Below are 55430 nucleotides of genomic sequence, written 5' to 3'. Positions count from 1 at the left end.
CCTCGCACGCCTTGGAGAATTCGAACTTCTCGAAGGCCTCGTCGACCTCGGCGCGCACCTGGTCGAGCCGGTCGAGGATCCACCGGTCGGCGTCGGTGAGGTCGTCGCGGGCCGGGATCTCGCTCACCACGGCGCCGTTCATGAGCGCGAACTTGGTGGCGTTGAACAGCTTGTTGGCGAAGTTCCGGGAGGACTGTGCGTGGTCCTCGCCGACGGAGAGGTCGGCACCCGGGTTCGCGCCGCGCGCGAGGGTGAAGCGCAGTGCGTCGGCGCCGAAGCGGTCCACCCAGTCCAGCGGGTCGATGCCGTTGCCACGCGACTTCGACATCTTCTTGCCGAACTGGTCGCGGACCAGTCCGTGCAGGAACAAATCCTTGAACGGCACCTTGCCGCCGTTCACCGCGTCGTCGTCGGCGACGTAGGTACCGAACATCATCATGCGGGCGACCCAGAAGAACAGGATGTCGTAGCCGGTGACGAGAACGCTGGTGGGATAGAACTTTTCGAGTTCGGGCGTCTTGTCGGGCCAGCCCATCGTCGAGAACGGCCACAGTCCGGAGGAGAACCAGGTGTCGAGGACGTCGGGATCCTGCTCCCAGCCTTCGGGTGCGGTTTCGTCCGGGCCGAAGCATTGCACTTCGCCGTCGGGGCCGTACCAGATCGGGATGCGATGACCCCACCACAACTGCCGCGAGATGCACCAGTCGTGCATGTTGTCGACCCAGGCGAACCAGCGCGGTTCCTGGCTCTTGGGATGAATGACCATGTCGCCGTTGCGCACTGCGTCGCCGGCGGTTTCGGCAAGCTTGTCGACCTTCACCCACCACTGCATCGACAGGCGCGGCTCGATGGTCTCGCCGGACCGCTCGGAATGGCCGACGCTGTGGACGTACGGACGCTTCTCGGCGACGACGCGGCCCTGTTCGGCGAGTTCCTCACGGATCTTCACACGTGCTTCGAAACGGTCCATCCCGTCGAAACGTGTTCCGCTGTCTGCGATCTTGCCGGTCTTGTCCATGATGGTGGGCATCGGCAGGTTGTGCCGCAGACCCATCTCGAAGTCGTTGGGATCGTGCGCGGGGGTGATCTTCACAGCGCCGGTGCCGAACTCGGGATCGACGTACGCGTCGGCGATCACCGGGATCTGGCGTCCCGTGATCGGGTGGTAGATCGTGGTTCCCACAAGGTGCTTGTAGCGCTCGTCTTCGGGATGCACCGCGACCGCGGTGTCACCGAGCATCGTCTCGACACGGGTGGTGGCGACGATGACGTGCGGCTCGGCGTCGTCGAGCGAGCCGTAGCGCAGCGACACGAGTTCGCCTTCGACCTCCTCGAACTTGACCTCGATGTCGGAGATCGCCGTCTGCAGCACCGGTGACCAGTTGACCAGGCGCTCGGCACGGTAGATCAGGCCGTCGTCGTACATGCGCTTGAAGATCGTCTGCACGGCGCGGGAAAGACCCTCGTCCATCGTGAAGCGATCACGCGACCAGTCGACGCCGTCGCCGATACGTCGCATCTGCCCCTGGATGGTGCCGCCGGATTCGCGCTTCCACTCCCACACCTTGTCGATGAACAGTTCGCGGCCGAAGTCTTCCTTCGTCTTGCCGTCGACGGCGAGTTGCTTCTCCACCACGGTCTGGGTCGCGATGCCCGCGTGGTCCATACCGGGGAGCCAGAGCACCTCACAGCCCTGCATGCGCTTGCGGCGGGTCAGCGCGTCCATCAGGGTGTGGTCGAGCGCGTGACCCATGTGCAGGCTGCCCGTGACGTTCGGGGGCGGGAGCACGATGGAGTAGCCGGGCTTGTCGCTTCCCGGGTCCGCCTCGAAGTAACCGGCGTCCACCCACCCCTGATAGAGCTCGGCCTCGACAGCGCTGGGGTCCCAGCTCTTGGGGAGGGCATCTGCGGGATTCTGGGGGTTCTCTGGCGCACTGGTCACCAGGCAATCGTAAGCGTCGAGCACAAACCGCCTGGACACGGGCTGTCGGCCGCTGCCGTATCCCGGACCGCCGCCGGTGCCCGCACGGGAACGGCCCTCAGCCCAGCAGCTCCGGTAGTTCGACCGGCCGGCCCAGCACGTGCTCGGACAGGAACGCCTCGACCACCCGGTACCAGAGCTTGGCGTGCTGGGGGCTGAGGACCCAATGGTTCTCGGACGGGAAGTACAGGAACCGGTGCACCGTGGTCCCGTCGTCCTCCGCGGGCAGCCCCGACTCGTCGAGCAACTCGTACCAGAGCCGTAGCGCCTCTCCGATGGGCACGCGATAGTCCTTGTCACCATGAATGACCAGCATCGGCGTGACGATGTCGGCGACGAACAGGTGCGGAGAGTTCTCCACGGCCATCTCGGGAGTCATCTCCCGCTGCCAGTACCAGGCGACGTCGGTGGTCGGCGTGAACTGGTCGAGCGCCCACAAACCCGCGTGGGTGACGATCGCGCGGAACCGATCGGTGTGCCCGGCCACCCAGTTCGCCATGTAGCCGCCGAACGATCCGCCCATCGCCGCGGTGCGGTCGGCGTCGATGTCGGGTCGCGCGACGGCCTCGTCGGTGATCGCCATGAGGTCGGTGTACGGTTCGGCTCCCCACCGGCCCCAGCCTCGCAGGACGAACTCTTCGCCGTACCCGGTGGACAGTGCGGGATCCGGGAGCAACACGGCGTATCCGCGCGCGACCATCAGCCACGGGTTCCATCGCCACGACCAGGTGTTCCAACTCCCCAGCGGTCCACCGTGAATCCACAGCAGCAGTGGGACCGGTGACCCGTCGCTTGCGCCGTGGGGCATTGCCAACCAGCCGCGCAGCGGGGTTCCGTCCGCGGCGGTCGTGGTGATCTCGGTGTGCCTACCGGGAAGCTCCGGTAGGTCCGCGGGGGCTCGCAACGGGGTCACGGTGCCCGCGTCGGGTCCGGTCAGGGCGATGCGGACGGGGTGCGGCGGCATGCGATACGAGGCCCGCAGCGCGTACAGAGCAGTGCCGTCGGGTGCGACACGCACGTCGGTGTAGGCCTCGTCCCCGCCGGTGAGAGCGTCGGGGCGGTCGGCTCCCGAGCGGAGTACGAAGATGGGGGCGCGTCCGTGGTCGTCTGCGGTGAGGACGAGTCCGGACCCGTCGGGTAGCCATGCGATCGAGGTGGGCCACCGGTCCCATCCGGGTGCCGCGACGGTGGTGGTGCCGTCCGTGAGGTCGAGTATGCGCACCGTCGTCTTCAGGGGCGTGTCGGGATCGCCCGCCGTCTCGTGCAGGAAGGCGAGCCGGGTTTCGTCCGGTGACACGACGGGGTGGAGCGCGTCCCCGGTGGGATCGTCGACGAGCGGCGTGCGAAGTCCGGTAGCGAGGTCGATCCGCACGAGAGTGGTCCGACGGGATGCGCGCGGGCCGGATACGACCCAGGTCGACACGGCGAACGACCCGGTGGCGGCCACGTCGAGTTGCGCGTCGCGCAGAGCACCGCGGATGCCGGGTGTCAGGTCGACCAGGTCTCCGCGTTCCCACACGGTCAGCAGATGCGGGCGGTCGGGTCCGAGATCGTGATCCCAGTAGCGGACGGGATATCCGGTGTGCAGGGTCGCGGTCACCTTCGCGTCGTCGCGTGCGGTGCGAATACGTTCGTCGTCGCTGTCCCGGTGCCCGAACACGCTCGCGGTGGCGACGATGCGATCTGCGGATGCCGCGGCGTGGACCGTCGCGACGCCGCCCTTGCGTGTGGCCACGGGTGTGGCTTCGCCTCCGGCTGCGGGGAGGCTCCACAGTGACGCCGGGTCGCCGTCCCCCCGGGAGGCGATGAACAGCAGGTCGCCGTCGGCTGTGAACGTCGGGTTCGATTCGCCCGTCACGCCGTGCGTCAGCCGGCGGGCGGGTTCGTGGCCTGCGGGATCGATTTCCCACAGTGCCCCGGTGTACGCCGTGGCCTTCTCGTCGAGCACCGATTGCGCGAGTACCAGGCGGGTGCCGTCGGGCGACATCACGAGGCTCGTGGCACGCGGCAGCGCAAGGTAGTCGTCGAGATCGTCGAAGGCGGTCATGCCCGAAACCCTAACGTCGGGGACGCGCCCTGCGGGTGTGTCAGGCCGGAGGCGGGCACAGACCCTCACGCGCACGATTCCAGAAGGGGAACAGCTCCGGGCTTCCCGCTTCCGGGTGCCGGACGCGGGCAAGGTCGACGAATTCGAGTTGCGTCTGCCCCGGCTGACCGATCAGGCTGCACGCTTCGACGACGAGGGCGGCCGTCTCATCCGAGTCGAGCGTTGCGGCCCACGGACCGAGATCGGCTCCGCGCACGAAGCCGTCGAGTCGGGGCGCGATCCGGTTGTACGTGGTCTGCATCGCCACGCTGCACGGTGCGCCGAGCAGTTCACCGCACGTGGTGGGAGTGCCGTCGAGGAGCACCCGGGTGTCTTCGACGGTCCGTGTCGAATCGGAGTCGGAGAGGCCGCGCAAGGCGAAATAGAAACCGGCAGCGACGACTGCCACCAGTACCAGCATCACTCCGAAGAAGCGTGTCATCGTCCCTCGCCTACGCCGTCACATGCCTCCATGCTGCCGGACGAGGACCGTACACACCGGGCGTTTCGCCCGATGACCCCTGCGGGCTCCGTAGTCCCGGTTGTTAGGCTGGGACGCCTGCTACACGATCGCTGATGCATCCGCGATCATCCCAGCCGAACGGAGAACTCATCGTGGTCGATCTCGCCTTCGTCATTGCCGGATCGGAAGCCACCGGCGGTGCCGGGCTGCAGGTGGACCTCAAGACGTTCCAGCAACTCGGCGTGTACGGGGTCGGTGCCATCACCTGCATCGTGTCGTTCGACCCCGGGAACAACTGGGGTCACCGATTCGTACCGATCGACCCGCAGGTCATCGCCGACCAGATTCAGGCTGCGACGGCGGCCCACGACCTCGACGTCGTGAAGATCGGCATGCTCGGAACTCCGGCGACGATCGACGTGGTCGCGGACGCGCTGGGCAAGAAGAACTGGCGGCACGTCGTGCTCGACCCGGTCCTGATCTGCAAAGGGCAGGAACCCGGCGCGGCACTCGACACCGACAACGCGCTGCGCACCCAGATACTCCCCCACGCCACCGTGGTGACCCCCAACCTCTTCGAGGCCCGCACCCTGTCCGGCATGGACAGCATCGACTCGGTCGACGACCTGGTCGAAGCCGCGCGCCGCATCCACGATCTCGGACCGCAGTACGTCGTCGCGAAGGGCGGTGTCGAACTCGCCGGTGACGACGCGGTCGACGTGCTGTTCGACGGCCGGGAGGTGACGCTGCTGTCGGCACCCAAGATCGGCAGCGAGCGGGTCTCCGGCGCCGGGTGCACTCTCGCCGCCGCGATCACCGCGGAAATCGCGAAAGGCACCGACGTCACTCGCGCGGTGCAGAATGCGAAGGACTTCGTCACCAAGGGCATCAAGGGCCGGGTGTCGGGGCACACGCCGTTCGACACCGTGTGGCAGGGTGCCTGACCGCCGTAGTCACGGGGCGTAGTCGCTGCGCCCGCATCGCACAACCGATTCGATCTTGATACCCTGTCGCCGATGTCGCCGACCGGGGGGTCCGGCGTCGCCGACCGATCAGGGGGGATCGTCGTGACCTTACCGTCGCATGCAGTGTCACCACTTCTGCAAAGTCCATGTGGCCGAGCGTTGTACGGCGGCGAAGGCCGACGACCGGGTAACGGGAGCACGCCGCGCCGGCAGGCGACGCGTTGAGCCTGCACGTCGATCCGAACGAACTACTCCGCGCCGCAGCGCGATACGAAGACTCCGCCCGTGTTGTGGCGGCCGCAGTCGACCCGCTTCCCGACACAGTGCAGGCAGGCGCGGCCACCGGCGCGCTTGTCGGCGTACTCGGGCGGGCCGTCGGGGATGTCGCAGGTCTCGTGCACACGCTCGGTATCGCTGCGGGCATGCTCAGCTCCTGCGCCGAGGCGTACCGCGACAGTGACGCCGGCACCGCCGAGCGAATCGTCACTGCATGGCCCGATCAGGGCGAGTGAGCCGTGCCGATCGATACCTACATCGACGGCGATCCCGCCGATATCTCGCGCGTCGGGCACTTGATCCGCTGCCACCTCGCGGCCGCCCTCGCTGCGGCCGGGGACAATGCCGAAGAAGCCCGCCGCATCGCCGATGACGCATGGGAGGGAGAGGCGTCCGACCGGTACCTGCGCGAGGCATCGCGGATCGTGCGGGTCGTCGACGAGTTTCACGCGAGGACGCTCTCCGCTGCGGACGATTTCGACACGCTGTCGGTTGCGCTCGCTTCGGCTCTCGCGGATATGTCGGATATTCGCGACCGCGCGGCGAGTGCCGGACTCCCGGTCGTGTGCAACACCATCGGCGATCCGGGTCCGTATTCGGACGAGTCTCTGCTCCGAATCTATGACGAGTTGGCGGATGCCGCGACAGATGTGCACCGCCGGTGGGCACGCGATATCGCGGGAGTCACCCATCGGTGGACAAGTGCCGCGTGGGCCGCACTGTTCACCACCACAACCGGATTCGACTACCTCACTGCAGAACTGAGCCGACATGTCGATCAGCTGGACAAGAGAGCTACGGCGTTTCTCCACCATTCGACGCGGTCCATGCAAGCGGTAATCGACCTCGCACCGGGTACCCCGTACGACGAGGTGCGGCGTCTGTTCGGACAGGCGAAGGCATCCACCGACGATCTCGCTGCCACGCTCGCGAAGCATACGAATCTGGCGCCCATCCCGACGAGGCTGGCCGTGGGGACAGGCGCACTGGGCCTCGTCGCGGGTGCGGGAATCGACTACTTCGCCGGTGAGCCTCTCGAGCAGGCTGTGGTGTCGAATTCGGCCGGGCTCGCGGCATCGATCGCGGCGGGAGCTATTTTAGGGTCGACCTTTCCCGTGGCGGGCACACTCACCGGTGCACTCGCGGGAACAGCAGTCGGCATCATGACTGCCGGCAGCGTCGACCACCTCTACGAGGATTCCTCCGCGACAATTCTCAGCACGCTCGATGCGGGACTCCGAGAAGCGCGCGAAGCAATAGATGCGTTGGGAGATCTCGGCAGAGCCGTGCGAGGTGGGCTTACCGATGGCAATTGAAGAGGTACCACTGGATGACGGCTCGGGCCGGCGGAGGGTGTACGGAATTCTCAGAACCTACGTCCTCTTTCTGGTCGGCAACGCCGTCATGGTTTTCGGCAACGCCGCTTTGTTTTCCGCCCTCTGGCAAGGATCGGCGGATCGCGATACGTACAGGTTCGAACCCGGTCCGTCCTTCTTCGCCGATTCGCTCGGCGCTGCAATTGCGTTCGGGATCCTCACTGGCGTCGGCGTGATCTGCTTCGTGCTCATGCACAGCCCTCGAACCCGCCGTTCCGACATCGTCGTCGGGACGGACGAAGGCGTACCGGCTCTCCTGCTCCAAAGATCTCGGTTGCTGTTCAACCTTTCCCTGTTCGTAGCACTCCCGGCTGTCACTGCCATGGTGGTGTTCCTGGTGAGAACCGCCGAGTCGGGTCCCTCCCGGTATCCCGACGACGGGGATTTCGACCTCGGCACATGGGCACTCGTTCTGTTCGTCACCTGCGGCTACCAAGCAGGCGTCGGTGCACTGATCCTGCTCGGACGCATCCGCCCCGGTTACATCGCCGTCCGCCACGACGGAATCCACCTCCGGGGTTACGCTTTCGACGCGTGGATACCTTGGGACAGCCTGTCGATCATCCAGGCCAACACGCACTGGAAATATCTTCTCGTCTGGCTCAGGCCCCACCACTGTGCAGTTCTTTCCTCCCGAGTTCCCCGCCTGTGGAGAGGCATCGACAACACGGTCACCACACTCCGCTCATCCACCGACGGAGAGGTGGTGGTTGTACGTGTCGACCGCCGGCCTTTCAGGATCGCACCCGAGATCATCGACGCAGCCGTCGAGCACTACATCGAAAACCCCGACGCGCGTCGCGAATTGCGCGACCCCGAAGCCATCGCTCGCACTGTCGAAGTCCTGCGGTCGCACGCCACAACAGCGTGGTGGCGCTCCCAGCGACGTCCGGTTCCCGTCCCCCGTCTCGTACCGGGCTCCACGGGTCGCGACGAGTTCCTCCGGAAGTGGAGCTTGTGACAGCGCGGTCGAGTCCCCTGTCGCTCAGCGCGGATTCCGCCACATGGCCCAGAGGGTGGGCCCGCCGCGGGGAATCACGATCTCGCGGGTGACCTCGAATCCGAAGCGTTCGTAGTAGCCGATGTTCACTTCCTTGCTGGGTTCGAGATAGGCCGGCGCGTGCGTCGCAGTGCGGTTCGGCGGGATGAACGGCCTCGAGTGCTGCGCTGACGGCGATTCCGGCGCGCGGGTGACTGCCGAGTGCGACCGCGAGCCGGGGCCACATGCGAAGCGACTGCCATACCGTCGGCTTCCATGCACCGGGGGGCCCCACAATGCGGCACCGCCCACGATTTCGTCCCTCTCCGCAATGTCGGCACCGCCGACCGGCACGGAATGAAATCGGGCTTCGGCAGCGAAATACCGTCGTAGCCCGTGCTCACGACGCCCTTCGTCGGGCCACATCCACGCCATCACCGGGTCGTCGAAGAACGCATCCGCCAGCACAGTTGCGCCGGCAGGGACATCGGTCTTCGTCGCCGGACGCACAGTCACGCTCACAGCATCGACGCTACCGGGCCAATATTTTACGTTCACGTCACACGCCGACGGGTCGTTACGTTTCTTCGTATGCAACACTGTCTCTCATTAAGAAACACGATTGTGGAGGACCGATGACAAAGAGCACCCGTGTAGTGATCGTCGGTGGCGGACTCGAGGGACTGGCCGCAGCCTGGTCACTTGCCGAACGCGGTGAATCCGACGTCCTCGTTCTCGAGCGACACACGCTGTGTTCCGGCATGACCGGAAAATCGAGCGGGATCGTCCGCTGCCACTACGGTGTGCGATCGCTCGCGGCGATGGCCTGGCACGGGGTTCAGGTCTTCTCGGCTGCCGAGGAGATCTTCGGTACGGACATCGGCTTCCGGCAGACCGGGTACATCGTGGGAGTGGGCGCGAACAACGTCGCACCCATGACCGCCAACACCGAGATGCACCGCGATCTGGGTATACCCGTGGAGTCGCTCGACGCCGACGAGGTCGCGCACATATGGCCCGGTATCGCCCTCGACGATTTCGCGGCGTTCGCCTACGAACCCCTCGGAGGGCACGGCGACGCGTATATGACGGGTATGGCCTACGCCGCGCAGGCACGACGCCTCGGGGTCCGAATCCGGCAGGCGGCCGAGGTCACCGCCCTTCTGCAGCGCGGGAACGGCGAAGTCTACGGTGTCGTTCTCGCCGACGGATCCGAAATCCACGCGGACACAGTGGTGCTCGCGACGGGAGCATGGTCTCCGACGCTCGGCGCCACCGCCGGCATCGAGGTCCCCGTACGCGTGCAACGCGAGTCGATTCTGCTCGTCGACCAGGGAACCCCCACACCGGATGTGCCCACATTCTCGGATCTGGTGAACCTGCAGTACCTCAGGCGCGAGCCGAACGGCGACCTGCTCGTCGGCAACAGCGACCACTCGACCCCCGAGTGGGCCGATCCGGACACCTACTCCAACCGCGCCGGCGACCACGTCGTCGCCGCCGCGATCGGCAAACTGGATCGCCTGCTCCCCCACATGCCCGACCCGCGACTGGCGTCGTCCTACGCCGGTTGTTACGACGTCACACCCGACTACAATCCGATCATCGGCCCGTCCCCCGCTCCCGGCCTGTTCCTGCTCGTCGGCTTCAGTGGCCACGGTTACAAGATCTCTCCCTCCGTCGGGCGATTGGCCGCTGATCTCCTGCTCGACGGCATTTCCGGCACGCCCGAGGTGGACGGCGACGACTTCCGGTTTTCGCGATTCGAGGAGGGCAAGCCCTTGGCGAGTCTGCACCCCTACGCGGGCGCCGGTGAAATGCGCTAGAGGTGTGCGAGTGAGAACGCGTGACCGACTCCTCGCGCGTCTTGATGGTCCGCCTCAGCGCTTGTTACGGTGTCGGAAGTGATACGCATGCTGTCTCTGTGAGCCGAACCCACCGCGACGACTTCTCGTCGCCTCTCCGCGGTGTGGTGATTCCGTGTGTTTCGACCGGGAACCGGACGTTGGTTCCCCGCTCCCCGATTCGCACCCACATCACCTTCTGGAGCACCCATGCCCGTCACCATCCCCCTCTCCTCGGAACTAGAAGCCGACTGTTCGAACTGTTTCGCGCTGTGCTGTAACGCTTTCGGATTCTCGAGATCGGCGGACTTTCCCATCGACAAACCTGCCGGCGTACCGTGCCCGAACCTCGAGCCCGACCATTCGTGTGGAATCCACAGGACGTTGCACGCCAGAGGGTTCCGCGGTTGTGCGGCCTTCGACTGCTTCGGCGCCGGTCAAGCGGTCTCCCAACGCCTCTTCCACGGCACCGAGCCGGATCGGGACTCGCAGGAGCGCCGCACGATGTTTGCCGCGTTCGCGGTCGTGCGGCAACTACACGAGATGCTCTGGCACCTCGCGGAGGCGCGGGCACGCACCTTCGATCCCGACGCAGCGCGAGCGGCGCTGCATCTCGCCGAACTCGTCGCACGCACGGCGCGCGGGACGATCGATGCGCTGTTGAGGACGGATGTGAACGCACTGCATGCCCGCGTCGCCCTGGCACTCCGGCAGGTCAGCGAAGAGGTGCGCGCCGGGTATCGGGCGGACGCACGAGCGACCGTGCCCGACGCATATCCGGGTGCCGACCTGGCGGGCAGAGACCTGCGCGCGCACAGCCTGTGCGGCGCCGACCTCAGAGGCGCGTGTCTGATCGCGGCAGATCTGCGGGGAAGCACCCTGGCCGGTGTCGATCTCCTCGGCGCCGACCTGCGGGATGCCCGGATCGAGGGCGCAGACCTTTCGACCGCACTGTATGTGACGCAGCCACAGATCGCGGCCGCCCGGGGTAGTGCGGACACCACGCTGCCGCACCGCCTCTCACCGCCGGCTCACTGGGGCAGCTAGCGCGTCGATATCGGCCTGGGACGGGGCGGAGTGTCACAGACGTTTCTCCGCTCCGTAACGCCGTCGTCATGCGTGCTATGTTTCATTACATTCGACAGCGATTCACATCATGAAACCCCGCCGCCGAACCACAGGAGTTCCCATGACGCTCGAAGCCACCGACCTCATCTCCCGGCGGTCGCAGTCGACGAACGGTCACCCGCACCCGAGCACTGCGTCCGGCACCATCGCGGACCAGGCCACAGATCTCGCTTCTCTCGCACGCGCCACCGGCACCCGCTTCATCCTGGCCGTCTTCACGACCTTGTCCGGAAAGCCCTGTGCCAAGCTGGTTCCGGTCGAGTCGGCCGACGAACTCCAGAACGACGGTGTCGGATTCGCCGGCTACGCAGCCGGTTCCATCGGCCAGGTGCCGAAAGATCCCGACCTCGTCGCGATCCCCGATCTCTCTTCGTTCACCCCCATCCCCTTCATCCGCGACGGCCTCGCGCTCGTCCACTGCGATCCCCACGTGGAAGGCAAGCCCTGGCCCTTCGCCCCGCGAATCATCCTCGAGAAGGCGCTCGCCGCCGCGGCGGAAAAGGGACTCACGGTCAAGGTCGGCGCCGAGATCGAGTACTTCCTCGTCCAGCGCGACGAGGAGGGGACCCTGCGCACCGCCGATCTCCTCGACACCTCGCGCCAGCCCTGTTACGACGCCCGCGACGTCACCCGCATGTACGAGCACCTCACGTCCATCTCGTCGGCGATGAACACTCTCGGCTGGGGCAACTACGCCAACGACCACGAGGACGGCAACGGCCAGTTCGAACAGAACTTCCGCTACGACGAGGCCCTCGTCACGGCCGACCGTGTGATGACCCTGCGGTACCTGATCTCCGTCCTCGCCGAGCAACGCGGCATGACCGCAACTTTCATGCCCAAGCCCTTCGCCGACCGAACCGGTACCGGCATGCACATGCACATGTCCCTGTGGAACGGCGACCGTGCCGCGTTCCCCGACGCCGGGGACCCTCGGGGGTTGGGCCTGTCCGACCTCGCCTACTCGTTCATCGGCGGAATTCTCGATCACGCGTGCGCCCTGCAGGGCGTGCTGGCACCCACGGTGAACTCGTACAAGCGCACGGGTGCGACCGCAACGACGTCGGGTGCCACCTGGTCGCCGCGTCGTGCGACCTACGGAGGCAACGACCGCACCCACTACATCCGGGTTCCGGACTCGCACCGCGTCGAACTGCGAGGCGGTGACGGCTCCACCAATCCGTATCTTGCGATCGCTGCGACCGTGGCCGCCGGACTCGACGGTGTCGAACGCGGACTCGATCCTGGTACTCCTGGTGCGGGCGTCGCATCCGACGCATTGCCGATGACGCTCCTGCACGCCATGGACGCCCTCGCCGCCGATCCCGTCGTCACCGCAGCACTCGATGCTGCCGGACCCGGGGTCGCGGAGTACTTCACCTCCCTCAAACGCGAGGAATTCTTCCAGTGGCACAACACCGTGACGCCGTGGGAGATCGACAACTACCTGACCGCTTTCTGACACCGACCAGGAGAAGACATGTGCGGAATCGTCGGGCTTCACCTCCGTGACGCCTCACTCGAACCACGTCTGGGCCACCTGCTGACAGGCATGCTCGGCCGAATGGTGGACCGTGGACCGGACTCGGCGGGCGTCGCCATCTACGGAGATCCGGCATTCTCCCCGGCGGGACACTCCTCGGTCTCGGTCCTCGGAGCGTCGGCGAATCTTGCCGGCGCCCTGAGGAATGCGCTGGGCGTCTCCGTCACCGGCATCGACCGCTCCCCCACTACCGTGGTCCATGCACCGATTCCCGCCGCGGCACTGGCGGACGCCGTTCGCAGGGTGGACCCGGGCGCGACCGTGATCGGTTTCGGCGACGAAGTCACCGTCCTCAAGGGAATGGGCAACCCGTTGCTGCTGGCCGAGCGGTTCGGACTTCCCCGGGCGTCGGGTCGTCAGGGCGTCGGCCACACCCGCATGGCCACCGAATCCGCGGTGACGGCAGCGGGCTCCCATCCGTTCGCCGTGGGGCCGGACCAGTGCCTGGTGCACAACGGCTCGTTCTCGAACCATCTTTCCGTGAAACGGGAACTGGAAGACGATGGCGTGGTGTTCGACAGCGAGAACGACACGGAAGTAGGTGCACGCTTCGTGGCCAAGCACCTCGCCGACGGAGCAGACCTCGACAAGGCGCTTCGCCTGCTCGGTGAGCGGTTCGACGGTTTCTACACGCTGCTCGTCTCCACGGCCGATGCGTTCGCCGTGGTGCGCGATCCGATCGCATGCAAACCTGCCGTCGTCGCGGAAACGGACTCCTACGTGGCGATGGCATCCGAATTCCGCGCTCTCGCACATCTTCCGGGGATATCGGACGCACACATCTTCGAACCCGAACCCGAACGGGTCTACGTATGGCACCGCTGACCGGACCCGTATTGCCGCTGCCACTTCGACGCCGGAGAAACTCATGACCACCGACACGCTGCCCACCGCCGCATACGACCTCGACGTGACCACCACCCGGGAACTCAACACGGCGCTCCAGGCGACCGAGGCACCCGCCACCGTGCACGTCACCGATCCACAGGGGCAGCACGCACTGGCGTGCGGACTGAACCGGCCCATAGAGGTGCACATCTCCGGACACGTCGGCTACTACGCAGCCGGGATGAACCAGCATGCCCGCGTGACGATCGACGGCAACGCAGGCGTCGGCGTCGGGGAGAACATGATGTCGGGCACGGTGCGGGTAACCGGGGACGCGTCCCAATCCGCCGGAGCCACCGCCCACGGCGGCTTACTCGTGATCGAAGGGAACGCCGCCGCTCGCTGCGGGATCTCGATGAAGGGCGTCGACATCGTCGTCGGCGGCAACATCGGCCACATGAGCGCCTTCATGGGGCAGGCCGGACGACTGGTCGTACTGGGCGACGCGGGTGAGGCGCTCGGCGATTCGCTGTACGAGGCGCGCATCTACGTGCGGGGCACTGTCGCCTCCCTCGGCGCAGACTGCATCGCCAAACCGATGCGCCCCGAACATCTCGCGGAACTCCGGGAACTGCTCGACGCGGCCGGCTTCGACGCCGATCCCAGCGACTTCACCCGGTACGGCTCCGCCCGCAGCCTCTACCACTTCCATGTGGACAACGCGTCCGCGTACTGATCCCGACCCGCTCGACAGCGAGGAGACTTCCATGACATTCCGGCCCGGTCTGCGCGAATCGGCGACCTTCGACCGCAACGTCGTTCACGAGATCCAGCGTGCCGCCGACACCGGCATCTACGACATTCGTGGCTGGGGCGCCAAACGCAAGGTCCCACACTTCGACGACTTGCTGTTCCTCGGTTCGTCGATGTCGCGGTACCCCCTGGAGGGATACCGGGAGAAGTGCGAGACCGATGTCGTCCTCGGAGATCGTCATGCGAAGTACCCTCTTCACCTGGATATCCCCGTCACCATCGCCGGAATGAGTTTCGGCGCCCTCTCGGGCGGCGCGAAAGATGCGCTCGGACGCGGCGCGAGTGAGGTCGGCACCTCCACCACCACCGGAGACGGCGGCATGACACCGGAGGAACGCGGCCAATCCAAATACCTGGTCTACCAATACCTTCCGTCTCGGTACGGGATGAATCCCGACGACCTGCGCAAGGCCGACGCCATCGAGATCGTGCTCGGTCAGGGCGCCAAGCCCGGTGGCGGTGGAATGTTGCTCGGCCAGAAGATCACCGAGCGGGTGGCAGGAATGCGGACACTGCCCGTGGGTATCGACCAGCGCAGCGCATGCCGGCACCCCGACTGGACCGGACCCGACGACCTCGCGATCAAAATCATCGAACTGCGGGAGATCACCGGCTGGGAGAAGCCGATCTACGTCAAGGTCGGGGCCACCCGCACGTACTACGACGTCAAGCTCGCCGTGAAGGCCGGCGCGGACGTGATCGTCGTCGACGGCATGCAGGGCGGCACGGCCGCGACCCAGGATGTCTTCATCGAACACGTCGGGATCCCCACGCTCGCTGCCATCCCCCAGGCCGTGCAGGCGTTGCAGGAGATGGGAATGCACCGCACTTCGGGTGGTGTACAGCTCATCGTCTCCGGTGGTATCCGGTCGGGCGCCGACGTCGCGAAGGCGATGGCACTCGGCGCCGACGCCGTGGCGATCGGGACCGCCGCGCTGATCGCACTCGGCGACAACGATCCGAAGTACGAGGCGGAGTACGCGAAACTGGGCTCGGCCGCAGGCTTCTACGACGACTTCCAGGACGGCAAGGACCCCGCGGGCATCACGACGCAGGACCCGGAACTGCAGCGCAATTTCGATCCGATCGAGGGTGGACGGCGGCTCGCGAACTACCTGCGCGTCCTCACCATGGAGGCTCAGACCATCGCGCGCGCGTGCGGCAAGTCGCACCTGCGCAATCTCGAACCACAGGACCTGGTGGCCCTGACGATCGAATCCGCGGCGATGGCCCGCGTGCCCCTCGCCGGCACCGAGTGGATTCCCGGACGAGCGTTCTGACTCCGCGTCCCCGCGGCACCTCCGATGCTCCGGCCGGAGGTGCCGCGGGCTGTCTACTGCCGGGAAACAGGTTGTAGTCTGCTGATATGACCACACCGGATCGCGCCGTCCTCCACGACACCTCCGGCCGCGAGGTCCCTCGGGACACCCCCACGGGCGTCGATCTCGAACGGGCCATCGCACACCAGGTGCGGGCACTGCGCCTGGCCAGTGGATTGTCGGTCGGCGACATGGCTGCGAAGGTGGGCATCTCCAAGGCGATGCTCTCGAAGATCGAGAACGCGCAGACCTCGTGCAGCCTGTCCACCCTCGCACGGCTCGCCGCGGGTCTCGACGTGCCCGTCACCTCCCTGTTCCGGGGTGCCGACGCACACCGCGAGGCGGTGTTCACCAAGAGCGGTCACGGCGCCGAGATCGTCGGCCGCGGTACCCGCGCAGGCCATCATTACGAATTGCTCGGTGCGCTCCGCGGTCAGCACCAGCGTCTGGAACCGGTCCTGGTGACCCTCACCGACGCGAGCGACATCTTCCCTCTCTTCCAGCACCCCGGAACCGAATTGCTGTACATGCTCGAAGGCGAAATGGTCTACGGCCACGGCGATTCCGAGTACCGCCTCACGGCCGGCGATTCACTGCTGCTCGACGGCGAGGGCGTCCACGGGCCGAACGAACTCGTCACATTGCCGATCCGGTTCCTCGCGGTGACGGCGTACCCCGACAACCACCAGGGATGACGATGCGCCCCCAGCCGGGAGAACCGGCGGGGGCGCATCATCCGTGCACGATCTCGTGGGGTGACCGTCAGGTCGTGGGAACGACGATGTCACGATCCTCCGCGAAATCGGAAGGACGCATCTTCGACGGCGCACCGGCCGCGAACGAATCCATGACGTAGGCGGTTTCACCGTGCACCGGCACGTCGATACCGATCTTCTCGGTCTCGGCATCGACCCGGATACCCATGGTCTTGTCGAGGACCTTGGCGATCAGGAAGGTCACCACGAACGAATACGCGAAGACCGCAGCCATCGCGACGATCTGGCGACCGAGGAAATCGATGCCGCCGCCGAAGAACAAGCCGTCGACACCCGCGGGCGCAGCGGCCGTTGCGATGAACGCGATGAGGGTCGTGCCGACGACACCTCCCATCAGGTGAATCGCGACGACGTCGAGCGAGTCGTCGTAACCCATCTTGAACTTCCATCCCACCGCGAAGCAGCTGACCGCACCGGAGACGACACCGATCGCGAGAGCACCGAGCGGTGAGACGAGGCTGGCGGCGGGCGTGATGCCCACCAGGGCGGCGATCATGCCGGATACGGCTCCGAGGGTGGTGGCGTGCTTCTCCGTGATGCGTTCCACCAGGATCCAGCCGAGAAGGCCCGCTACTGCGGCGGCCATCGTGTTGAGGACGACGACACCGGCGGTGTGGTTGGCGCCGCCCGCCGATCCGCCGTTGAATCCGAACCAGCCGAACATCAGGATGCCGCCGCCCAGTACGACCAGCGGCAGGCTGTGCGGCCGTGCCACGTGCGGGAAACCGCGCCGGGCACCGAGGGCGAGCGCGACCGCGAGTGCGGCGACTCCCGCGTTCATGTGGACGGCGGTGCCGCCGGCGAAGTCGTGGGCGCCGAGCGTGTTGGCGATCCACCCACCCTTGGTGCCGGCCTCCTCGTCGTCGAATGCGAACACCCAGTGCGCGATCGGGAAGTAGACGAGCACGAGCCAGATTCCGGAGAACACGAGCCAGGCGGAGAACTTCATGCGGTCGGCGACCGCGCCCGCGATGATCGCCACCGTGATTCCTGCGAAGAGGAGGTGGAAGGCGGCGGTGAGTGCGGCCGGAATCCCGCCGGCCGGGTCTTCCTCGAGAAGTGAGGCGAGTCCGATGTCGGTGAACGGATTGCCGATGAGGCCGAGTCCGCCGACGCTGTCGCCGAGCACCGCCGCGGGACCGAAGACGACCCACACCACGCCCGCTACGGCGAACCCGCCGAGCACCATCATGATCATGTTGAGCGCACTCTTGACGCCGAGCATGCCGCCGTAGAACAGCGCGAGGCCCGGGACCATCAGTGCGACGGCCGTGAACGCCGCCAAGATCCAGGCGGTATCCGCGGCAGCAAGTGCCTGTTCCATAGGGTCACCTTGTCCAGTCCTGAGGGAAGACCTTTCGGCCCATCGATCGGCGAGAGTCTTTCCTTGTTCATCACCGTTCCCTGAGAGTGGACCGAGCATGTAAACCCGCATGCTCCCACCCCGTGAAGATCTCGTTACAGTGCCGGAGCAGCCCCCCGAGGGCGACCCACCCGGATCTGCCCGACCCCGGGAGCGATCACGCGACGAGTTCCGTATCGTGAGAAGACGACACACCGGAGGTGAACGATGGGACGCGTGACCGCCCGCCGACCTGTCCTGCGCATCACGGCGGACCGGGTGTCGCGGCGACCGGACACCCTCGCCGTCGAGGAACCGCTCGAAATCCGACTCGGCGGCGACGCGTTGACGATCACGATGCGGACGCCCGGTCACGATGTCGATCTGGTGCACGGCTTCCTGTTGAGCGAAGGCATGATCAGCGACCGTGAGGATGTCGCGGCGGTCCGCTACTGCGACGGAGTCGACGAGAACGGGGCCAACACGTACAACGTCCTCGACGTCGCCCTGGCCCCCGGCGTCACGATCGGAGAAGGCGTCGGCCGGCGCTCGTTCACCACCACGTCGGCGTGCGGTGTGTGCGGCAAGGAGTCGCTCGATCAGGTGCGCACGCGTACCCGCTTTCCCCTCACCGACGCGGACTCGCCCATGCTCGCGGCCGGAACCCTCACGACGATGCCCGACACCCTGCGCGACAAGCAGCAGGTGTTCGCCTCGACCGGCGGCCTGCACGCGGCGGCACTGTTCACTCCGGACGGCGAACTTCTCGCTGTGCGCGAAGACGTCGGACGGCACAACGCGGTGGACAAGGTGCTCGGCTGGGCGCTCACCGATGGCCGCGTCCCGCTCTCGAACAGCGTGCTCATGGTGAGCGGGCGCGCGTCGTTCGAACTCGTCCAGAAGGCGGTCATGGCCGGGGTGCCGGTGCTCGCCGCGGTCTCGGCACCGTCGTCGCTCGCGGTGGACCTCGCCGCCGAGTCGGGACTGACCCTGGTGGGATTCCTGCGGGGCGACACGATGAACGTCTACACAGCGACCGAGCGCGTCAAGGTCGGCTGAGTCGGCTGCGCGCTCAGTCCACGCTCGGCGCCCACTGCACCCCGTTGATGTGGCTGCCGCCGTCGACGAACAGCGTATTGCCGGTCAGATATCGCGAGTCGTCGCTCGCGAGGAATGCGGCGACGGTGCCGATGTCGTCGAGGGGGTCACCGATCCGCCCCATCGGGTTCGCGGCGGCCTGCGTGGCAGCCATCTCCGGATCGGCCTCCGCCACACGCCGGTAGGCCGCGCTCTGTGCGCCCGGGCAGATCACGTTGCAGCACACCTGCTTCGGCGCCCACTCGCGGGCCGCAGTGCGGGTCATGCTGCGCAACGCCTCCTTCGCGGCGTTGTACGACACCGAGTACATGTGCGCGTTGACGCCGTTGAGGCTGCACATGTTGATCACCCGTCCGGTTCCGTGCCGCGCCAACTCGGGGAACGCGCGCTGCATCGCCCAGAACGCGGCCATCACGGCCATGTCGAAGCCTGCCCGCATCGAGTCCTCCGGTGTCTTCTCCATCCGTGCGAACCCCAGCGACCGCCAGGCGTTGTTGACGAGGATGTCGAGTCGGCCGAACTCCCGGGCGGCAGTGTCCACCATCGCGTGCACCTGCTCCCGATCGGTCACGTCGGTGTGGACGAACTCCGCCCGCACGCCCCACCGGTCGGTGAGCCACCGCGCGGTGTCGGCACCGGCCTCCGCGTCCACCTCGGCGACCAGGATGTCCGCCCCGTCGCGGGCGAGTGCACCGGCGACACCGCGGCCGATGCCCATACCCGCTCCGGTGACGACTGCCACCCGTCCGTCCAGCTTCCCCATGCCGCTTCCTCCCAGATCTGTGATGTCGGTCTTCCGCCGCCGTCAGCGGGGACGGGGAACCGTCTTGTCGATGAACAGTGCCTCCACGGAGACACAGACGGCGCCGTCCGCGGTCTTGATCTCGCCGACCGTCTCGATCTTGCGGCCCTCTTCCCGAACCAGCCGGCCGGTCACGGTCAGCGGTTCGAACAACGGGGTGGGACGGTGGTACCTGACATTGAGTTGCGCGGTCGCCCCACTGCGTCCTGCCCAGGCATTCGCGACACCGAGGGTGTGGTCGATGAGCAGCGCCGCGACACCGCCGTGCACGTGCCCGGGCGGGCCCTGGTACGGGAAGGTCAGCGTCACAACCCCTTCCACCGATCCGTCTTCACGACCGGCGAGCACCAGCGGCGGCGCCAGCGCATTCTCCGGACCGGTGACGGGATCGTGCCGGGTGACGCCCTCTCCGTGCCACATATCGACCAGCCGTTCCTGTACCTCGGGAGCGTGCTCCTCGAGGTGGGCGGCGATACTGTCGAGTTCTTCCGCAACCCGCTCGAGGTTCGCGTTGTCGCGGTCGGTGCGCAGAAGCGCGTCCACCACGCGCCGAGCAGCGGCTGCGGCCCGGTCGACGGCGGTGTCCTGCGGAGCCGACGTCAGGATCGTGCCGTCGGGCGCATTCCCGACGGTGGGGTGGACGTTCGGATCGACTCTCATCGGATCTCCATCGTGGCGTGGGTCAGCACCGGTTGCCCGTCGCGTTCGGGGCAAGTCGCGAGCACGGTGAGGGTGTCGCCGTCGTGCCACACCGCGGTCTCGATCGTTTCTCCCGGGTACAACGATCCGGCGAACCGCACCGAGAACGTCCGGACACGGGTGGGGTCTCCGTCGAGCACACCGTCGACCACCGCCTTGCAGACGATGCCGTACGAGGCGAGACCGTGCAGGATCGGCCGGTCGAAACCTGCCATCTTCGCGAATGCCGGGTCCGCGTGCAGAGGGTTCATATCGGCACTGAGCCGGTACATCAGTGCCTGCTGCGTACTCGTCGGAGACACGAGAACCTTGTCCGGGCTCCGCTCCGGCACTGCGTTCGACGCGTCAGGCCCGGCATCGCCGCCGAAGCCGCCCTCCCCTCGCGCCCAGATCTGCATCGCCGTGGTCCACAACGGCTTTCCACCGGAGTCCTGCGCGGACTGCTCGAGCACGATCACCGCCGCCTTGCCCTTGTCCCACACGTCGGCGACACGCGACGAAATCGTGGCGGCGCCCGAGACCGGGATGGGGGCGTGCACGGTGAGGGACTGCCCGCCGTGAAGAATCTTGCGCAGGTCGATGTCGATTCCCGGCAGGTTCAGCCCGGCGGCTGTGACCGCGCCGGCCGAGACGCCTTGTCCCGCAACCATGGCGAATGTCGGAAGGACCTTCAGGTTCTTCTCGTAGACCCATCCCAGCTCGGCCGGGTCCAGCGAGTCGACACCCGCACCCAGACCGAGGTGGTAGAGGATCACGTCCCGTTCGGTCCAGCCGGCCTCGCGGACGGTCGGGTCGGCCGTGAGTGCGGCGTTCACGTCGATAGGCATGGTGCGTTCACTTTCCGGGTTCGGGATCGCGGGGCAGACCGAGGATCCGCTCGCCGATGATGTTGAGCTGGACGTTCGTCGTACCGCCGGCAATGGACATGCACTGCACGTTGAGGAACATGTGCGTTGCGGACGAGCGATCCTGCTCACCGACCAGCGAGGCGGGACCGGCCCAGTCCATCGCGAGTTCCCAGACCTGCTGGACGTGTTCGACACCCATCAGCTTGGAGACCGACGACTCGGCACCCGGTTGGCCACCGCTCAAGGAGCGGATGGCGGCGCGCAGCCCCATCAGGCCACCGGACTGCGCGTCGCTCAGCACCTTGCCGAGGACGCTGAGCTGCTCGTCGTCCGGTCCCCCGGGAGCGTTCTCCACCAGTGCCAGCAAGGCCTCGCCGCCCGCCCCGAACGTGGAGTCGTGCGACAGGGACACCCGCTCGTTGGAGAGGGTGGTGCGTGCGAGCTTCCACCCGTCGCCGGGCTCACCGACCAGGCATTCGTCGGGCACGAACACATCGTCGAAGAACACTTCGTTGAACAGAGCTTCACCGGTGATCTCCCGCAACGGCCGGATGTCGAGACCTTCGGTGTTCTTGATGTCGATCAGGAAGTAGGACAGACCCTTGTGCTTGGGTGCGTCCACGTCGGTACGGGCGAGGCAGATGCCCCAGTCCGCGACCCGCGCCATCGACGTCCACACCTTCTGCCCGTTGAGCTTCCAGCCGCCGTCGACCTTGACGGCCTTGGTGGACAGCGCCGCGAGGTCGGAGCCGGCACCGGGCTCGGAGAAGAGCTGGCACCACACGAGATCGCCGCGCAACGACTGCGGGACGAACCGTTCGATCTGCTCGGCGTTGCCGTGCGCGATCAGCGTCGGCACCACCCAGTTGCCGATGATCATGTCGTGTGGTGTGAGCTCTGCTGCGCGCAGCTCCTCGGCGATGACGAGTTGGGTGACGGCGTCGGCAGCCTTGCCCCACGGCTCGGGAAGGTGCGGTGTGGTGTAGCCCTTCTCCGCCAGATACGCCTTCTGCTTCACATCGTCGAGCAGGGTGGCCGGCTCGAGTTCGGCGCGGACGTCCGCTCGGATCTGCTCCGCCTCGGGTGGAAGGTCGACGGTGAGCACCCGGCGGGCACCGGCGCGCGTGAGAGCAGTCACCCGGCGACGCCAGGACGCCGTGGAGCCCAACAGGATTCGCAGAGATTGAGCGCGCCGCATGTAGAGGTGGGCGGGGTGATCCCAGGTGTAACCGATACCGCCGAGAACCTGGATGCAGCTCTTGGTGACCTGGAATGCCGCTTCCGGGGCGACGGACGCAGCGACGGCTACTGCGAGCGAGGCCTCATCGGCGGAAATGTCCTCGCCCAGTGCGCGAGTCGCATCCCACGTCGTGACGCGGGCTTGCTCGGTGTGACAGAGCATTCGTGCGACGGTGTGCTTGACGCCTTGGAACTGGCCGATGACACGGCCGAACTGTCGGCGCACCCGCGCATAGTCCGCGGCGGTCGTGGTGGCCCAGTCCGCGAGGCCGGCCGCCTCGGCTGCGAAGAACGTTGCGGCGATGTCGAGTACCCGGTCGGGGTCCACGGTCAGCACGTCACCGTCGGAGAGGGCAAGCCCGTCCGCGCTGATCTCGGCGTTGCGCCGCACCACGTCGTAACTCGGCAGGTCCGTGACGCCGATACGGTCACGAGCGACCACCACGAATGCGCGCTCGCCCCCGTCGTCGGCGGCGAGCAGGAACACGTCGGCCACCTGGCCACCGAGCACGACTCCCGATGTGCCGGACAGGCTGACCGAGGCTCCGTCGCGAACGATGCGCAGCCGGCCCGGCTGCAGCGACACCGCACCGTACAGTGCACCGTTCGCCAGTCCCTCGAGTTCCGCTCGACGCCCCGCCTCGTTCAGAACCGCGGACGTGATCACCGTCGGGAGGAACGGTCCGGGCACCATGGCTCGGCCCAGCTCCTCGGCGACAACAGCGGTTTCGAGATAACCGAAGCCGGCGCCGCCGACGTCTTCCGGCAGATGCAGTCCCAGCATGCCGAGGTCGGCGAACGAACCCCAGAACGACGGCCGGGTCTCCGCCTCGGCATCGACAGCCGCACGGATCACCTCGGGCGTCGCGTGTCGTACCGCCCAGCCGCGTACGGAATCACGAAGCTCGCGGTCCTCGTCACTCAATCCCAAAGTCATGAACGGGTCCCTTGATAGAAGATCACGGCGTCAGATGCGCTCGATGACGGTGGCTGTGGACAGTGCGCCGCCTGCGCACATCGTGATCAGTGCGGTCGAGCGATTCGACCGCTCGAGCTCGTGCAGAGCACTGGTGATCAGTCGCGCTCCGGTGGAGCCCACCGGATGCCCGAGGGCGATGGCACCGCCGTTGACGTTGACCTTGCTCAGGTCGGCCTTGTGCACCTGTGCCCAGGACAGCACGACCGAGGCGAACGCTTCGTTGATCTCGACGAGATCGATGTCCGACAAAGACATTCCGGTGCGGTCGAGCACCGCCCGAGTGGAGTCGATCGGTCCGTCGAGGTGGTAGTACGGGTCCGAGCCCACCAGGGTGGACGCGAGGATCCGGGCGCGTGGCCGCAGCCCCGCCTCCCGTGCTTTGTCCTCGCTCATCAGCAGGACTGCGGCGGCACCGTCGCTCACCTGTGAGGAGTTGCCGGCGGTGTGGATACCACCCTCGATCACGGGCTTCAACCCCGCGAGGGCGTCCGCGGAGGTGTCGCGGAGACCGCCGTCGCGCGTCACGGTGGCGACCTCACCCGTGGGTTCTCCGCCCTTGGTCACGACCGGAGCGTCGACCGGCACGATTTCACGGTCGAACCGTCCCTCGGCCCACGCATTCGCGGCGCGACGCTGCGACTCCAGTCCGAAGGCGTCGACATCGGCGCGCGTGATGCCACGGTTGGCTGCGATCCGCTCCGCCGAGGTGAACTGGTCGCCCATGTCGATCGACCAGTCGGCCGGGTACGGGTTACCCGTGCCGGGTGCGTTGGCCTGCCCGAGGAAAACTCGGCTCATCACTTCGACGCCGCAGCCGATACCGGCGTCGATCTGCCCGGACGCGATCAGTCCCGCGACCATGTGCACCGCCTGCTGCGACGAACCGCACGCGCAGTCGATTGTGGTGGCGGCAGCCGTGTACGGGAGGCCGGCGTGCAGCCACGCCTGCCGGGTGACGTTGTTGGACTGCTCCCCCGCCTGCGTGACCGCGCCACCGACCAGTTGGCCGATCTGCCCGGCGGGGAGTCCGGTGCGGTCCAGCAGTGCTTTCTGGGCGGCGCCCAGAAGCACGGCGGGGTGCACTCCGGCCAGCTGTCCGCGGCGGCGGCCGATCGGCGTACGTGCGGCCTCGACGATGACGACGTTGCTCATGCCACTCCTGAAGTGTCGGCGTTTCTGAAATTTATTCTATTTCTGTCACCGGCCGGAGTTCCGGACTTGTCCCGGCAAGCGGGACTTGCAGTGCGAGAGGAGGCTTCCTCGGGTGCCGCCGCAACTCACCCGTTCGATCGAGGCCGGCCCACCGACAGATCGACGAGGAGCAGGTCGCAGGCGACGCGCAGGTCGGACTCGACTTCCGGAATGGAGGTCCTGCCGTTGAGTGCCCCCTGGACGAGACCGAACCACAGGGCGACCACCAGCCGTACCACCGTCGCGTCTCGCACCGTGGGCTCGGAGATTCCCGCCGCCGCGAGGAGCAGTCGATCGAAGTGCTGATCGATTTTCGAGACATCGGGAATGGTGGCGGCATTCGACGACGACGCGGACCGGATCATGGCGTTCGCCAGGAGCGGCGTACGCACCAGCGCCCGCGTCGCCTGCAGTAATGCCTGGTAGACGGCATCGGACGGCGAGGCCGGGGCAGAGGGACGCCGGGACAGCTGGATGCCCATGCGGTCGATCTGGTCGACCATCACCGCGACGAACAAGTGGGTCTTGGACGGGAAATAGCGATAGAGCGTACCGATCGCGACCCCTGCCGCCTTGGCGACGTCCTGCATTTGTACGCGCTCGAGTTCTTTGTCCCCCGCCAGTCGTGCCGCAGCCGTCAGGATCCGGTCGTATCGCGCGTGCTGTTCCGTCGAGCTGGGCTCCGCCGCGTCGCGTGCCGCCCCGATCCTGGGCATCTCGCATCCCCCTTCGTTCACCTCGGACGAAAGCAGAGCGTAGATCCTCACCCCTACCGACCCGGGCGGTTCGGGTACCGGTCAGTGAGATCTCGCAGCTCACCACCTCCTCCGAAGCGACCGGAACGGGATTCGAACACACTGGGCACGAACACTTTTCGCTTGCTGCCCGCATTCGGGTGGTGATCCGCGTCAGCGGAGGCCATCCCCGCACCGGCAGTGCACCACCGGCAACGGAACCTCCGGTAGCGGCAGTCGCGGCACTCCCGCACAGTGAGACCGTGCGACCCCTCCGGACCCACCCGAGGACCAAACTAGAATGAATATCACTTTTCGTGAGGGCTCGGGCTCGGCACGGAAACGAACACGGGAGACGAACGCATGGGTGAAACAGTCAGCTTGTCCGGCCGCACCGCCGTCGTGACAGGGGCCGGTGCCGGCCTCGGGCGCGCCGAGGCTCTCGCACTGGCTGCCGCCGGTGCCGCCGTCGTCGTCAACGACATGGGCGACGCCGCACACCAGGTCGCGGAAGAGATCGTCGCATCGGGCGGGCAGGCAATCGCCGTCACCGGCGACGTCTCCGACTGGTCGCTCGGAGGACGCCTCGTCGAAGAGTCCGTCAAGGCATTCGGTTCGTTCGACATCCTCGTCAACAACGCCGGCATTCTCCGCGACAAAATGATCTTCAACCTCACCGAATCCGATTGGGACGACGTGATTCGCGTGCACCTCAAGGGTCACGCCGCGACGTCTCACGCCGCCGCCGTCCATTGGCGCGCAGCCAGCAAGGAAACCGGTGGTCCCGTGTACGGCCGGGTCGTCAACACCTCGTCGGAGGCATTCCTCTTCGGCTCCGCCGGACAGCCCAACTACTCGGCCGCCAAGGCAGGCATCACTGCCCTGACCTTGTCCACCGCACAGGGACTCTCCCGCTACGGCGTCACGGCTAACGCCATCTGCCCGCGCGCCCGGACGGCCATGACCGCCGAGGCATTCGGAGAGGCCGACGCTGCGACCACCGGTCTCGACCCGCTCGCGCCCGAGCGCGTCGGCACCCTCGTCACGTACCTTGCCTCCCCCGCCTCGCACGAGATCAACGGTCAGGTGTTCGTGGTGTACGGCAAGATGGTCGCGCTCATGGACTCCCCGAAGGTCGAGAACCGTTTCGACGCGGCGGGTTCCGCGTTCACCGTGGAGGAACTCGACGAACAGCTGTCGTCGTACTTCACCGGACGCGGCAAGTACGAGAACTACGCCGCCTACAGCATCGCCGAACTGGAGAAGACCGCACTCGCGGTCGACTGATCACACCCCGAACACCCCGGCGCGACCTTCACCCGAACAGACCTCGGCCCCCGCCCGAATCCGGGCGGGGCCCGAGTCGTTCGAAGAGCCGTTGCCCGAAGGCGGTCAGGCCGACTTCTCGCGACGGTCACGATCGGTCTTGCGCGGGACGATCGTCGGAAGCACGTTGTCGGTGACCGTCTCGGCGGTGACCACAACCTTCTCGACGTCGTCGCGACTGGGGATGTCGTACATGACGGGCAGGAGGACTTCCTCCATGATGGCGCGGAGACCGCGAGCGCCCGTGCCCCGCAGGATTGCCTGGTCCGCTATCGCCTCGAGGCCGTCCTGCGAGAACTCGAGTTCGACGCCGTCCATCTCGAACAGGCGGACGTACTGCTTGACGAGTGCGTTCTTCGGCTCGGACAGGATCTCGACGAGCGATTCCTTGTCGAGATTCGTCACCGATGCCACGATCGGCAGACGGCCGATGAACTCCGGGATCAGACCGAACTTGATGAGGTCTTCGGGCATGACGTCGGCGAAGTGATCGGTGGTGTCGATCTCGGCCTTCGAGCGCACCTCTGCACCGAACCCGATGCCGCGCTTGCCGATCCGGTCGGAGACGATCCGCTCGAGTCCCGCGAACGCGCCCGCGACGATGAACAGCACATTCGTGGTGTCGATCTGGATGAATTCCTGGTGGGGGTGCTTGCGCCCGCCCTGTGGGGGCACCGAAGCCTGGGTGCCTTCGAGAATCTTCAGCAGGGCTTGCTGCACGCCCTCACCCGACACGTCGCGCGTGATGGACGGGTTCTCGCTCTTGCGGGCTATCTTGTCGACCTCGTCGATGTAGATGATGCCGGTCTCGGCGCGCTTGACGTCGTAGTCCGCTGCCTGGATCAGCTTGAGGAGGATGTTCTCGACATCTTCGCCGACATATCCCGCCTCGGTGAGAGCGGTGGCATCGGCGATCGCGAACGGCACGTTGAGCATCTTCGCGAGGGTCTGGGCGAGGTACGTCTTGCCGCAACCGGTGGGCCCGAGCAGCAGAATGTTGGACTTGGCCAGTTCGACGGTCTCACCACGAGCGTCGCGGGCCTTGTCTCCGGCCTGGATCCGCTTGTAGTGGTTGTAGACGGCGACGGCGAGCGTCCGCTTGGCGGAGTCCTGGCCGATGACGTAGTTGTCGAGGAAGTCCCGGATCTCGGCAGGCTTGGGTAGCTCGTCGAGCTTGACCTCGCTGGTTTCGGCGAGTTCTTCCTCGATGATCTCGTTGCAGAGGTCGATGCACTCGTCGCAGATGTAGACACCGGGACCCGCAATGAGCTTCTTGACCTGCTTCTGGCTCTTTCCGCAGAACGAGCACTTGAGCAGATCTCCGCCGTCACCGATACGTGCCATCTGTCAGGTCCCTACTTCCTCGTGTGCGTGCAACCGCTCCCGCGATTCGTTGCGCGCCGGCCCTGGGAACGGGCCGTTGGCTCGACCGTACCCGGAGTCCGGCAGTCGGGTCGACCGCTTCTCGGCGTTTCCGGCCATATTTATATGCCCTGCACATGGTGCCGATCACAATTGCACATCGGCCCGACCCGGACCACGAGACACGCGGTCGGGCCGGGCCGTTCGGCTACTTCTGTGCGGAGAGCTTCCGGTATTCCAGGACGTTGTCGATCAATCCGTATTCGACGGCCTCCGCGGCGGTCAGGATCTTGTCACGATCGGTGTCCTTGCGGATCTGATCCGCGTCCTTGCCGGTGTGCCGCGCGAGCGTCGTCTCCATGAGGCGCCGCATCCGCTCGATCTCCGCGGCCTGGATCTCGAGGTCCGAGACCTGGCCCTGGATTCCGCCGGTCGAGGGCTGGTGGATGAGCACACGCGCGTTGGGCAGCGCCAGGCGCTTACCCGGGGTGCCGGCAGCGAGGAGCACGGCCGCTGCCGACGCGGCCTGACCGAGGCACACGGTGGTGATGTCGGCGCGGACGTACTGCATCGTGTCGTAGATGGCCATCAGCGAGGTGAACGAGCCACCGGGCGAGTTGATGTACATCGTGATGTCGCGGTCCGGGTCGAGGGACTCGAGCACCAGCAACTGCGCCATGACGTCATTGGCCGACGCATCGTCGACCTGCACGCCGAGGAAGATGATGCGTTCCTCGAACAGCTTGTTGTACGGGTTGGATTCCTTGACGCCGTAGCTCGAGTGCTCGATGAACGAGGGCAGGATGTAGCGGCTCGCCGGGGAAGCCGGAGCTTGGCCGCCGAGCTGGCGCGGATCGAACATGTTGGTCATCGCTTCTCCAAGAATTCGTGGGGCGTGGAGCGGGTCGGTGGATCCCGGGGATCAGTTGCCGGTGCCGCCGGCCTGCTGGGCCCGTGCGACGACATGGTCGACGAAGCCGTACTCGAGTGCTTCCTTGGCCGTGAACCACCGGTCGCGGTCGGAGTCCGCGGTGATCTGCTCGACGCTCTGCCCGGTGTGCTCGGCGATCAGCTCTGCCATCTCCCGCTTGGTGTGCGCGAACTGCTCCGCCATGATCGCGATGTCGCTCGCGGTGCCACCGATCCCTGCGGACGGCTGGTGCATCATGATCCGCGCGTGCGGAAGCGCGTAACGCTTGCCCTTGGTACCGGCAGCCAACAGGAACTGGCCCATCGACGCAGCCAGACCCATCGCGAACGTCGCGACGTCGCACTCGACGAACTTCATCGTGTCGTAGATCGCCATACCCGCGGTGACCGAACCACCCGGGGAGTTGATGTACAGCGAGATGTCGCGGTTGGGGTCCTCCGCGGACAGCAGGAGGATCTGCGCGCAGAGCTTGTTGGCGATGTCGTCGTCGACCTGGGTGCCGAGGAAGATGATCCGCTCGCGGAGCAGGCGTTCGTACACCGAGTCGCTGAGATTGAGCCCAGCGGTGGCCGAGGTCATCGTCGGACCGATGGATGTCGCCGGATTCTGATGAGTCACGGGTACCTGCCTTCTCGTCAATCGTGGATTGCTGACACTGACACTAACCAAGAGGGGCGGGGGGGGGGGGGGGGGGGGGGCGGGGCCCCCCCGCGACTCACCCGGTACGGGCGTCGCGGTGTGTCCGGTGAGACGCAGGAACACGTCGTCGAGCGACGGCCTCCGAAGCCCGATATCTGCGAGGTCCACGTCGAGCGGTTCGAGGCGCCGAAGAGCCTCGGTGAGGGTCGCGGCGCCGTCGGGTGCCGGGATCGAGATCCTGTCCTCGTCTCCTTCGGTCCCGAGGGGGAACGCCGCGCGAGCGTCCGGCGGCACCATGTCACCGAGCGCCTGCGCGATGGCCGGGAGGGCGCGGGGCTCGACCGGCACGATCTCGCAGAAGCTGCCTCCTGCCGATGCCTTGAGCTGGTTGGCTGTGCCCTCGGCGATGACGGTGCCCTTGTCGATCACGATGATGTTGTCGCTCAGTACATCCGCCTCTTCGAGGTACTGGGTCGTCAGGAGCACCGTGATCCCCTGGTCCTTGAGCGCCGACACCAGCGCCCACACGCCCTGCCGGCTCCGCGGATCGAGTCCCGTGGTCGGCTCGTCGAGAAAGACCACCTCCGGGCGGACCACCAGTCCGCAGGCGATGTCGACGCGGCGTCGCATGCCGCCGGAATAGCCTTTCACCGGGCGGCGAGCGGCTTCGACCAGATCGAACTGGCGGAGGAGGTCGTCGGCGCGCCGCTTCGCCGATGCGTTGTCGAGACCCATCAGCCGGCCGAAGAGCACGAGGTTCTCCCGGCCCGTGAGCGTGTCGTCGAGCGCTGCGAACTGGCCGGTCATCATGATGGATCGGCGCACCGCCGCAGCGTCGGTGACGACGTCGTGTCCCGCAACGACCGCTCGCCCGGAAGTGGGGCGCAACAACGTCGACAGGACCTTGACCATCGTGGTCTTTCCGGCTCCGTTGGGTCCCAGAATGGCGAGGACACGCCCCGCAGCGGCAGTGAAACCGATCCCGTCGAGGGCCTCGACATCGCCGAAAGACTTGTGCACGTCCTCCACGAGGACTGCCTGATCATGACTGTTCAGCATCACACTCCACCGTCGAACTCGGTCCCGCCCTGCATCGGGACTTCGTCTTCCCGCCGGCGGCGGTGCCGCCGACCATGACGGATGCGCTGCCGTCGAGAGGCGATGTTACCGGCGTCACTGCAACGAGGCGGGTCCAATGGTGTATCGGCGGGCCTCTGGCAACGGATGGTGGGAGGAATCGAGCCGCCGCGCCGTTTTCGAGACAAGATCACAACGGGACACCCCCCGACCGGCGAATCCGGCCGATCCGTGGTCTTCTGGGGGCGTGGCAGTCCCAGTAACGCGTCGGCAGTTGATCGGGGGAGCGGCGGGCGGACTGGTCGCCTGGGGTTCGGTCTCGGCCGCTACCTCTCGGGCAGCTCGGCACAGACTGCCGGAGCCGGAGACGGTCACCGCCGGCGATCCCGCGCTGATGAGCGCCGTGGACGCCGCTGCACTTCTGCGCGCCGGCCTGTTGCATCCCCGCGAATTGCTCGAGTCGTGCCTCAGCCGCACCCGCGCCTTCGACGGTGACGTCGGTGCCTGGGTGCGGCTCTATCCCGAACTCGCCTACGAGGCGGCCGATGCGGCGGGGGAGCGTCTCGCCCGCGCGCGACGCGAGCAGACGCACATCTCCCCGTTGTGCGGGCTGCCGATCGCGCTCAAGGACATCTTCGCGGTATCCGGTCTGCCGTTGACCGCGTCGAGCCGGGTGCTCGAGGGCAACATCGCAGCCGGTCACTCGGGGGTGTGGCGGAGGCTCGACGAGGCCGGCGCGGTACTCATGGGTCACACGCACACCGACGAGTTCGCGATCGGGGTCACGACCCCACAGGTCGGCAACCCCTGGAACACGAGATTCTCGCCCGGGGGCTCTTCGGGAGGCAGTGCAGCCGCTCTCGCGGCCCGCTTCGTGCCCCTCGCTCTGGGCAGTGACACCGGAGGCTCGGCACGCCTGCCCGCCAGCGCGTGCGGAGTCTCGTCGATCAAACCCACCTACGGGGCGATCACCTCGTACGGCATGATCCCGCTCACCTGGACCCGAGACCATGTCGGGCCGATGGCGCGCAGTCTCGGAGACGCGGCCCTGCTCATGTCCGTGCTCGCGGGACCGGACGCCGACGATCCGATCACGTCCCTCGGGCGCCCGGTTCCGGAGGGCGGATACCCGCTCGCCGCTCGCGGCGGGGCGGCGCCTCTCTCCGGAATCAGGATCGGGGTACCGGTCGATTCCCGTCCCGCACCCGTGGCCGCGGTGCAGCGGGTCGTCGACGGATTCCTCGACGTCGTACGTTCGCTCGGCGCCGTGACCGTGCCGGTGACCATGCCGCCTCTGCCGTCGTCGCTCGCGACGGGCGATCAGGTGGAGATGGGCTCCTACCATCAGCAGTTCGCAGATCGGCTCGGGCTGTACCGGCCGGACAAGGCGGTGCTGGTGTCCGCGGCCGTCGCGTCGCTGGGGGTGCCTGTCGGTGACTACTTCCAGTTCGAACGCGACCGGCTTCGCTACCAATCGGAGTACAACCGGATGTTCGCCGATCAGGATCTCGATGCCATTGCGGTGGCGGGGTCGGCGGTCGACGGTGCGCGTCGCGACGAGTTCCTCGGTGTCAGCGTGACTTCGGGCGTGGTGGGCGACGTGCGGTGGGCGAACTACGCGGGGGCACCCGTCGTGACAATTCCGGCGGGGCGATCGAGGTCCACCGGGATGCCGGTGGGGGTTCAGCTCGGCGCACGCCCCTGGCAGGACGCCGAGCTGATTGCGATCGGCCTCGAAGTGCAAGCGGCACTGCCGATCTGGCGAGAGCAGCCGGTGCTCCCGCCGGCGACCGGCCGGGCTCCGGAGGTGCTGCGGGGACCTCCGGGCGCCGGACCGGACCCCACCAACACCCACGGTGCCGCCGCCCCCGTGCGCACACCTCCGATGAATCCGGCGGAATAATGCTCCTCGGGTAGCGCGGTGAGCAGGACCACGCACGGGGCCGAGTTGAACTCTCGCGTGGACTCCTGCATACTGGTCGGGTTGCCTTGACCGGGCCATGGGTTGTTTCGCGGCTCGGATCGGGAAATCGTGACAGTCGCTGATCGGCCCGAGGGTTGGTTGCGGCCACAAAGCAAGACGGAAGCAGTACCAGCGTGCGCTCGTATGAGTGCATTCGGTCCCGTTCTTTGCGGTGTCGAAGCCCTGAGCTTCGTCACCGGGGAATGAGCGACTGGGCGACACGCCCGACCGCGTGGACCGGAGAACAATGACAGATGAACAGCGGCAGCGGATCGGGTGACCCCGGCTCGCAATGTGTATTCCAGTGCTGTTCTCTGTCGCCGTTCCCCTGGGGAACTGTGCAGACGAGGTGGTTCCCGGCTTGATCGGGTGCTACGAAACGCGGCAAGAAAAGGACACTAAGCGTGGCGGGACAGAAGATCCGCATCAGGCTCAAGGCCTATGACCACGAGGCGATCGACGCATCTGCGCGCAAGATCGTCGAAACGGTCACCCGTACGGGTGCCCGCGTGGTCGGCCCGGTGCCGTTGCCTACAGAAAAGAACGTGTACTGCGTCATTCGTTCGCCGCACAAGTACAAGGACTCGCGCGAGCACTTCGAGATGCGTACCCACAAGCGGCTGATCGACATCCTCGACCCGACGCCGAAGACTGTCGACGCGCTCATGCGCATCGACCTTCCGGCGAGCGTCGATGTCAACATTCAGTGAGCTTCGGAAGACGCAGCGGAGATAACACATGACTAACCAGATCAAGGGAATCCTGGGCACCAAGCTCGGCATGACCCAGGTCTTCGACGAGAACAACCGGGTCGTTCCGGTGACCGTCGTCAAGGCCGGACCGAACGTGGTCACGCAGGTTCGCACCGAGGAGCGCGACGGCTACAACGCCGTGCAGCTCGCGTTCGGTGCCATCGCGCCTCGCAAGGTCAACAAGCCCGTCCGCGGCCAGTTCGACAAGGCCGGCGTGACCCCGCGTCGCCACCTCGTCGAGCTTCGCGTCGAGGACACCTCGGACTACGAGGTCGGCCAGGAGCTCACCGCAGAGGTTTTCGAGGACGGCGCATTCGTCGACGTCACCGGCACCTCCAAGGGCAAGGGCTTCGCCGGCACCATGAAGCGTCACGGCTTCGCGGGCCAGGGTGCCTCGCACGGTGCGCAGGCTGTGCACCGTCGTCCGGGTTCCATCGGTGGCTGCGCCACCCCGGGCCGCGTGTTCAAGGGCACGCGCATGTCCGGCCGGATGGGCTCCGACCGCATCACGACGCAGAACCTCTCGGTCCACAAGGTGGATGCCGAGAACGGTCTGCTCCTGATCAAGGGCGCGATCCCCGGCCGTAAGGGCGGCCTCGTGATCGTCAAGACTGCAGTGAAGGGTGGTGCACGGGCATGAGCACCGAGACCGCAACCAAGCTGACACTGGACGTCAAGGCGCCCGGTGGCCAGTCCAACGGCACCGTCGATCTCCCCTCGGAGATCTTCGACGCTCCCGCGAACATCGCGTTGCTGCACCAGGTCGTCGTCGCACAGCTTGCGGCGGCTCGCCAGGGCACGCACTCCACGAAGACTCGTGGCGAGGTCCGCGGCGGCGGCAAGAAGCCGTACCGCCAGAAGGGCACCGGCCGCGCCCGCCAGGGTTCGACCCGTGCACCGCAGTTCGTCGGTGGCGGCGTCGTCCACGGCCCGCAGCCGCGCGACTACTCGCAGCGCACCCCCAAGAAGATGAAGGCTGCCGCTCTCCGCGGTGCCCTCTCCGACCGGGCACGCAACGAGCGCATCCACGTGATCACCGAACTCGTCGCGGGTCAGACCCCGTCGACGAAGAGTGCTCGCACGTTCCTCGGCGAAATCAGCGACCGCAAGAAGGTCCTGCTCGTCGTCGGCCGTGAAGACGTGGCGGCGTGGAAGTCGGTGCAGAACCTTCCGAACGTCCACGCGCTCGCGCCGGATCAGCTGAACACCTACGACGTGCTCTACAGCGACGACGTCGTGTTCAGCGTCGAAGCGCTGAACGCGTTCATCCACGGCCCGGCAGAGTCCGGCCAGGAATTCAAGGAGGAGACCAAGTGAGCACGATCGCCGATCCGCGCGACATCCTGCTGGCTCCCGTCATCTCCGAGAAGTCCTATGGACTGATGGAAGACGGCACGTACACCTTCCTGGTTCACCCGGACTCGAACAAGACGCAGATCAAGATTGCCGTCGAGAAGGTCTTCGGCGTCAAGGTGACCAGCGTCAACACCGCGAACCGTCAGGGCAAGCGCAAGCGGACCCGCTCCGGTTACGGCAAGCGCAAGGACACCAAGCGCGCGCTCGTGACCCTGGCCGCCGACAGCAAGCCCATCGAGATCTTCGGAGGCCCGGTCGCGTAGCGATCGGAACTCTCGAGAGATAGAGGACGAGAAGACTCATGGCAATCCGTAAGTACAAGCCGACTACGCCGGGCCGTCGTGGCGCCAGCGTGTCGGACTTCGCCGAGATCACTCGGTCGACGCCCGAAAAGTCGCTGGTTCGCCCGCTTCACGGTCGTGGTGGACGTAATGCGCACGGTCGCATCACCACCCGGCACAAGGGTGGCGGCCACAAGCGCGCCTACCGCCTGATCGATTTCCGTCGCAACGACAAGGACGGAATCCCGGCGAAGGTCGCTCACATCGAGTACGACCCCAACCGCACCGCTCGCATCGCGCTGCTCCACTACGTGGACGGCGAGAAGCGCTACATCATCGCCCCCAAGGGCCTGATGCAGGGTGCTCCGGTCGAGTCCGGCCCCACGGCCGACATCAAGCCGGGTAACAACCTGCCGCTGCGCAACATCCCGACCGGTACCACCATCCACGCAGTCGAGCTGCGTCCGGGTGGCGGCGCCAAGATGGCACGTTCCGCCGGCGCGAGCATCCAGCTCCTCGGTAAGGAAGGCACCTACGCCACGCTGCGTATGCCGTCCGGTGAAATCCGTCGCGTCGACGTGCGCTGCCGCGCCACCGTCGGCGAGGTCGGCAACGCCGAGCAGTCGAACATCAACTGGGGCAAGGCCGGCCGTATGCGGTGGAAGGGCAAGCGCCCGACCGTCCGTGGTGTCGTGATGAACCCGGTCGACCACCCGCACGGTGGTGGCGAGGGCAAGACCTCGGGTGGTCGCCACCCGGTCAGCCCCTGGGGTAAGCCGGAAGGCCGTACCCGCAAGAACAAGGCGTCCGACAAGCTCATCGTCCGTCGCCGCCGTACCGGTAAAAAGCGCTAGTCAAGGAGGGAGTTAGAGAATGCCACGCAGCCTCAAGAAGGGCCCGTTCGTCGACGACCACCTCCTGGCGAAGGTCGACGTCCAGAACGAGAAGGGCACCAAGCAGGTCATCAAGACCTGGTCGCGCCGTTCCACGATTCTGCCGGACTTCATCGGTCACACGTTTGCCGTCCATGACGGACGCAAGCACGTGCCGGTGTTCATCTCGGATTCGATGGTCGGCCACAAGCTCGGTGAATTCGCACCGACCCGTACGTTCAAGGGCCACATCAAGGACGACCGGAAGAGCAAGCGTCGATGAGCACTGAAACCACAACCAACAGCGCTCGGGCTGTTGCGCGCCACGTGCGCGTAACCCCGATGAAGGCGCGCCGCGTCGTCGACATCGTTCGCGGTAAGTCCGTCGAGGAAGCCCTCGCAATCCTCAAGTTCGCGCCGCAGGCCGCGGCCGAGCCGGTCGCCAAGGTGATCGCCTCTGCCGCTGCGAACGCGCAGAACAATTACAACCTCGACCCCAGCACGCTCGTCGTCGCGACGGCGTATGTGGACGAGGGTGCGACCCTGAAGCGGTTCCAGCCGCGTGCCCAGGGCCGTGCGTTCCGAATCCGCAAGCGGTCGAGCCACATCACCGTGATCGTGGAAAGCGTCGCATCTCGGTCGGGTTCGACTCGCAACCGCCGGAAGGGAGCTCAGTAGTGGGCCAGAAGATCAACCCGCACGGCTTCCGTCTGGGCATCACCACCGACTGGAAGTCGCGTTGGTACGCAGACAAGCAGTACGCGGAATACGTCAAGGAAGACGTCGCGATCCGTAAGTTCCTGGCCTCCGGCCTCGAGCGTGCAGGCATCGCGAAGGTCGAAATCGAGCGCACCCGTGACCGTGTGCGTGTGGACATCCACACCGCACGCCCGGGCATCGTCATCGGTCGCCGCGGCGCCGAGGCCGATCGCATTCGCGCCGAGCTCGAGAAGCTGACCGGTAAGCAGGTCCAGCTGAACATCCTCGAGGTCAAGAACTCGGAGTCCGAGGCTCAGCTGGTGGCGCAGGGCGTCGCCGAGCAGCTCTCGAACCGTGTTGCCTTCCGTCGGGCGATGCGCAAGGCCATTCAGTCGGCCATGCGTCAGCCCAACGTCAAGGGCATCCGCGTGCAGTGCTCGGGCCGCCTCGGTGGCGCCGAGATGTCGCGCTCGGAGTTCTACCGTGAGGGTCGGGTTCCGCTGCACACGCTGCGTGCGGACATCGACTACGGCCTGTACGAGGCCAAGACCACCTTCGGTCGTATCGGCGTGAAGGTCTGGATCTACAAGGGCGACATCGTTGGTGGCCGTCGTGAGCTCGCTGCTGCTGCAGCTGCTCCCGCCGACCGTCCGCGTCGTGAGCGTCCCAGCCGCCCGCGTCGTTCCGGCGCGTCGGGCACCACGGCGACGAGCACCGACGCCGGCCGCGCAGCCTCGGCCGACGCCCCCGCTTCGACTGAGAACAAGGAGGGCTGACGCATGTTGATCCCACGGCGGGTCAAACACCGCAAGCAGCACCATCCGAGCCGTACGGGTGCCGCCAAGGGCGGAACCCAGGTGACCTTCGGTGAGTGGGGCATCCAGGCTCTCGAGCCGGCCTACATCACCAACCGGCAGATCGAGTCCGCTCGTATCGCCATGACCCGGCACATCAAGCGTGGCGGCAAGATCTGGATCAACATCTTCCCGGATCGCCCCCTCACGAAGAAGCCGGCCGAAACCCGCATGGGTTCCGGTAAGGGTTCCCCCGAGTGGTGGGTCGCGAACGTCAAGCCCGGTCGGGTGCTGTTCGAGATGAGCTACCCGAACGAGGAGATTGCTCGCGAGGCCCTGCGTCGCGCGATGCACAAGCTCCCCTGCAAGTGCCGCATCGTGACGAGGGAGGAGCAGTTCTGATGGCTACCGGTACCCCCGCCGCGGAACTCCGCGAGCTGAGCGACGCAGAGCTGGCCGACAAGGTCCGTGAGTTCAAGGAAGAGCTGTTCAACCTGCGCTTCCAGATGGCCACCGGACAGTTGGACAACAACCGTCGGCTGCGTGTCGTTCGCAACGAGATCGCACGTATCTACACGGTGCTGCGCGAGCGTGAGCTCGGACTGGCCACCGGCCCGAACACGGGTGATGTGGCATGAGTGAGGAAAAGACAGTGAGCACAAACGAAGAGCGCGCGAGCCGCAAGGTTCGCATCGGCTATGTCGTCTCGGACAAGATGGAAAAGACCATCGTTGTCGAGCTCGAGGATCGTGTGAAGCACCCGCTGTACGGCAAGATCATCCGCCGTACCACCCGGGTGAAGGCACACGACGAGAACAGCCTCGCCGGCGTCGGCGACCGCGTGCAGCTGATGGAGACCCGTCCGCTGTCCGCGTCGAAGCGGTGGCGTCTGGTCGAGGTGCTCGAGAAGGCCAAGTAGGCTTCCGGCATCGTCGGTGAAGTACCTCGACAGCACCCCCGGCACCCGATCACTCGGGTGGTGGGGGTGCTGTTCTTCGCCGTAGTGACGTACGGAACGGGCCGGCACAGCCGGACCCGGGGCATGGGACCGAGCACACGGTTCGCTAATTTGCCCTGGGTACGGTATATGGCCTACTCTGGACGGGTTGCTCACGGGACCCGTGCGCCCAGCGCATGTGCGCCGCGAGCAAACGACGACCGCGTACGTCCAGGTCGGAAATCTGACGTACATACCAATCCAGGTCAAGGAGAAGTAAGTGATCCAGCAGGAGTCGCGACTGCGCGTCGCCGACAACACGGGTGCCAAGGAGATTCTCTGCATCCGCGTTCTCGGTGGCTCGTCCCGTCGCTACGCCGGTATCGGTGACATCATCGTCGGCACCGTCAAGGAGGCGATCCCCGGCGGCAACGTCAAGCGTGGTGAGGTCGTCAAGGCCGTTATCGTGCGCACCACCAAGGAGCGCCGCCGGCCGGACGGCTCGTACATCAAGTTCGACGAGAACGCTGCCGTCCTCATCAAGGGCGACAACGATCCTCGCGGAACCCGCATCTTCGGACCCGTCGGTCGCGAGCTTCGCGACAAGCGCTTCATGAAGATCGTCTCGCTTGCTCCGGAGGTGCTGTGATGAAGGTGCACAAGGGCGACACCGTTCTCGTCATCTCGGGTAAGGACAAGGGCGCCAAGGGCAAGGTCATCGAGGCCTACCCGAAGCAGAACCGTGTCCTCGTCGAGGGCGTGAACCGCATCAAGAAGCACACCGCAGTCTCGGCCAACGAGCGTGGTGCCTCCACCGGCGGCATCGTCACGCAAGAGGCCCCGATCCACGTTTCCAACGTTGCGGTCATCGACTCGGACGGCAACGCCACGCGCGTGGGCTACCGCGTCGACGAGGAGACCGGCAAGCGCGTTCGGATTTCCCGGAAGAACGGGAAGGACATCTGACATGACCACCACTGAGACCAAGACCATGCCGCGCCTGAAGGTGCGGTACCGCGAGGAGATCCGCGACGCGCTGCAGTCGGAATACGGCTACGCGAACGTCATGCAGATCCCCGGCGTCGTGAAGGTCGTCGTCAACATGGGTGTCGGCGACGCCGCCCGCGACGCGAAGCTGATCAACGGCGCGGTCAACGACCTCGCCCTGATCACCGGCCAGAAGCCCGAGATCCGCAAGGCACGTAAGTCCATCGCACAGTTCAAGCTGCGCGAAGGCATGCCGATCGGTGCCCGCGTCACGCTTCGTGGCGACCGCATGTGGGAGTTCCTGGACCGTCTCGTGTCCATCGCGCTGCCCCGTATCCGGGACTTCCGCGGCCTCAACGGCAACCAGTTCGACGGAAACGGCAACTACACGTTCGGCCTGAACGAGCAGTCGATGTTCCACGAGATCGACGTGGACAAGATCGACCGCCCGCGCGGCATGGACATCACCGTCGTCACGACCGCCACCAACAACGAAGAAGGCCGTGCCCTGCTCAAGCACCTCGGCTTCCCGTTCAAGGAGAACTGAGCCCATGGCTAAGAAGGCACTGGTCAACAAGGCCAACAAGAAGCCGAAGTTCGCGGTGCGCGCCTACACCCGCTGCCAGCGCTGCGGACGCCCGCATTCGGTCTTCCGCAAGTTCGGACTCTGCCGCATCTGCCTTCGCGAGATGGCACACCGCGGTGAGCTTCCGGGAGTTCACAAGAGCTCCTGGTGACGTGAACGGTGGGCGGAGCGCCGACGGCCTCCGCCCACCGCCACGCTGTCATGGGTCTGCGGCATCTGCCGCGGACCCGCATCGAAACCGAGTTCGATGTAGGCCCACGGCCGGGATATATCCCGGTGTTGTATGGGAACCGCACCGAGAAAGGTGTACAGGTCAGCCATGACCATGACCGACCCCATCGCAGACTTCTTGACACGTCTGCGTAACGCCAATACGGCGTACCACGACGAGGTCAAGCTCCCGTCCTCGAAGATCAAGGTGAACATCGCCGAGATCCTCAAGCGCGAGGGCTACATCTCCGACTACCGCACCGAGGACGCCGAGGTGGGCACGACCCTCATCGTCGACCTCAAGTACGGCCCTTCCCGTGAGCGCAGCCTTGCAGGCGTGCGCCGCGTGTCGAAGCCCGGCCTGCGCGTGTACGCGAAATCCACCAACCTGCCCAAGGTCCTGGGCGGCCTCGGCGTGGCGATTATCTCCACGTCTTCCGGCCTGCTCACCGATCGCCAGGCGGCCAAGCAGAAGGTGGGCGGGGAAGTCCTCGCCTACGTCTGGTAAGGGAGGCCACCACAATGTCGCGAATCGGAAAACTCCCCGTAGTCGTCCCCTCGGGTGTCGAGGTGAACATCGATGGCCAGGCCGTCGCAGTGAAGGGCCCCAAGGGCAACCTCTCGCTGACGGTCGCCGAGCCCATCGTCGTCACCAAGGGTGATGACGGAGCAATCAACGTCACGCGTCCGAACGACGAGCGTCGCAGCCGTGCGCTGCACGGTCTGTCCCGGACCCTGGTGCAGAACCTCATCGTCGGCGTGACCGAGGGCTACACCACGAAGATGGAAATCTTCGGTGTCGGCTACCGCGTGGCCCTCAAGGGTAAGGACCTCGAGTTCTCCCTGGGCTACAGCCACCCGGTGCTGATCGAAGCGCCCGAGGGCATCACGTTTGCCGTCGAGACCCCGACGAAGTTCTCGATCACGGGGATCGACAAGCAGAAGGTCGGCCAGATCGCTGCCAACATCCGCCGGCTGCGCAAGTCCGACCCGTACAAGGGCAAGGGCATCCGCTACGAGGGTGAACAGGTCCGTCGCAAGGTCGGAAAGACGGGTAAGTGATCATGAGCCAGACCGAGAACCAGAAGGCAAAGCGCATTCCGCGCGGCAAGGACGTGTCCACCACGCGTCGCCTCTCGAAGACGCGTCGTCACTTCCGCCTCCGCAAGAAGATCTCCGGCACCACCGAGCGTCCGCGTCTCGTCGTGAACCGGTCGTCGCGTCACATGCATGTGCAGTTGATCGACGACCTGACGGGTACGACCCTCGCCGCAGCTTCGACCATCGAACCCGATGTGCGTGCTGTCGAGGGCGACAAGAAGGCTCGTGGCGCGAAGGTCGGTCAGCTGATCGCCGAGCGCGCCAAGGCTGCCGGCGTGGAGGCCGTGGTCTTCGACCGCGGTGGCCACACCTACAGCGGCCGCATCGCGGCCCTCGCGGACGCGGCTCGCGAAAGCGGGTTGAAGTTCTGATGATGACTTTTTCGAACGGAAGGAACGCCTGATGCCGGGACGTCAGCGGCGTGACGGCGGCAGCGGCCCTGCCGGCCAGAACCCCAACAGCAGCAGCAGCGGTGACAACCGCGGCGGTCGTGACCGCCGTGACCGCGACTCGCGTGGCGGCAACGCTGCCGAGAAGTCGAACTACATCGAGCGTGTCGTCTCGATCAACCGTGTGTCGAAGGTCGTCAAGGGCGGCCGTCGCTTCAGCTTCACCGCTCTGGTGATCGTGGGCGACGGTAACGGCTTGGTCGGCGTCGGCTACGGCAAGGCCAAGGAAGTTCCCGCGGCCATCCAGAAGGGCGTCGAAGAGGCTCGCAAGGGCTTCTTCCGCGTGCCGATGATCGCCACCACCATCACTCACCCGGTTCAGGGTGAGGCCGCAGCAGGCATCGTCATGCTGCGTCCGGCTTCGCCGGGTACCGGTGTTATCGCCGGTGGCGCGGTGCGTGCCGTGCTGGAGTGCGCGGGCATCTCCGACATCCTGTCGAAGTCCCTGGGCTCCGACAACGCCATCAATGTGGTGCACGCGACGGTTGCGGCTCTCAAGAGCCTGCAGCGTCCGGAAGAGGTTGCGGCTCGCCGTGGTCTCTCCCTCGAGGAAGTTGCCCCCGCCGGCATGCTTCGCGCCCGTGCACAGGCTGCTGGGAGCGTGAAGTAATGGCAGAGCTGAAGATCACCCAGATCAAGAGCACCATCGGCGCCAAGTCGAATCAGCGGGACAGCCTGCGCACCCTCGGTCTGCGGAAGATCCGTCAGTCCGTCGTCCGCGAGGACAATGCGCAGAACCGTGGCTTGATCAACGTGGTGCGTCACCTCGTGACCGTTGAGGAGGTCTGAAAATGACCATCAAGCTGCATCACCTGCGCCCGGCTCCGGGCGCGAAGACCGAAAAGACCCGCGTCGGACGTGGCGAGGGTTCCAAGGGCAAGACCGCTGGTCGCGGTACGAAGGGTACGAAGGCACGTAAGAACGTGTCGGCAGCCTTCGAAGGTGGCCAGATGCCGATTCACATGCGTCTCCCGAAGCTCAAGGGCTTCAAGAACGCATTCCGCACCGAGTACCAGATCGTCAATGTCGGCGACATCGCACGGGTGTTCCCCGAGGGTGGCCAGATCGGCATCGACGAGCTCGTCTCGAACGGACTGGTCCGCAAGAACCAGCTCGTGAAGGTGCTCGGCGAGGGCGAGCTGTCGGTGGCCGTGCAGGTCACCGCCAACAAGTTCTCGGGCTCCGCCAAGGAAAAGATCGCCGCTGCCGGCGGCACCACGACCGAACTGGTCTGACCTGTTCGATCATGTGAGCCAAGGCTCGCGAACGGCCGCGTTGCAGAACCCTGCATCGCGGCCGTTCGTGCTTTCACCGAGTTGAAGTACGCTACCGGCGTACTCGCCCGCTGAGGGCACACTGTTAGAGTTTTAGAGTTGTCTACTTTTCCGACGGGTCCGAAGTCGACCCGCCGTCCCCGATCGGCCTGCCAGGAGGATCTTTGCTTTCCGCCTTCGTTTCGGCCCTCAGGACACCGGACCTGAGGCGGAAGATTCTCATCGCCCTCGGTCTCGTGGCCCTGTATCGCCTCGGTGCGACCGTGCCGTCCCCGGGCGTCGACTACGGCAACGTCCAGGCCTGTGTCGATCAGCTTGCCGGTGGTGATCAAGCCGGCATCTACTCGTTGATCAATCTCTTCTCCGGTGGTGCGCTGCTGCAGCTGTCGGTGTTCGCGATCGGCATCATGCCGTTCATTACCGCGAGCATCATCGTCCAGTTGCTCACCGTCGTCATCCCTCGCTTCGAGGAGTTGCGCAAGGAAGGCCAGTCCGGCCAGGCCAAGATGACGCAGTACACGCGTTATCTGGCCGTCGCACTCGCTGTTCTCCAAGCCACCGGCATCGTGGCCCTCGCCGCCCGTGGGCAGCTGCTTCAGGGCTGTTCCGAGCCGATCCTCGCCGATGACAGCATCTTCGCGATGGTCATCATCGTCCTGGTCATGACCGCCGGTGCCGCCGTCGTCATGTGGTTCGGCGAACTCATCACCGAGCGCGGTGTCGGCAACGGTATGTCGCTGCTGATCTTCTCGGGTATCGCTGCGGCGCTCCCGACCGAGGGTCGCACCATCCTCGAGTCGCGCGGCGGCCTCGTCTTCGCGATCGTCTGCGTGGTGGCCCTGGTCATCATCACCGGCGTCGTGTTCGTCGAGCAGGGCCAGCGCCGTATCCCGGTCCAGTACGCCAAGCGCATGGTGGGCCGGCGCATGTACGGCGGTTCGTCGACGTACCTGCCGCTCAAGGTCAACCAGGCCGGCATCATCCCGGTCATCTTCGCGTCGTCGCTGCTGTACCTGCCGAACCTCATCGGGCAGCTCACCGGCGCGACATCGGCGGTCGAGCCGAACTGGTGGCAGCGCATCGTCAACACGTACCTGATCGATCCGAGCAACCCCGTCTACATCTCGATCTACTTCGCGTTGATCGTCTTCTTCGTGTTCTTCTACGTCGCGATCACCTTCAACCCGGAGGAACGCGCCGACGAGATGAAGAAGTACGGCGGCTTCATTCCGGGCATCCGTCCGGGCCGGCCCACCGCCGAGTACCTCAGCTTCGTGCTCAACCGCATCACGGTCCCGGGCTCGATCTACCTCGGTCTCATCGCAACCCTGCCGAACTTCTTCTTGTCCGGGGGCCAGACCGCCTCGAGCATTTTCGGTGGCGCCGCGGTGCTCATTCTTGTCAGTGTCGCGCTGGACACCGTCAAGCAGATCGAAAGTCAATTGATGCAGCGTAACTACGAAGGGTTCCTCAAGTGAGACTTGTACTCCTCGGTCCTCCCGGTGCCGGAAAGGGCACGCAGGCCGCGATCCTGTCCGACAAGCTCGGTGTCCCCGCGATCTCGACCGGCGATCTGTTCCGCGCCAACATCGGGCAGGGAACGCCGCTCGGCGTCGAGGCCAAGAAGTACATCGACGCGGGAGACCTCGTACCCGCGGAGATCACGAACAACATGGTGCGTGACCGTCTCGGCGAGCCCGACGCGGCACACGGTTTCCTTCTCGACGGGTTCCCGCGCAGCGTCGAGCAGGCCAAGGAACTCGAGAACATCCTGCAGGACCTCGGCGTGGCCCTCGACGGCGTGCTGTCCTTCGTCATCGACGAGGACGTCGTCGTCGGGCGCCAGCACGCGCGCGGCCCCGCCGACGACACCGAGGACGTCATCCGTAATCGCCTCCGGGTCTACCGCGAGGAGACAGCTCCGCTGCTCGACTACTACCGCGACGCGATCATCACGGTCGACGCCATCGGTGAGGTCGAGGAGATCAACGCCCGGGCGCTCGCAGCGCTCGGCAAGTAACACGTAGGAAGTTTCGACATGGGTTTCGGGCGCAAGCGCAAGGTGGTTCCGTTCCGTACGGCCGGTGAACTCGACGCGATGGCGGCCGCCGGCGCGATCGTCGGTGCCGCACTCGTTGCGGTGAGGGATGCGGCGAAGCCGGGCGTGAGCACCCTGGAACTCGACCGGGTGGCGGAAGCGGTGATCCGCGATGCGGGCGCCGTTCCGTCCTTCCTGGGATACCACGGTTTCACCGGTTCGATCTGCTCGTCGGTCAACGACCGCGTGGTCCACGGCATCCCGTCGGCGGACGACATCCTCGCCGAAGGCGATCTGGTCTCCATCGACTGCGGCGCGATCCTCGACGGCTGGCACGGCGACTCGGCATGGACATTCGGGGTCGGTGAACTCGCACAGGACGACGCCGATCTGAGCGAGGCGACGCGGCTGTCGATGGAGGCCGGCATTGCGGCGATGCTTCCGGGCAACCGTCTCACCGACGTCTCGCACGCGATCGAGAACGGCACGCACGCCGCCGAGAAGCTGTTCGGCCGTTCCTTCGGGATCGTGGACGGCTACGGCGGCCACGGCATCGGCCGCGAAATGCACATGGAGCCCTTCCTGGCGAACGAAGGTGCGCCCGGCAAGGGACCGCAGCTGGTGGTCGGATCGGTGCTCGCGATCGAGCCCATGCTCACTCTCGGCACGTACGAGACCGAGGTGCTCGAGGACGACTGGACCGTGGTCACGTCGGACGGCAGCCGCGCCGCGCATTGGGAGCACACCGTCGCGGTCACCGAGTCGGGCCCGCGCATCCTCACGCTGCGCCCCGAGTAGCGGCGTTCGTCACACCTCGACGATCAGGGTCACCGGCCCGTCGTTGACGAGGCTCACCTCCATGTGTGCGCCGAACACTCCCGTTTCGACGTGTGCGCCGAGCGCACGCAACGCGGACGTGAACTCCTCGACGAGAGGTTCCGCCACACTGCGCGGCGCCGCCGCCGACCAGGACGGCCGCCGGCTCTTCCGGGTGTCGGCCATCAGCGTGAACTGGCTGACGACCAGCACCGGAGCACCCACATCGGACGCAGATCTCTCGTCGTCGAGGATGCGCATCGTCCACACCTTGCGGGCGAGTGTCGCCGCTGTCGCCGCGTCGTCGTCGTGGGTCACCCCCACGAGCACGAGCAGACCGTGCCCGCCGGGTGGGGGAGTGATCCGGGCAACCTCGTCGCCCTCCACCGCAACCGACGCGGTCGTCACCCGCTGAATCAGCGCCCGCAACTCGTGTCCTCCTCGTCCGTCTCCATTTGGCCTGGTGGGAAAACTCCCGTAGCATTGACCGGTGGTGCGCGCTGCGCTCCGGGTCGGTACGTGTCGAATCTCGATTCGCGCGACTTCCGGAGGCCGAGCGTCACGGTATCGGATGCCGATGCAACCACACATCGAACGACGGATCGCGGAGGATATGGCTAAGAAAGACGGGGCAATCGAGGTCGAGGGCCGGGTTGTCGAACCACTGCCCAATGCGATGTTCCGCATCGAGCTGGAGAACGGTCATAAAGTTCTGGCCCATATCAGCGGCAAGATGCGCCAGCACTACATTCGTATCCTTCCCGAGGACCGCGTGGTCGTGGAGCTTTCGCCCTACGACTTGACGCGTGGACGCATCGTCTACCGGTACAAGTAGAAGCTTCCCCGGCTATACGGTCGGGGGGAACCCTGTCTTCGGTCGCGGTCAGCCGTGTCCGGGGGCGCACATACAGGAGATCGGACGCACGTGAAGGTTCAGCCTAGCGTCAAGAAGATCTGCGAGAAGTGCAAGGTGATCCGTCGTAACGGACGGGTCATGGTGATCTGCGAGAACCTGCGTCACAAGCAGCGTCAGGGCTAGATCGGACCTTCGTCTCGAAGATCTGCTTGGCAACAAGCAAAGAAGACCTTCCAGCACCAGTCGCACGGTTACGATCCTCGATCAGTCGAGGAGCTGTGCGATCAACCCCCGGTTCGGAGGCCGGGGCCCCACTGTGTTTATCGACTTACACAGTTTTTCGACGCAGGGGACGGGCTGGGAGCAGACCTCCGCACACCGAATAGGAATGCCACATGGCACGTCTCGCAGGTGTCGATCTACCCCGTGAAAAGCGGATGGAGATCGCACTCACATACATCTACGGCATCGGCCGTACGCGCTCCCAGGAAATCCTTGCGGCAACCGGCGTGAACCCGGATCTGCGCAGCAAGGATCTGTCCGACGAGGATCTCGCCAAGCTCCGCGAGCACATCGAGGAAAGCTACAAGGTCGAGGGTGACCTCCGCCGCGAGGTCCAGGCGGATATCCGCCGCAAGATCGAGATCGGCTGCTACCAGGGCCTGCGGCATCGTCGTGGTCTGCCCGTGCGTGGACAGCGCACCAAGACCAACGCCCGTACCCGCAAGGGTCCGAAGCGCACCGTCGCAGGAAAGAAGAAGTAATGCCTCCCAAGTCACGCACCGCCGGTCCGAAGAAGACCCAGAAGGCACGGCGCAGGGACAAGAAGAATGTTCCGCACGGCGCCGCTCACATCAAGAGCACCTTCAACAACACCATCGTGTCCATCACCGATCCCCAGGGCAACGTGATCTCCTGGGCGTCGTCGGGCCACGTCGGCTTCAAGGGTTCGCGCAAGTCGACCCCGTTCGCCGCCCAGCTCGCCGCCGAGAGCGCTGCCCGCAAGGCGCAGGAGCACGGTGTCAAGAAGGTCGACGTTTTCGTGAAGGGCCCCGGTTCGGGCCGCGAAACCGCGATCCGCTCCCTCCAGGCCGCAGGCCTCGAGGTCGGCACCATCTCCGACGTCACGCCCCAGCCGCACAATGGTTGCCGTCCGCCCAAGCGGCGTCGCGTCTAATACGGGAAAGGAAAAGGTTCTAAGTCATGGCACGTTATACCGGTCCCGTTACACGTAAGTCGCGTCGTCTCCGCGTCGACCTGGTCGGAGGCGATCAGGCCTTCGAGCGCCGCCCCTACCCGCCCGGCCAGCACGGCCGCGCGCGGATCAAGGAGAGCGAGTACCTGCTCCAGCTGCAGGAGAAGCAGAAGGCTCGCTTCTCCTACGGAATCATGGAGAAGCAGTTCCGTCGTTACTACGAGGAAGCCGCCAGCCGTCCCGGTAAGACCGGTGAGGTGCTGCTGACCATCCTCGAGTCGCGTCTGGACAATGTCGTCTACCGTGCCGGCCTCGCCCGCACGCGTCGTCAGGCTCGTCAGCTCGTCAGCCACGGCCACTTCCTGGTCAACGGCAAGAAGGTCGACGTTCCCAGCTACCGCGTCTCGCAGTACGACATCATCGATGTCCGCGAGAAGTCGCTGAGCACGCTGCCCTTCCAGGTGGCCCGTGAGACCCAGGGCGATCGCCCGATCCCGGGTTGGCTGCAGGTCGTCGGTTCGCGTCTGCGGGTGCTGGTTCACCAGCTGCCCGAGCGCGCACAGATCGACGTCCCGCTGCAGGAACAGCTCATCGTCGAGTACTACTCGAAGTAAGGCACTTCGTGCCGTGTGTTTCTCCGGTCCTTCGGGCCGGAGAAACACACACCCATCCACCAGGGCGTCAAATAGCGGACGCCCACAAGGAGGCAACAGATGCTCATTTCGCAGCGACCCACCCTGACCGAAGAGGTCATCGCTGACAACCGTTCGAAGTTCGTCATCGAACCCCTCGAGCCTGGCTTCGGGTACACACTCGGCAACTCGCTTCGTCGCACCCTGCTCTCCTCGATCCCGGGCGCAGCCGTCACCAGCATTCGCATCGACGGCGTGCTCCACGAGTTCACCACGGTTCCGGGAGTGAAGGAGGATGTCACCGACATCATCCTGAACCTCAAGGGCCTCGTGGTCGGCTCGGAAGAGGACGAGCCGGTCACCATGTACGTCCGCAAGCAGGGTCCCGGCACCGTTACGGCCGGCGACATCGTCCCCCCGGCCGGTGTCACCATCCATAACCCGGACCTGCACATCGCCACCCTGAACGACAAGGGAAAGCTGGAGATCGAGCTCGTCGTCGAGCGCGGTCGCGGCTACGTCCCCGCCGTCCAGAACAAGGCGTCCGGCGCCGAGATCGGCCGTATCCCGGTCGACTCGATCTACTCGCCGGTGCTCAAGGTGACGTACAAGGTGGAAGCGACCCGCGTCGAGCAGCGCACCGACTTCGATCGGCTGATTCTCGACGTGGAGACCAAGAACTCCATCACGGCGCGGGACGCGCTCGCTTCGGCGGGCAAGACCCTCGTGGAGCTCTTCGGTCTGGCTCGTGAGCTGAATGTCGAAGCAGAAGGTATCGAGATCGGTCCCTCGCCCGCCGAGGCCGACCACATCGCCTCCTTCGGACTTCCGATCGAGGACCTCGACCTCACGGTCCGGTCCTACAACTGCCTCAAGCGCGAAGGCGTTCACACCGTCGGTGAGCTCGTGGCACGCACGGAGTCCGATCTGCTCGACATCCGCAACTTCGGTCAGAAGTCCATCGATGAGGTCAAGGTCAAGCTGCACTCGCTCGGCCTGTCGCTCAAGGACAGCCCCGCTTCGTTCGACCCCAGCACCGTCGCCGGCTACGACGCCGCGACCGGTACCTGGAGCGACACCGAGCCCGGCTCCTTCAGTGAGCCCGACGGCAACGAGGACTACGCCGAGACCGAGCAGCTGTAGCAGCTCACGGTCCGTTACTAGGAGAAAATCATGCCCAAGCCCAAGAAGGGCGCCCGCTTCGGCGGGTCGGCCTCGCACCAGAAGGCGATCTTCGCCAACCTGGCCACCGCGCTCTTCGAGCACGGCCGCATCACCACCACCGAGTCCAAGGCCAAGGCCCTGCGCCCGTACGCCGAGAAGCTCGTCACGCACGCAAAGGCCAACACGTTGGCTTCGCGTCGTGAGGTGCTGAAGGTCCTCCGCAACAAGGACGTCGTCCACACGCTGTTCGCGGAGATCGGTCCTTCCTTCGAGGATCGCAACGGTGGCTACACCCGCATCATCAAGACGATGCCGCGCAAGGGCGACAACGCCCCCATGGCGGTCATCGAGCTCGTCCGTGAGAAGACGGTCAGCAACGAGGCGGATCGCGCTCGCCGCGTCGCCGCGTCGCAGTCTGCTCCGGCTGCCGAGGACAACGTGGTGGAGGCCGTCGAGGCCGACGCCACCGATGCCCAGGTCGAGAACGCGGATGCCGTCATCGAGTCGATCGAGGACGACACCGCTACGGCCGCCGATGCCGACGAGGCCAAGAAGGACTAGTTCCCTTGGTTTCGGCATCTGCTGAAGCACACGAGCCCGCCGACCCTTCCGAGGGCGGCGGGCTCGTCGCTTCCCACGACCCCGCTGTTGCGGACGGGCCCGAGCTCACCCGGCTCCGGCTCGACATCGCGTACGACGGCACCGACTTCTCCGGATGGGCACGACAGCCCGGCCGCCGCACCGTGTGCGGCGAGATCGAGGAGAAACTCGGCGCGATCGTGCGTACCCCTGTGCTGCTCACCGTCGCGGGCCGGACCGACGCCGGGGTGCACGCCTCCGGTCAGGTCGCGCACGTCGACGTGCCCACGGCGGCACTGCCCGATGACCCGTCGCGCTGGATCCGGCGACTGGCACGGTTCCTTCCGCGCGATATCCGGGTGACCGGAATCTCCGTGGCGCCGGAGCATTTCGATGCGCGGTTCTCCGCGATCCGCCGCCACTACGAATACCGATTGACGACGGCGCCGTACGGTGCGGAGCCGTTGCGTGCGCGCGACACCGTGGCGTGGCCGAAGACCGTCGACCTCGAGGCGATGCAGCGCGCATCCCGATCGCTTCTCGGATTGCACGATTTCGCCGCGTTCTGCAAACGCCGCGACGGTGCCACGACGGTCCGTGAACTCCAGCGCTACGACTGGTCGCGGGACGGTGACATTCTCACCGCCTATGTCAGCGCCGACGCGTTCTGCTGGTCGATGGTGCGAAGCCTCGTCGGTGCTGCCCTCGCCGTCGGTGAGGGCCGGCGCAGCGTCGAATGGATGACCGCGTTGCTGCAGGAGCGCGAGCGCGCCGCATCGGTGGCCGTCGCGCCCGCGCACGGACTCTCGCTCGTGCGCGTCGATTATCCGGCGGACGACGAACTCGCCGCACGCAACGTCGCGACCCGCGAAGTCCGCGGGCCCATCGTGCCGGGTTGCTGCTGACGGTCTCGTCCCGTCCCATGTCGTGGCGCGCCGGCCGGCGCAGCGGGAGTCCGGCTGTCTTCGTGCTGCAGTGCTCCGGGAAACGCTGCGGCTGACGGGCGGAAACCTGAACCGTCATCTCGAAGTGCTCGTCGACGCGGGACTGCTCGAGAGCGTCCGCGAAGAAGGCAGAGGACGCACACGTACCTGGGTCACGATCACCCCGGCCGGGCGAGCCGCACTCGACGCGGAGATCGCCGCGCTCCGTGCGCTGATCGGCGCACGACTAGGACTAGACGGAGACTCGCCCGGTGTCGGGGACTGCCGGTCGGCTCAGCCGGCGAGGGACCGTGCGATCACCAGACGCTGAATCTGATTGGTGCCCTCGAAGATCTGCGTGATCTTGGCGTCGCGCATGAACCGTTCGACGGGGAAATCGCGCGTGTAGCCGTAGCCGCCGAGTACCTGCACGGCATCGGTGGTGACCTTCATGGCGGCGTCCGTCGCGACGAGTTTCGCAACCGAGGCCTGGCGCGAGTAGGGGAGACCCGCGTCCTTGCGGCGCGCGGCGTCGAGGTAGGTGGCGCGGGCGGAGTCTACTGCCGCAGCCATGTCGGCGAGGACGAATCCGAGACCCTGGTGGTCGATGATGCGCTTGCCGAACGCCTTGCGTTCCTTGGCGTAGGCGGTGGCCTCGTCGAGCGCTGCCTGTGCGATACCGGTGGCCACGGCGGCGATGCCGAGGCGGCCCGAATCCAGCGCGCTGAACGCGATGGGCAACCCTTGGCCTTCGCCGCCGATGCGGCGGTCGGCCGGAACGAATGCGTCGTCGTAATGTGCTGCGGTGGTGGGAATCGCGTGCAGGCCCATCTTCTCCTCGGGTTTGCCGAAGCTCAGGCCCTCGGTTCCGTCGGGCACGAGGAAGCACGAGATGCCCTTCGAACCGGTGTCCGCGGTACGCGCGAACAGAGTGTAGAAATCGGCCTTGCCACCGTTGGTGATCCACGCCTTCGATCCGGTGATGCGGTATCCACCGTCGACCGCGGTCGCCCGGCACGCGAGGGCGGCGGCATCCGATCCGGCCTGCGGCTCGGACAGGCTGTACGCGCCGATGGTGTTGCCGCCGAGCATGTCCGGAAGCCACGCGTTCTTCTGTTCGTCGGTGCCGTGGGTGGCCAGGGCGAAACAGGAGAGGCCGTGCACACTCACCGCGACCGCGACCGCAGCCCACCGGGCTCCGAGTTCTTCGAGGACCTGGAGGTAGACCTCGTAGGGCTGGTCACCGCCGCCGAACTCCTCGGGGTACGGCAGGCTCAGCAGGCCGGCCGCACCGAGCGCCGGGAACACACCCTCCGGGAACGTCTCGGCGCGCTCGTGCTCGTCGACGCGCGGGGCCAGGACCTTGTCGGCGACATCGCGGGTCAGCTCGATCAGGTCGTAGGCCTCTTGGGTGGGCAGAAGACGCTCGACAGCCACAGGATTCCTCCCTCAGAAAACAGTACTGAGAACGATACTGCAGTACTGTCCTAAGTATGACAAGAGCGGAGACGCGCCGGACGACAGCGCGCCGGGCACAACTGTTCGACCAGCTCGTCGCGATGTTTCTGGCCGAGGGCTTCGCGCACCTCACCCTCGACGACATAGCCGCCCGCCTCCACTGCTCGAAGTCCACGCTCTACGCGCTCGCGGAGAACAAGGACCGGCTCGTCTACGCCGTCACGGTGCACTTCTTCCGGGGTGCCACCGAGCGCGTCGAAGCAGAACTCGCACGCAGTACAGGAGCGGAAGCGCGGATCCGCACCTACCTCGAGGCCGTCGGACGGCAACTCGAACCGGCATCCGCGCGCTTCATGGAGGACATCGCCCGAACTCCCGTCGCGCGCGAGGTGTACGAGCGCAACACCCGGATGGCGGCAGATCGGGTGCGCACGCTGATCTCCGAGGGTGTCGACGCGGGCGATCTCCGCGACGTGCACGCGGCTTTCGTCGCCGACGTCGTCGCGTCCGTGATGGTGCGAATCCAGCAACGGCAGGTCGCCGAGGCGACGGGACTGGCCGACGCCCAGGCCTACCGCGAACTGGCGGCGCTCCTGACGCACGGTCTCACAACCTGACCGCGCCTAGGATCGCAGGCATGGACCCACAGATCGGGACCGGGCCGGTCCGCCTCGAGATCGTCGTGGCCAGCGTGCGCGCCGGACGCGTCGCACCGGTGGTCGCCCACTGGTTCGCCGAGACCGCTCGGCGCCGAGCAGAATTCGATGTGGGAATCATCGACCTCGCGGACACTCCCTTACCGCAGGATCTCTCGGGAGGACCCGAAGCCGACGCGTTCACCCGCCGGGTGGGCGCGGCCGAGGCGTTCGTCGTGGTCACCTCGGAGTACAACCACGGATATCCCGCTGCCCTCAAGACCGCGATCGACACCGTGAAACACGAATGGCGCACCAAACCGATCGGATTCGTCTCCTACGGCGGGCTGTCCGGCGGTCTGCGCGCCGTCGAGCAACTCCGGCAGGTCGTCGTCGAGGTGCACATGGTGCCGGTTCGCGAATCGGTGAGCTTCCACCGCGTCAAGCACGCGTTCGCGCAGGACGGCACCACCACCGACGGGGCGGCGATCGACGCGGCGGAGCGCATGCTCGACCAGATCGATTGGTGGGCGCGGACTGTGCGGGCGGGGCAGGCTCGCACGGAATATCCCGGCTGAGCGGGGCAGTCAGGACACCGGAACAGGTTCGGGACTCCGCGGCCGTCCGATGTGGGTGGTCTCGGCGGCAATGGTCACGAGCGTGAGGCGCACGCGGGTGCCGGCTGTCGTGAGCAGGATCCGGTCTCCCGATGCGCCCGGTTGGTGAAGCAAGACCGTGGGGCGTTCTCCGGGCAGGCTGTCCGGGTGCATCTGCACGTGAATCGCGCTGACCTGGGGCGGAACCGTCGTGGGCCGCACGCCGTCGTAGACCACGGTGTCGAACTTCCGGTCGTCGGCGTACTCACCTGCCACGCGAAGCCGATCCGGTCCGGCAGCACCGTCGAGCAGCGGTCGCCACGCACCGACCCGGTCGGTGTACAGGAGAACCCGCGCTCCCACGGCCACCGCTCTGAACACGACCTGCTGTGCCAGGTACAACTCACCCGCGACATGCACAGAGCGGATCCCGGGGCCGAAGAGTCGCACGGTGACCGCACGCCCGGCATCGTCCGAACCGATGAGCTGACCGCAACCGCCCGGTGGCAGTGCGAGCCCATCCAGTTCGCCGGCACTCACATCACGCAACGGCGCCACGTGCTCGAGCCGCGGAGCGGCCACCGGCAAGGCGGCGGTCAACGACTCCCGGTCGAGCCCGTACGGGCAGCGGAGTCCGGGCAGCGCGGGAACGACAGGCGATCTCGTGGTGAATCGAGCCGATCCCGCGACCCGGACGGCGCCATGATCTCCCGGCCGCAGCCGGACCACGAGTGTCGAGGAGAGGGCGGGATAGGTCCACACGCTGGTCGCTGCTCGCCGACCGAATCGGCGGGGGTCGAAGTAGCCGCCGCTGTTGAAGCCCATCGGGAGGGGGACGTGATGCGGGTGCCGCGCGAATTCGGCCGGCGCGACACCGTGCGCGACGCGACGCGAGGCGTTCTCGATGTCGGAGGCGCTGAGAATGATTCCCGCACAACCACCTTCGTCGAGCACTCGCACGACGCGCCGCGCCGCCGCCGCGACGGCACGTGCCGCCCCTTCCGCTCCGCCGCCGCGCCGGGCGATCGCCTCACCACAGGTCGACACGTCGAGACGGAGAGCGAGCCAGACCGTTCGCTCGGCTGCAGCGGGCAGCGGACCCAGCAGGTGTGCGTAGACCTGCCCTGCCGGGCTCGAATCGCGTACCCGCCATCCGTGCGTCACCACATCGATCCCGTCGAGGGTGACGTCGTGCCGGCGCAGGCACGATGCGATCGCGTCGAGCGGCAGCGTGACCTCGGCCTCGACGCTGTCGCGCCCCAGTCGCATGACCTGCCCGGGCCGCGACACGACTTCGACGACCGCCGTCACGTATGGAGCGTCCCAGCTCAGACCGATCGGGCGCGCGGCCGGCTGCGGGAAGTCGCGCAGGACCGCTTCGTGTCCGCGTCGTCCGAACCGGTAGCGCACCAGTGTGGAGGCGAACGTGATCGCATCGACTCCGCGAACGGGGATGATCAGGGCCGCCGCGACGAGCGCGCCCGCCGCTACCGCCGGCCACATCCGCCCGGTGGCACCGTGCACTGCGGCCCACACCGCCACCGCAGAGATCTGTGCGATCACCAGACGAGTGACGGCAACGGATTTCGTCCGTCCCGCCGCCGCCGAAGCCCCAGCCATGTCTCCCCCCGAT

The 55430-nt window shown here is 66.3% G+C and carries 66 protein-coding genes and 1 pseudogene (1 of these 67 running past the window's edge); 49 read left to right on the top strand and 18 right to left on the bottom strand.

What is annotated here, in order from left to right:
- The 3 genes from TVH25_RS03410 to TVH25_RS03400 form a co-directional block, all read right to left on the bottom strand.
- A protein-coding gene (locus tag TVH25_RS03410) for a valine--tRNA ligase (RefSeq protein ID WP_206036802.1) crosses the window boundary here: on the bottom strand, nucleotides 1-1945 show its 5' portion. It extends 719 nt beyond the left edge of the window; 1945 of the gene's 2664 nt are visible here — the first part of the coding sequence; its start codon is at nucleotides 1943-1945; the stop codon falls past the left edge of the window.
- Between the two features lie 94 nt (nucleotides 1946-2039).
- A complete protein-coding gene (locus tag TVH25_RS03405; protein ID WP_422423358.1) occupies nucleotides 2040-4028 on the bottom strand; it encodes a S9 family peptidase in 1989 nt (662 codons plus the stop codon).
- A 40-nt stretch (nucleotides 4029-4068) separates the two neighbouring features.
- Nucleotides 4069-4509, bottom strand: coding sequence for a hypothetical protein (locus tag TVH25_RS03400; protein WP_169652452.1), 441 nt, complete (start codon nucleotides 4507-4509; stop codon nucleotides 4069-4071).
- Nucleotides 4510-4682: 173 nt separating this feature from the next.
- Here TVH25_RS03400 and thiD point away from each other — a divergent pair, with 173 nt between their 5' ends.
- From thiD to TVH25_RS03380, 4 genes are all read left to right on the top strand, one after another.
- Nucleotides 4683-5474, top strand: coding sequence for a bifunctional hydroxymethylpyrimidine kinase/phosphomethylpyrimidine kinase (gene thiD / locus TVH25_RS03395; RefSeq protein ID WP_169620711.1), 792 nt, complete (start codon nucleotides 4683-4685; stop codon nucleotides 5472-5474).
- 242 nt (nucleotides 5475-5716) lie between these two features.
- On the top strand, nucleotides 5717-6007 hold the full coding sequence (locus TVH25_RS03390) for a hypothetical protein (RefSeq protein WP_169620496.1): 291 nt from the start codon (nucleotides 5717-5719) through the stop codon (nucleotides 6005-6007).
- 3 nt (nucleotides 6008-6010) lie between these two features.
- On the top strand, nucleotides 6011-7087 hold the full coding sequence (locus TVH25_RS03385) for a hypothetical protein (RefSeq protein ID WP_422423357.1): 1077 nt from the start codon (nucleotides 6011-6013) through the stop codon (nucleotides 7085-7087).
- Nucleotides 7077-8108: a hypothetical protein gene (locus TVH25_RS03380; RefSeq protein WP_422423356.1), complete on the top strand. Its 1032-nt coding sequence runs from the start codon at nucleotides 7077-7079 to the stop codon at nucleotides 8106-8108. The genes TVH25_RS03385 and TVH25_RS03380 overlap by 11 nt, the downstream gene beginning before the upstream one ends.
- A gap of 24 nt (nucleotides 8109-8132) precedes the next feature.
- On the opposite strand, the gene TVH25_RS03375 is transcribed toward TVH25_RS03380, so the two are convergent.
- Nucleotides 8133-8648, bottom strand: a complete 516-nt coding sequence (locus tag TVH25_RS03375; protein ID WP_422423355.1) for a GNAT family N-acetyltransferase — start codon at nucleotides 8646-8648, stop codon at nucleotides 8133-8135.
- 113 nt (nucleotides 8649-8761) lie between these two features.
- On the opposite strand from TVH25_RS03375, the gene TVH25_RS03370 reads away from it, so the two are divergent.
- From TVH25_RS03370 to TVH25_RS03340, 7 genes are all read left to right on the top strand, one after another.
- Entirely contained in the window at nucleotides 8762-9952 is a 1191-nt protein-coding gene (locus tag TVH25_RS03370) for an NAD(P)/FAD-dependent oxidoreductase (RefSeq protein WP_422423354.1), read from the top strand.
- 522 nt (nucleotides 9953-10474) lie between these two features.
- On the top strand, nucleotides 10475-11017 hold the full coding sequence (locus tag TVH25_RS03365) for a pentapeptide repeat-containing protein (protein WP_169653227.1): 543 nt from the start codon (nucleotides 10475-10477) through the stop codon (nucleotides 11015-11017).
- A gap of 142 nt (nucleotides 11018-11159) precedes the next feature.
- Nucleotides 11160-12560 (top strand): type III glutamate--ammonia ligase, encoded by a 1401-nt coding sequence (glnT, locus tag TVH25_RS03360; RefSeq protein WP_422423353.1) that lies wholly within the window; start codon nucleotides 11160-11162, stop codon nucleotides 12558-12560.
- A gap of 18 nt (nucleotides 12561-12578) precedes the next feature.
- Entirely contained in the window at nucleotides 12579-13466 is an 888-nt protein-coding gene (locus tag TVH25_RS03355; RefSeq protein ID WP_422423351.1) for a glutamine amidotransferase, read from the top strand.
- A gap of 43 nt (nucleotides 13467-13509) precedes the next feature.
- A complete protein-coding gene (locus TVH25_RS03350) occupies nucleotides 13510-14205 on the top strand; it encodes a protein glxC (RefSeq protein ID WP_296550932.1) in 696 nt (231 codons plus the stop codon).
- A 31-nt stretch (nucleotides 14206-14236) separates the two neighbouring features.
- A complete protein-coding gene (locus TVH25_RS03345; protein ID WP_169653223.1) occupies nucleotides 14237-15562 on the top strand; it encodes an FMN-binding glutamate synthase family protein in 1326 nt (441 codons plus the stop codon).
- 86 nt (nucleotides 15563-15648) lie between these two features.
- On the top strand, nucleotides 15649-16296 hold the full coding sequence (locus TVH25_RS03340) for a helix-turn-helix domain-containing protein (RefSeq protein ID WP_169620487.1): 648 nt from the start codon (nucleotides 15649-15651) through the stop codon (nucleotides 16294-16296).
- A 67-nt stretch (nucleotides 16297-16363) separates the two neighbouring features.
- Here TVH25_RS03340 and TVH25_RS03335 read toward each other — a convergent pair whose 3' ends face one another.
- Nucleotides 16364-17701, bottom strand: a complete 1338-nt coding sequence (locus TVH25_RS03335; RefSeq protein WP_422423350.1) for an ammonium transporter — start codon at nucleotides 17699-17701, stop codon at nucleotides 16364-16366.
- 246 nt (nucleotides 17702-17947) lie between these two features.
- Between TVH25_RS03335 and fdhD the strand changes: the two genes are divergently transcribed.
- The gene (fdhD, locus tag TVH25_RS03330; RefSeq protein ID WP_169620485.1) at nucleotides 17948-18778 is read left to right on the top strand and encodes a formate dehydrogenase accessory sulfurtransferase FdhD; all 831 of its coding nucleotides are present in this window, start codon (nucleotides 17948-17950) and stop codon (nucleotides 18776-18778) included.
- 13 nt (nucleotides 18779-18791) lie between these two features.
- Here fdhD and TVH25_RS03325 read toward each other — a convergent pair whose 3' ends face one another.
- From TVH25_RS03325 to TVH25_RS03300, 6 genes are all read right to left on the bottom strand, one after another.
- Nucleotides 18792-19580, bottom strand: a complete 789-nt coding sequence (locus TVH25_RS03325; protein ID WP_296550929.1) for an SDR family NAD(P)-dependent oxidoreductase — start codon at nucleotides 19578-19580, stop codon at nucleotides 18792-18794.
- A gap of 42 nt (nucleotides 19581-19622) precedes the next feature.
- The gene (locus tag TVH25_RS03320; protein ID WP_422423349.1) at nucleotides 19623-20279 is read right to left on the bottom strand and encodes a PaaI family thioesterase; all 657 of its coding nucleotides are present in this window, start codon (nucleotides 20277-20279) and stop codon (nucleotides 19623-19625) included.
- Entirely contained in the window at nucleotides 20276-21145 is an 870-nt protein-coding gene (locus TVH25_RS03315) for a MaoC/PaaZ C-terminal domain-containing protein (RefSeq protein WP_422423348.1), read from the bottom strand. Before TVH25_RS03315 ends, TVH25_RS03320 begins: the two co-directional genes overlap by 4 nt.
- Before the next feature lie 7 nt (nucleotides 21146-21152).
- Nucleotides 21153-23342, bottom strand: coding sequence for an acyl-CoA dehydrogenase (locus TVH25_RS03310; protein ID WP_422423347.1), 2190 nt, complete (start codon nucleotides 23340-23342; stop codon nucleotides 21153-21155).
- A gap of 30 nt (nucleotides 23343-23372) precedes the next feature.
- Nucleotides 23373-24536 carry a steroid 3-ketoacyl-CoA thiolase gene (locus tag TVH25_RS03305; protein WP_422423346.1) on the bottom strand — a complete coding sequence of 388 codons (1164 nt, stop codon included), beginning with the start codon at nucleotides 24534-24536 and terminating at the stop codon, nucleotides 23373-23375.
- Between the two features lie 125 nt (nucleotides 24537-24661).
- The gene (locus tag TVH25_RS03300) at nucleotides 24662-25291 is read right to left on the bottom strand and encodes a TetR family transcriptional regulator (RefSeq protein WP_169620479.1); all 630 of its coding nucleotides are present in this window, start codon (nucleotides 25289-25291) and stop codon (nucleotides 24662-24664) included.
- A gap of 381 nt (nucleotides 25292-25672) precedes the next feature.
- On the opposite strand from TVH25_RS03300, the gene TVH25_RS03295 reads away from it, so the two are divergent.
- Nucleotides 25673-26596 carry a 3-oxoacyl-ACP reductase gene (locus TVH25_RS03295; RefSeq protein ID WP_422423345.1) on the top strand — a complete coding sequence of 308 codons (924 nt, stop codon included), beginning with the start codon at nucleotides 25673-25675 and terminating at the stop codon, nucleotides 26594-26596.
- A 105-nt stretch (nucleotides 26597-26701) separates the two neighbouring features.
- On the opposite strand, the gene clpX is transcribed toward TVH25_RS03295, so the two are convergent.
- The 4 genes and pseudogenes from clpX to TVH25_RS03275 all read right to left on the bottom strand — a co-directional run.
- On the bottom strand, nucleotides 26702-27979 hold the full coding sequence (gene clpX / locus TVH25_RS03290; protein ID WP_169620477.1) for an ATP-dependent Clp protease ATP-binding subunit ClpX: 1278 nt from the start codon (nucleotides 27977-27979) through the stop codon (nucleotides 26702-26704).
- Nucleotides 27980-28205: 226 nt separating this feature from the next.
- Nucleotides 28206-28868, bottom strand: a complete 663-nt coding sequence (locus tag TVH25_RS03285) for an ATP-dependent Clp protease proteolytic subunit (RefSeq protein WP_169620476.1) — start codon at nucleotides 28866-28868, stop codon at nucleotides 28206-28208.
- Nucleotides 28869-28919: 51 nt separating this feature from the next.
- Entirely contained in the window at nucleotides 28920-29546 is a 627-nt protein-coding gene (locus TVH25_RS03280) for an ATP-dependent Clp protease proteolytic subunit (RefSeq protein ID WP_169620475.1), read from the bottom strand.
- Between the two features lie 114 nt (nucleotides 29547-29660).
- Nucleotides 29661-30626: pseudogene (locus TVH25_RS03275) on the bottom strand (ATP-binding cassette domain-containing protein); the annotation flags it as partial.
- A gap of 265 nt (nucleotides 30627-30891) precedes the next feature.
- On the opposite strand from TVH25_RS03275, the gene TVH25_RS03270 reads away from it, so the two are divergent.
- From TVH25_RS03270 to map, 25 genes are all read left to right on the top strand, one after another.
- Nucleotides 30892-32547 (top strand): amidase, encoded by a 1656-nt coding sequence (locus TVH25_RS03270; RefSeq protein ID WP_422423344.1) that lies wholly within the window; start codon nucleotides 30892-30894, stop codon nucleotides 32545-32547.
- 464 nt (nucleotides 32548-33011) lie between these two features.
- Nucleotides 33012-33317, top strand: a complete 306-nt coding sequence (gene rpsJ, locus TVH25_RS03265) for a 30S ribosomal protein S10 (RefSeq protein WP_003938093.1) — start codon at nucleotides 33012-33014, stop codon at nucleotides 33315-33317.
- A 28-nt stretch (nucleotides 33318-33345) separates the two neighbouring features.
- A complete protein-coding gene (rplC, locus tag TVH25_RS03260) occupies nucleotides 33346-33999 on the top strand; it encodes a 50S ribosomal protein L3 (RefSeq protein ID WP_169619973.1) in 654 nt (217 codons plus the stop codon).
- Entirely contained in the window at nucleotides 33996-34676 is a 681-nt protein-coding gene (rplD, locus tag TVH25_RS03255) for a 50S ribosomal protein L4 (protein WP_169619972.1), read from the top strand. Before rplC ends, rplD begins: the two co-directional genes overlap by 4 nt.
- Nucleotides 34673-34978, top strand: a complete 306-nt coding sequence (rplW, locus tag TVH25_RS03250; protein WP_072813738.1) for a 50S ribosomal protein L23 — start codon at nucleotides 34673-34675, stop codon at nucleotides 34976-34978. The genes rplD and rplW overlap by 4 nt, the downstream gene beginning before the upstream one ends.
- A 38-nt stretch (nucleotides 34979-35016) precedes the next feature.
- Complete coding sequence (gene rplB / locus TVH25_RS03245) at nucleotides 35017-35850, top strand: 50S ribosomal protein L2 (RefSeq protein ID WP_169619971.1); 834 nt, start codon at nucleotides 35017-35019, stop codon at nucleotides 35848-35850.
- A 19-nt stretch (nucleotides 35851-35869) separates the two neighbouring features.
- On the top strand, nucleotides 35870-36151 hold the full coding sequence (gene rpsS, locus TVH25_RS03240) for a 30S ribosomal protein S19 (protein WP_072699610.1): 282 nt from the start codon (nucleotides 35870-35872) through the stop codon (nucleotides 36149-36151).
- The gene (gene rplV / locus TVH25_RS03235; protein ID WP_169619970.1) at nucleotides 36148-36546 is read left to right on the top strand and encodes a 50S ribosomal protein L22; all 399 of its coding nucleotides are present in this window, start codon (nucleotides 36148-36150) and stop codon (nucleotides 36544-36546) included. Before rpsS ends, rplV begins: the two co-directional genes overlap by 4 nt.
- Nucleotides 36546-37343, top strand: a complete 798-nt coding sequence (gene rpsC, locus TVH25_RS03230) for a 30S ribosomal protein S3 (RefSeq protein ID WP_072699608.1) — start codon at nucleotides 36546-36548, stop codon at nucleotides 37341-37343. Before rplV ends, rpsC begins: the two co-directional genes overlap by 1 nt.
- A 3-nt stretch (nucleotides 37344-37346) precedes the next feature.
- A complete protein-coding gene (gene rplP, locus TVH25_RS03225; protein WP_072699607.1) occupies nucleotides 37347-37763 on the top strand; it encodes a 50S ribosomal protein L16 in 417 nt (138 codons plus the stop codon).
- Nucleotides 37763-37999: a 50S ribosomal protein L29 gene (gene rpmC, locus TVH25_RS03220; protein WP_072699606.1), complete on the top strand. Its 237-nt coding sequence runs from the start codon at nucleotides 37763-37765 to the stop codon at nucleotides 37997-37999. The genes rplP and rpmC overlap by 1 nt, the downstream gene beginning before the upstream one ends.
- Nucleotides 37996-38280 carry a 30S ribosomal protein S17 gene (rpsQ, locus tag TVH25_RS03215; RefSeq protein ID WP_378606331.1) on the top strand — a complete coding sequence of 95 codons (285 nt, stop codon included), beginning with the start codon at nucleotides 37996-37998 and terminating at the stop codon, nucleotides 38278-38280. The genes rpmC and rpsQ overlap by 4 nt, the downstream gene beginning before the upstream one ends.
- Nucleotides 38281-38578: 298 nt before the next feature.
- Entirely contained in the window at nucleotides 38579-38947 is a 369-nt protein-coding gene (gene rplN, locus TVH25_RS03210; protein WP_072699604.1) for a 50S ribosomal protein L14, read from the top strand.
- A complete protein-coding gene (rplX, locus tag TVH25_RS03205) occupies nucleotides 38947-39264 on the top strand; it encodes a 50S ribosomal protein L24 (RefSeq protein WP_072699603.1) in 318 nt (105 codons plus the stop codon). Before rplN ends, rplX begins: the two co-directional genes overlap by 1 nt.
- A 1-nt stretch (nucleotide 39265) precedes the next feature.
- On the top strand, nucleotides 39266-39832 hold the full coding sequence (rplE, locus tag TVH25_RS03200) for a 50S ribosomal protein L5 (RefSeq protein WP_169619968.1): 567 nt from the start codon (nucleotides 39266-39268) through the stop codon (nucleotides 39830-39832).
- A gap of 4 nt (nucleotides 39833-39836) precedes the next feature.
- Entirely contained in the window at nucleotides 39837-40022 is a 186-nt protein-coding gene (locus tag TVH25_RS03195; protein ID WP_006554598.1) for a type Z 30S ribosomal protein S14, read from the top strand.
- Between the two features lie 168 nt (nucleotides 40023-40190).
- Nucleotides 40191-40589, top strand: a complete 399-nt coding sequence (rpsH, locus tag TVH25_RS03190; protein ID WP_169619967.1) for a 30S ribosomal protein S8 — start codon at nucleotides 40191-40193, stop codon at nucleotides 40587-40589.
- 14 nt (nucleotides 40590-40603) lie between these two features.
- Nucleotides 40604-41143 (top strand): 50S ribosomal protein L6, encoded by a 540-nt coding sequence (gene rplF / locus TVH25_RS03185; RefSeq protein WP_169619966.1) that lies wholly within the window; start codon nucleotides 40604-40606, stop codon nucleotides 41141-41143.
- A gap of 2 nt (nucleotides 41144-41145) precedes the next feature.
- Entirely contained in the window at nucleotides 41146-41553 is a 408-nt protein-coding gene (gene rplR / locus TVH25_RS03180; protein WP_169619965.1) for a 50S ribosomal protein L18, read from the top strand.
- Between the two features lie 31 nt (nucleotides 41554-41584).
- A complete protein-coding gene (gene rpsE / locus TVH25_RS03175; protein ID WP_169619964.1) occupies nucleotides 41585-42241 on the top strand; it encodes a 30S ribosomal protein S5 in 657 nt (218 codons plus the stop codon).
- On the top strand, nucleotides 42241-42420 hold the full coding sequence (gene rpmD / locus TVH25_RS03170) for a 50S ribosomal protein L30 (protein WP_006554593.1): 180 nt from the start codon (nucleotides 42241-42243) through the stop codon (nucleotides 42418-42420). The genes rpsE and rpmD overlap by 1 nt, the downstream gene beginning before the upstream one ends.
- Before the next feature lie 2 nt (nucleotides 42421-42422).
- Nucleotides 42423-42866 carry a 50S ribosomal protein L15 gene (rplO, locus tag TVH25_RS03165; protein WP_169619963.1) on the top strand — a complete coding sequence of 148 codons (444 nt, stop codon included), beginning with the start codon at nucleotides 42423-42425 and terminating at the stop codon, nucleotides 42864-42866.
- Nucleotides 42867-43069: 203 nt separating this feature from the next.
- A complete protein-coding gene (secY, locus tag TVH25_RS03160) occupies nucleotides 43070-44383 on the top strand; it encodes a preprotein translocase subunit SecY (protein WP_169619962.1) in 1314 nt (437 codons plus the stop codon).
- Nucleotides 44380-44925, top strand: coding sequence for an adenylate kinase (locus tag TVH25_RS03155; RefSeq protein ID WP_422423343.1), 546 nt, complete (start codon nucleotides 44380-44382; stop codon nucleotides 44923-44925). Before secY ends, TVH25_RS03155 begins: the two co-directional genes overlap by 4 nt.
- An 18-nt stretch (nucleotides 44926-44943) precedes the next feature.
- A complete protein-coding gene (gene map, locus TVH25_RS03150; protein WP_169619960.1) occupies nucleotides 44944-45741 on the top strand; it encodes a type I methionyl aminopeptidase in 798 nt (265 codons plus the stop codon).
- 9 nt (nucleotides 45742-45750) lie between these two features.
- Here the strand turns inward: map and dtd are convergent, their stop codons facing one another.
- Nucleotides 45751-46188 carry a D-aminoacyl-tRNA deacylase gene (dtd, locus tag TVH25_RS03145; protein ID WP_169651617.1) on the bottom strand — a complete coding sequence of 146 codons (438 nt, stop codon included), beginning with the start codon at nucleotides 46186-46188 and terminating at the stop codon, nucleotides 45751-45753.
- Nucleotides 46189-46372: 184 nt separating this feature from the next.
- On the opposite strand from dtd, the gene infA reads away from it, so the two are divergent.
- From infA to TVH25_RS03100, 9 genes are all read left to right on the top strand, one after another.
- Entirely contained in the window at nucleotides 46373-46594 is a 222-nt protein-coding gene (infA, locus tag TVH25_RS03140) for a translation initiation factor IF-1 (protein WP_005140011.1), read from the top strand.
- A 90-nt stretch (nucleotides 46595-46684) separates the two neighbouring features.
- Nucleotides 46685-46798, top strand: a complete 114-nt coding sequence (gene rpmJ / locus TVH25_RS03135; RefSeq protein WP_003938068.1) for a 50S ribosomal protein L36 — start codon at nucleotides 46685-46687, stop codon at nucleotides 46796-46798.
- Between the two features lie 212 nt (nucleotides 46799-47010).
- Nucleotides 47011-47379, top strand: coding sequence for a 30S ribosomal protein S13 (rpsM, locus tag TVH25_RS03130; protein WP_072699592.1), 369 nt, complete (start codon nucleotides 47011-47013; stop codon nucleotides 47377-47379).
- Nucleotides 47379-47792: a 30S ribosomal protein S11 gene (gene rpsK, locus TVH25_RS03125; RefSeq protein WP_072699591.1), complete on the top strand. Its 414-nt coding sequence runs from the start codon at nucleotides 47379-47381 to the stop codon at nucleotides 47790-47792. The genes rpsM and rpsK overlap by 1 nt, the downstream gene beginning before the upstream one ends.
- 26 nt (nucleotides 47793-47818) lie before the next feature.
- Entirely contained in the window at nucleotides 47819-48424 is a 606-nt protein-coding gene (gene rpsD, locus TVH25_RS03120) for a 30S ribosomal protein S4 (protein ID WP_169619958.1), read from the top strand.
- Between the two features lie 99 nt (nucleotides 48425-48523).
- Nucleotides 48524-49585, top strand: a complete 1062-nt coding sequence (locus tag TVH25_RS03115) for a DNA-directed RNA polymerase subunit alpha (RefSeq protein WP_169619957.1) — start codon at nucleotides 48524-48526, stop codon at nucleotides 49583-49585.
- 30 nt (nucleotides 49586-49615) lie between these two features.
- A complete protein-coding gene (gene rplQ, locus TVH25_RS03110) occupies nucleotides 49616-50167 on the top strand; it encodes a 50S ribosomal protein L17 (protein ID WP_169619956.1) in 552 nt (183 codons plus the stop codon).
- A 5-nt stretch (nucleotides 50168-50172) separates the two neighbouring features.
- Entirely contained in the window at nucleotides 50173-51090 is a 918-nt protein-coding gene (truA, locus tag TVH25_RS03105) for a tRNA pseudouridine(38-40) synthase TruA (protein WP_169619955.1), read from the top strand.
- A gap of 22 nt (nucleotides 51091-51112) precedes the next feature.
- Nucleotides 51113-51439: a transcriptional regulator gene (locus TVH25_RS03100; RefSeq protein ID WP_422423340.1), complete on the top strand. Its 327-nt coding sequence runs from the start codon at nucleotides 51113-51115 to the stop codon at nucleotides 51437-51439.
- Here TVH25_RS03100 and TVH25_RS03095 read toward each other — a convergent pair.
- Entirely contained in the window at nucleotides 51403-52545 is a 1143-nt protein-coding gene (locus TVH25_RS03095; protein ID WP_378528785.1) for an acyl-CoA dehydrogenase family protein, read from the bottom strand. The genes TVH25_RS03100 and TVH25_RS03095 overlap by 37 nt on opposite strands.
- Nucleotides 52546-52601: 56 nt before the next feature.
- Between TVH25_RS03095 and TVH25_RS03090 the strand changes: the two genes are divergently transcribed.
- Together TVH25_RS03090 and TVH25_RS03085 are read left to right on the top strand one after the other, a co-directional pair.
- Entirely contained in the window at nucleotides 52602-53183 is a 582-nt protein-coding gene (locus TVH25_RS03090) for a TetR/AcrR family transcriptional regulator (protein WP_296551755.1), read from the top strand.
- 20 nt (nucleotides 53184-53203) lie between these two features.
- A complete protein-coding gene (locus TVH25_RS03085; protein ID WP_169619950.1) occupies nucleotides 53204-53779 on the top strand; it encodes an NADPH-dependent FMN reductase in 576 nt (191 codons plus the stop codon).
- Between the two features lie 9 nt (nucleotides 53780-53788).
- Here TVH25_RS03085 and eccE read toward each other — a convergent pair.
- The coding region (eccE, locus tag TVH25_RS03080; protein ID WP_422423339.1) for a type VII secretion protein EccE at nucleotides 53789-55430 on the bottom strand (1642 nt) is incomplete at its 5' end.

It is taken from the genome of Rhodococcus sp. 7Tela_A2 (assembly GCF_049311045.1).
Taxonomy (GTDB): domain Bacteria; phylum Actinomycetota; class Actinomycetes; order Mycobacteriales; family Mycobacteriaceae; genus Rhodococcus.
The sequence above is the reverse complement of the archived record's forward strand: the minus strand, read 5'-3'. Positions and strand labels throughout refer to the sequence as shown.

Coding starts and splice junctions, on each gene's coding strand:
- TVH25_RS03380 (WP_422423356.1), top strand. CDS start 7,077: ATGGCAATTGAAGAGGTACCACTGGATGACGGCTCGGGCCGGCGGAGG.
- rpsQ (WP_378606331.1), top strand. CDS start 37,996: ATGAGTGAGGAAAAGACAGTGAGCACAAACGAAGAGCGCGCGAGCCGC.
- TVH25_RS03350 (WP_296550932.1), top strand. CDS start 13,510: ATGACCACCGACACGCTGCCCACCGCCGCATACGACCTCGACGTGACC.
- rpmD (WP_006554593.1), top strand. CDS start 42,241: ATGGCAGAGCTGAAGATCACCCAGATCAAGAGCACCATCGGCGCCAAG.
- TVH25_RS03300 (WP_169620479.1), bottom strand. CDS start 25,291: ATGCCCAGGATCGGGGCGGCACGCGACGCGGCGGAGCCCAGCTCGACG.
- rpsS (WP_072699610.1), top strand. CDS start 35,870: ATGCCACGCAGCCTCAAGAAGGGCCCGTTCGTCGACGACCACCTCCTG.
- TVH25_RS03285 (WP_169620476.1), bottom strand. CDS start 28,868: ATGACCAACATGTTCGATCCGCGCCAGCTCGGCGGCCAAGCTCCGGCT.
- TVH25_RS03295 (WP_422423345.1), top strand. CDS start 25,673: ATGGGTGAAACAGTCAGCTTGTCCGGCCGCACCGCCGTCGTGACAGGG.
- rpsK (WP_072699591.1), top strand. CDS start 47,379: ATGCCTCCCAAGTCACGCACCGCCGGTCCGAAGAAGACCCAGAAGGCA.
- rpsE (WP_169619964.1), top strand. CDS start 41,585: ATGCCGGGACGTCAGCGGCGTGACGGCGGCAGCGGCCCTGCCGGCCAG.
- rplE (WP_169619968.1), top strand. CDS start 39,266: ATGACCACCACTGAGACCAAGACCATGCCGCGCCTGAAGGTGCGGTAC.
- TVH25_RS03335 (WP_422423350.1), bottom strand. CDS start 17,701: ATGGAACAGGCACTTGCTGCCGCGGATACCGCCTGGATCTTGGCGGCG.
- rplR (WP_169619965.1), top strand. CDS start 41,146: ATGAGCCAGACCGAGAACCAGAAGGCAAAGCGCATTCCGCGCGGCAAG.
- TVH25_RS03115 (WP_169619957.1), top strand. CDS start 48,524: ATGCTCATTTCGCAGCGACCCACCCTGACCGAAGAGGTCATCGCTGAC.
- rpsH (WP_169619967.1), top strand. CDS start 40,191: ATGACCATGACCGACCCCATCGCAGACTTCTTGACACGTCTGCGTAAC.
- TVH25_RS03195 (WP_006554598.1), top strand. CDS start 39,837: ATGGCTAAGAAGGCACTGGTCAACAAGGCCAACAAGAAGCCGAAGTTC.
- TVH25_RS03325 (WP_296550929.1), bottom strand. CDS start 19,580: ATGGGGAAGCTGGACGGACGGGTGGCAGTCGTCACCGGAGCGGGTATG.
- TVH25_RS03405 (WP_422423358.1), bottom strand. CDS start 4,028: ATGACCGCCTTCGACGATCTCGACGACTACCTTGCGCTGCCGCGTGCC.
- TVH25_RS03400 (WP_169652452.1), bottom strand. CDS start 4,509: ATGACACGCTTCTTCGGAGTGATGCTGGTACTGGTGGCAGTCGTCGCT.
- TVH25_RS03085 (WP_169619950.1), top strand. CDS start 53,204: ATGGACCCACAGATCGGGACCGGGCCGGTCCGCCTCGAGATCGTCGTG.
- fdhD (WP_169620485.1), top strand. CDS start 17,948: ATGGGACGCGTGACCGCCCGCCGACCTGTCCTGCGCATCACGGCGGAC.
- rplF (WP_169619966.1), top strand. CDS start 40,604: ATGTCGCGAATCGGAAAACTCCCCGTAGTCGTCCCCTCGGGTGTCGAG.
- rpsD (WP_169619958.1), top strand. CDS start 47,819: ATGGCACGTTATACCGGTCCCGTTACACGTAAGTCGCGTCGTCTCCGC.
- rplB (WP_169619971.1), top strand. CDS start 35,017: ATGGCAATCCGTAAGTACAAGCCGACTACGCCGGGCCGTCGTGGCGCC.
- rplD (WP_169619972.1), top strand. CDS start 33,996: ATGAGCACCGAGACCGCAACCAAGCTGACACTGGACGTCAAGGCGCCC.
- rplQ (WP_169619956.1), top strand. CDS start 49,616: ATGCCCAAGCCCAAGAAGGGCGCCCGCTTCGGCGGGTCGGCCTCGCAC.
- infA (WP_005140011.1), top strand. CDS start 46,373: ATGGCTAAGAAAGACGGGGCAATCGAGGTCGAGGGCCGGGTTGTCGAA.
- TVH25_RS03315 (WP_422423348.1), bottom strand. CDS start 21,145: ATGCCTATCGACGTGAACGCCGCACTCACGGCCGACCCGACCGTCCGC.
- TVH25_RS03320 (WP_422423349.1), bottom strand. CDS start 20,279: ATGAGAGTCGATCCGAACGTCCACCCCACCGTCGGGAATGCGCCCGAC.
- TVH25_RS03370 (WP_422423354.1), top strand. CDS start 8,762: ATGACAAAGAGCACCCGTGTAGTGATCGTCGGTGGCGGACTCGAGGGA.
- rplP (WP_072699607.1), top strand. CDS start 37,347: ATGTTGATCCCACGGCGGGTCAAACACCGCAAGCAGCACCATCCGAGC.
- TVH25_RS03090 (WP_296551755.1), top strand. CDS start 52,602: ATGACAAGAGCGGAGACGCGCCGGACGACAGCGCGCCGGGCACAACTG.
- rplX (WP_072699603.1), top strand. CDS start 38,947: ATGAAGGTGCACAAGGGCGACACCGTTCTCGTCATCTCGGGTAAGGAC.
- rpsM (WP_072699592.1), top strand. CDS start 47,011: ATGGCACGTCTCGCAGGTGTCGATCTACCCCGTGAAAAGCGGATGGAG.
- rpmC (WP_072699606.1), top strand. CDS start 37,763: ATGGCTACCGGTACCCCCGCCGCGGAACTCCGCGAGCTGAGCGACGCA.
- TVH25_RS03355 (WP_422423351.1), top strand. CDS start 12,579: ATGTGCGGAATCGTCGGGCTTCACCTCCGTGACGCCTCACTCGAACCA.
- TVH25_RS03345 (WP_169653223.1), top strand. CDS start 14,237: ATGACATTCCGGCCCGGTCTGCGCGAATCGGCGACCTTCGACCGCAAC.
- glnT (WP_422423353.1), top strand. CDS start 11,160: ATGACGCTCGAAGCCACCGACCTCATCTCCCGGCGGTCGCAGTCGACG.
- TVH25_RS03305 (WP_422423346.1), bottom strand. CDS start 24,536: ATGAGCAACGTCGTCATCGTCGAGGCCGCACGTACGCCGATCGGCCGC.
- rplC (WP_169619973.1), top strand. CDS start 33,346: ATGACTAACCAGATCAAGGGAATCCTGGGCACCAAGCTCGGCATGACC.
- TVH25_RS03365 (WP_169653227.1), top strand. CDS start 10,475: ATGTTTGCCGCGTTCGCGGTCGTGCGGCAACTACACGAGATGCTCTGG.
- rplV (WP_169619970.1), top strand. CDS start 36,148: ATGAGCACTGAAACCACAACCAACAGCGCTCGGGCTGTTGCGCGCCAC.
- rplO (WP_169619963.1), top strand. CDS start 42,423: ATGACCATCAAGCTGCATCACCTGCGCCCGGCTCCGGGCGCGAAGACC.
- clpX (WP_169620477.1), bottom strand. CDS start 27,979: ATGGCACGTATCGGTGACGGCGGAGATCTGCTCAAGTGCTCGTTCTGC.
- TVH25_RS03310 (WP_422423347.1), bottom strand. CDS start 23,342: ATGACTTTGGGATTGAGTGACGAGGACCGCGAGCTTCGTGATTCCGTA.
- map (WP_169619960.1), top strand. CDS start 44,944: ATGGGTTTCGGGCGCAAGCGCAAGGTGGTTCCGTTCCGTACGGCCGGT.
- TVH25_RS03340 (WP_169620487.1), top strand. CDS start 15,649: ATGACCACACCGGATCGCGCCGTCCTCCACGACACCTCCGGCCGCGAG.